This window comes from Pseudomonas sp. TH43 (assembly GCF_016650635.1).
GTDB lineage: Bacteria > Pseudomonadota > Gammaproteobacteria > Pseudomonadales > Pseudomonadaceae > Aquipseudomonas.
Genome location: NZ_JAEKFI010000001.1, coordinates 519,044 through 575,792 on the forward strand (window position 1 = coordinate 519,044; position 56,749 = coordinate 575,792).

Below are 56,749 nucleotides of genomic sequence, written 5' to 3' on the forward strand. Positions count from 1 at the left end.
ACCGCAAGTGCAACTCGAAGTGGATCGTAAGCAGGCCAATGCGTTAGGCGTGTCGTTTGCCGATATCGGTAGCGTCCTGTCCACCGCTGTGGGCTCGAGCTACATCAATGACTTCCCCAATCAGGGAAGGATGCAGCGCGTGGTCGTACAGGCCGAAGGTAATCAGCGCAGCCAGGTCGACGACCTGCTGAAGATGCACGTACGCAATAACAACGGAAAAATGGTGCCGCTGTCGGCATTTGTGCAGGCCAAATGGATTCAGGGCCCGGCACAGTTAACCCGTTACAACGGTTATCCGGCGATTGCCATTTCCGGCGAGCCGGCTCCGGGCCACAGCACTGGCGAGGCCATGGCGGAGATTGAACGTCTGGTTGCGCAAGGCCCGAAAGGCTTGGGCCAGGAATGGACCGGGCTGTCATTGCAGGAACGTCTGTCCGGCAGTCAGGCACCGATTCTGCTCGGGTTGTCGTTGCTGATCGTATTCCTGTGCCTGGCAGCGCTGTATGAGAGTTGGTCGATTCCAACTTCAGTGTTGCTGGTGGTGCCATTGGGCGTGTTGGGCGCGGTACTCGCGGTGACACTGCGCGGGATGCCCAACGATGTGTTCTTCAAGGTCGGCCTGATCACCATTATTGGCCTGTCGGCGAAGAACGCGATCCTGATCATCGAGTTCGCCAAGAGCTTGTATGAAGAAGGGCATGACCTGATCGATGCGACGTTGCAGGCAGCGCGTCTTCGCCTGCGACCGATCGTGATGACGTCGCTGGCGTTCATTCTCGGTGTAGTGCCGCTGGCCATCGCTACTGGCGCCAGTTCGGCGAGCCAACAAGCCATCGGCACCGGCGTGATCGGCGGAATGATCACCGCGACGCTGGCGGTGATCTTCGTGCCGGTCTTCTTCGTCGTCGTCATGAAGCTCGTACAACGATTGACTAAACGCCACTAGCCCCAATGCGGGAGCGAGCCTGCTCGCGAGGACGTCTTCAGATTCGACATCAATGTTGGCTGATCCGACGCATTCGCGAGCAGGCTCGCTCCCACAGGTTTATTGCAATCACCCAGCGTTGTGGTCATATCCGCCATCGCTAAGCTAAGGTGTCTGAACCACCTTCGCCCATCGAGTCCCCATGCGCTTTCTCGCCCGTACCCACCCTCGCCTGTCCGCCGCCGCGCTGTTCGGACTCGCCACCGGCCTGCTTGTCCCGGCTGACTCGATCATCAGCAAAATCCTCATCGGCTGGAACGCCGGCGTCTGGACTTACTTGATCCTGATGTTCTGGTTGACCGTGCGCGCCAGGGCGCCGGACGTTAAACGCATTGCCGTCATCGAAGACGAGAATGCCGGGCTGGTGCTGTTCGTCGTGTGCATCGCGGCATTGGCGAGTCTCGCCACCATCACCCTGGAACTGGCCGGCAGCAAAGATCTGGAAACCAGCCGCAAACTCATGCACTACGGCTTCACCGCCCTGACAGTCATCGGTTCGTGGCTGTTGATCGGGGTGATCTTCTGCGTGCACTACGCCCGCCTGTTTTACACCTGGGATGGCAAGGAACCGGCGCTGCGTTTCGCCGAAGGGCTGACCACGCCCAACTATTGGGACTTTCTGTATTTCTCGTTCACCATCGGCGTGGCGGTGCAGACGGCAGATGTTGGCGTGGCAACGCGCGATATTCGCAAAATCGTATTGGCGCAATCGTTGATCGGGTTTGTGTTCAACACGGCGATCCTCGGATTTTCGATCAACATCGCAGCCGGGCTCTTCGGGTGAGTGCACAAAAAAACGCCCCGGCAGCTTTGCACGGGGCGTTTGTTGTTTCAGCGCATCAGAAGAAGTAACTGACTCTCAAGCTGCCGCTCCAGTCCTGGCTGACGGTGTTGCCCTTGCTGCCGCCAACCTGACCGGAAACCTGCCAGTTGCGTTGCGTCGGCATCCACTTCAGACCAGCGCCATACTCCAGGGAGCTGCTCGCACGGTCATCATCGAAGCTGTTGTCGTTGATTTTGACTTCGTTGGTCTTGACGAATTCATGATTGAAAGCCGTCGACACACTGGGCTCAAGCAGGCTGCCGTTATCAAGCGTGATCACCCGGCCACCACGAACCCCCACTTTGCCCTGGAACGAGCGCAGGGTATCGGCTTTGACCTGCAAGCCATTATCAAGACGGTACTCATCGCTTTGGACAACGCCGGTTGATAGCTGAACCTGCGGCTCGACGAAATAGGCATTGCCAAGCTCAATATGCTTGCCGACCGCCATCGAACCGCTTGCGCCCAGCGCCTTGTAATCGCCCTTGGCGCGAGAGCCATCGCTCATGGTCACCTTGGCTTTGTTATCGAACTGGTTGACCTTGGCCATGACATTGACGAATACACCGCTGGCAACATCAAAAGTGCTGCCGTAGACACCTGCATTCAGACTATCGACAGTGGCCTCGGAACCATACTTCAGATCAATGTTGGTACGACTCATCCCGAGGAACCCACCCACGACCCAAGGTCGCCCGCCAAGCTCGACGAGTGTGTCGGCCCCGCCTGTGATGCCCGTCTGGTTCTGTGTGTAACCATCGCCAAAAGCATTGGCGACGTTGTACTGGTTACCATAACTGCGCACCCAGACGCTGTGACTCAACTTGACCGAACTGTCATCCATCGCCCGCAGCGAAGCTTCAGGGCGAACGCTCATACTGCGATCGCCGATCTGGTCAGTGAGCATCGCAGCCTCGGCGTTGAGTACGCTGCGGGCGCTGCCGGCCAACGCCAGTGCGGTATTGCTGGAAGTACTGACGGTTTCCTTGTCCGGGTTCAGATACAAACCCTGACCTTCCCTGGTCAATCGATAGACGAACGCGCCGGCATCCACGGTTTCACGTCCTCCCAGCGAAAAACTCGCATCGCCAGCTGCGATATTGCCGACCTTCACGGCTTCGGCGGTGACGGGCGTCGTGCCGGTCGCGGCGATTTGCAGTTGATGTTGCCCGCTCGCGTTGCCGGTGACATTGAGGAAATCGGTATTTCCATCGCCCAAATCCGTGCCCATCAAAAACGTACCTCGACCGGAGAGGTCGCCCATATTCAGTTGCTGGAACTGCTCGGCCGTGCCCATGCGAACAACGCCGCTATCGAGGGCAAGACGTTGCACAGTGTTGTCGCCGGTCATCACCCACTGCGCTGAATTGTTGATCGTCAGGCTGGCCGAATTGTTGATCTGCCCGGTCAGCACAGAGGCATTATCAAGCAGCACACTGCCGCTGGCAGCCGTGATGATATCGCCCGTAAGACTGCTGCCGTTGTTCAATGCAAGGCTCGAGACGTTTTCGACATTGCCATTGATTGCCGAACGGTTGTCCAGCGCTACACCGCCATGGGTGTCCGTCAGCACATTGCCGGTCATCTGACTGCCATTGCTCAGCGACAGATTGGCTACGTTTGCAACGTTACCATTGAGAACGGCGCTGTTGTTCAGGTTGACCGTGGCCGCCGTGCCTGCAACTGAACGGACATTGCCATTCAGGGTGCTGCGCGAGTCCAGATCAACCTGTGTCACGTTTTGCAAATCACCTGCCAGCGCGGCGCCATTCTGCATCCGTAGCGAGATTGAGCTGCCGGTATCCGCAACGACATTGCCGCTCAACTGGCTTGCATCAACAGTGAGATTGGCAGTGGAACGGTTGGTGGCTTGCAGAAGATTGCCGTTGCCACCGATCAATCGGGAGTTGCCCAGAACATTGATGGTTGCAACCGTACCGGCAGTGCCAGAAGAGCCCAGCAAAATCGCCGCCCCTGTACCACCGGTCACTCGCGAATCGCTGAGCGTTACAGTGCTGGCGTTGATACCTGTGGTGTCGGTTACCACTTGCAGGCCATCCTTTACCCCGGAAAGGGTGCTGCCCTTAGCCGACAGCGTTGCACCACCGAGCTGCACACCGTAGCTGGTTGCACCGGTGCCTTGGATGGTCGAATTTTCGATGTTCAATACCGCAAAACCTACTGTGTTCGCGCCTCCCGCAGCGCCAGAAATCACACTGCCACCTTTCACTGTCGCAGTCGATGACGCCGGCGTGTTGATATTGCGCCCCAGTAGAAGGCCGAAACTGTTGGTGCTGGTGATGGTGGAGCGGTCAATGGTGGCTGAGCTATCGATCAACTGGATGGCCCCTCTACCGGTCACGCTATTGACGTCAGCTCCAGACATGGTCAGCACCGAAGTGTCCGCGCTGATACGTTGGCTCTGGCCACCGTTGAAGACGACATTGGCAGTCTGAGAATTGATGGTCAGCGCTATCGCGTTGTTGATCGTCAGCGTTCCACCTTGAGACACCACCCATGCCTCGGGTGCGGGAGGATTAGTGACTACTTCGCTTTCACCCGGCAGGAGTGTTCGGCTGTAGGCCTCTGGCACGGTCACAAGCGCGCTCGCAAGTGTGCTCGCGATCAGTGTTTTTTTTATAGCGTTCGGGTTTTTTAGACTCGAAAACAAACGCATGGGAAACTCCTCAGACCTACAAAATTACCGATACTGTTTTCTAGCCGAGTGAAGAACCCGACCCAGAAACGACCGGCAGACTAATCAGAAAAACAAAAATCTTATGTAGGAAAAGTCCTTTAAGCGTGGCGAATTATCTCCAACTTACGTAATCACCCTCATATAAAATCTTTTCTCATCGTTAACAAGATCGCGAAGGAGATCTTCAATCTCCCCCGCGATAGTCAGGCCAATCAGTTCAATCAAGGAGCCGTGACAGGCGCGACTGCCAGATCACAGTAATTGAAACTATTACTAATAGTATCCAACGGTTTAATGACAGGTGCGGAGGTCTGCTGACCATTAATATCGGTTGTATACCAGTACTTCCCAAAGGCAATTGCACCTCGTGCCGGTTGCGCCGTTTTGAAAACCGCTGGACTGCCAACTGGCGCAACATCTGGCAAGTCGGCTGTCTTGATAACGTAATCCTGCGAGCTCTCTGTACCAGTAATTAACTGAGTGCCCGCCAAGTCGCGGTAGGCAGCAAAATGCGCTGTGATGGTTTTACCCGGCGGCAGGAGCCGGTCTTTGGGAATTTGCAACCCCAGAATATAACCACTGGTGGGGCTGATCATCCCGAAGCACTCGATGAAATCACGGTTGGCAGGGTTACGGATTCTAATTGTCGGCAAAGGCAGGGGAATGGGAACGCCACCCACCAGGACGATTTGCGGCAGGGACGACATAACGTTTTTGTTCGAGCCAGACTTTTGAATCGTCCAATGCGCGTTAGTTTGCGGGGTAGGCAGGGCGGCACTCACACTTGCCGGAAAATTGACTGTAAACTTATTCTCATTTGTAAATGGAACATACTCGGCAATCAAAATGTTGTTTATGTAGCATTTTGCTGTCTGCTCCGGCGTAATTTCCGGATCCGTTAGCCCAAACACCACCTCGAAGGTACCAGGTTGATTGCGATCCCCGGGCAATAAACTGTTCGATGTTTTAGAAGCGCCAGTGACAACAGGGAGCTGCATTTCCCGGTTTACCAAATCCGGAAGATTTGGATTCGTTGGGCCGGCATAGTCCAGTGCCAATGTGAAAGTAGCGTCTGGTGATTGAACGTCGGGGGTCAATCCCGCTCGGGTAATTGTAGATCTGATCGTGACATTTTTTGGCTCGGTGGCATCAGCGAATACTTTCGCAAGATCTGCGTACAAAAGAGGAAACGTCAGATCCGCATTAGCCCAAGGCTGTGGAGGGAGATCGACAAAGTTGGTCACGTCCCCCGAATCCTCGATAGTCACGTGGATTTGGTCGCCCACCTCCGCGTGTTCGATAAACGCATTTTGAACAATCGCGGAAATGCCTGCGGCAAAATCGTCCAGAAAAATTGCGGTGCTGTAGTTGGGATCGGTTTTTGGCACAAGAGGCGCTTTGTTGAGCAGCGGTCTCTGTGCGAGTGCCAGGGTTAAAAATGCGGTGGGTACGGACATCAGGCTTTGATTACCTGGCAAGTCTCTCCAGTCAAATTCAACATTGACGCGCCCGTTCGGTAGTTGACTGAATACTGTATTGGCGAACGAAATTGCACCGGTGGCAGGGACGGGAGCGTCCCAGACCTGAATTCTTTGGGTGCCAGACACTAGCCAGACACGCAGATGATCATCCAGACGGCGCAGGGCATAACCAACGTTCATCGTGATATTCACATTTGCGTTAGCGGGCAGTGCTCTCCAGGCTTCGTTGACCGTCACTTGCGCGTCTGCTGGTCTATTGACAAAAACAGGCGCCGGATTCGGCCTTACATCCCGTCGAGGGTTTTTTAGATTGAATGGTGCAGTCTGGTCGATTACAAACTCTACGATATTCGAAGCCTCCTCGTTACCGCCACCGCCTTTATAAAGTTTGATCTGCGCCGTATAAATCGTCGGAGCCAAGGGGGTAGGTTGTTCTGGAAACAGACTTGAGGGTACAGTGAATGCAATACGGGTCGGTGGTCTACCAGCAATTGGACCCAAGGCAAACGTTCTCCCATAGTCGACTAAAGCTTCACCTTTTACACCGGACGAGAAATCAAAATCATCACCATCAAGCTCATCAGGCGTTCGCTCAAAGAAGAACGTCAGGAACCCGCTATCCCAAACACTTTTTGCGATGAAGCCTTCAGTCAGTGTATCTATGGTGATCGCCGAAAAAGGGCCAGCGTCACTAACGCCAATACCACTAACGCCAATGCCACTAACGCCAATAGATAGATCCCTTTGTTTCTTAGGTATCGTCTGCAGTGCCATTTTCATCTCTCCTTGTGTACTCAGGCCAAAAGGGCCGCTTTCGCCAGGTGTTACTCTGTCTACTTTCACCAAATTTTCTTTCGACTCGCCAAGTAATCTGGCGCCTCTAAACAACTGCCAACGGACGAGTGCCGAATCATTATCAACAAGCAACCTTACATATGGATCAAATGGAACAACCGCTCTATAGCCACGATCGACATCCTGCTGCTGCAATATTTTTTCCGACTCAAAATATGTACCAGCAACCGGAGGACCGCTTCCGTTGAAACTGGCATAGCCTTGCCAATAAACTTTGGCAACATCGCCGGCTTTTGCCATCTCTTTTGAAGCAGGAATTGCAACGGTCGCTCCGGATGTCAGCGGGGGAATTGTTTTGTTGTTTAAATATCCCCATAACGTGGCATGCGGAAATGTTGCATCCGTCAGGACTACAGGTCGCGTGTGATCGATTGTCAGTGTTTTTTGCGGTGAGGAATCATCGTTCCCTCCCGCCGCCTTCCAGATCTGGTAGTACAGAAAGGCAATGCCATCAGTTGCCAAGTGCTCAGGTGTCAAATTGAAATACAGCACAGGACGTTGTGGCGGACTAATAAACGCCTCGTATAGACGTGTTTCTTTGCCGTTTTGAAGAAGCGATATCCAAAGTTCATCATTCATGAACGGGCTTGGCCAGTACGGAATAGCAATGCGAGTGCCATCACGCAGAATATTCAGCGGTACGCGTCCCTCAATATCAGCGTCATCAATACCTTCAACTGTTAGCGGTAACGCATATACGCCTATGCCTGAATTCGCCAACTTTTTTTCGGCCATTGGATTTACGCTCGTGATTCAGAAACCGGGGCTAGGTTTCTCGCTGTTCCTAGACGGATTAGGCGCTTAGCCACTGCTCATGCCTACTGTCAGATCTGACAGGTACGACTACCGCTCGTCGGGATACAAAAAATTCTCCTGCTCGCGCGGACAAACGCGCCTTGACGAAAGTGAGGCGTTTGGTGTCTCCTGAAACCGGTTTCAGCGAAACCCGATGCGAATTCCAACAACAAGAAAACCAATGCCATGAACGACTTCTCCGCCGCCCAACGCAGCCGCGTGACCATGCTTGACGTCGCCGAACGCGCCGGCGTGTCCAAGGCCAGCGTGTCGCGCTTTATCGGCGACGACCGTGCCCTGCTCTCCGATGCCATCGCCCTGCGCATCGAGCAGGCAATTGCCGAACTCGGCTATCGCCCCAACCAGATGGCGCGCGGCTTGAAACGCGGGCGTACGCGCCTGATCGGCATGCTGGTGGCCGATATCCGTAATCCTTATTCAATTGCCGTGATGCACGGGGTGGAAACCGCTTGCCGTGCGCACGGCTATAGCCTGGTGGTGTGCAACACCGACCGCGATGACGAGCAGGAACGTCAGCATCTGGCGCTGCTGCGCTCGTACAACATCGAAGGGCTGATCGTGAACACGCTCGGCCATCACCGTGACGAACTGCATGAGTTGCACCGCGAAATGCCGCTGGTGCTGGTCGATCGCAAGGTCGATGGCCTCGACAGCGACATGGTCGGACTGAACAACCCACAAGCCGTTGAGATGGCGTTGACGCACCTTGAACAACGCGGCTATCGCCACGTGTTGTTGGTGACTGAGCCGTATGACGGCACCAGTTCGCGGATCGAGCGGGTCAGCAGTTTTCAGGCGCAGACAGCCCAACGTTCACGATTGACCGGGACCGTGCTGGAAACCAGTGATGATCTGGGCGCGCATCTGCAAAACTTCCTCAACGCGCCGGCAGCCGGACCAAAAGCGTTGTTCTGCACCAACGGCGTGGCGGCGTTGGCCGCGACACAGGCGTTGCGCGAGATTGGTTGCCGGTTGTTCGAGGATGTCGGGCTGATTGCCCTGGATGATCTCGATTGGTATCCATTGGTGGGCAGCGGGATTACCGCGCTGGCGCAGCCGACGCAAGAGATTGGTGCACGCGCGTTTGACTGTTTGCTCAGGCGTTTGCGTGGGGATGTCGACGCGACGCGGGTGCTGGATTTTGCGCCGCTGTTGATTGAGCGTGGGTCGACCCTTGGAGGCGGTGGTGGTTGAACTGACGCTATCGCTGGCAAGCCAGCTCCCACCGTTTGCGGGTCATACACAAAAGTGTTGTACACCCCTCAACCGGTGAGAGCTGGCAAGCCAGCGATGAGGCACGAAAAAACACCGCGGAAACATCCCATATTTTTTTGAACAAAAATGAAACCGGTTTCAGAGGTCAATAACAATGAATAAACCCGACGTTTCCATCAGCCTGTCCAGCTACGGCGCCGACCTGGTTCGCCAGCGCGGTCAAGGCTCTTTCATCGAAGTGCTGGCGAGCGCCGGGGCGAATCGCATCGAATGGCGCGAGGAACTGCTGACGCGCGAAGAGCCTGCGCAACTGGCTGAGGCCAGCCAATTCCATGGCCTGCAAAGCATCTATTCGTCACCGACCGAACTGTGGCTCGCAGGTCAGGCGCGACCCAATCCCGAGTTGATCACTGCCCTGCAACAAGCCGAAGCATTCGGCTCGAAATGGCTGAAGGTGTCGCTCGGTTATTTCACCGACAACAATGATCTGCAGGCCTTGGCTGAGCGCCTGCAACACAGCCCAGTGCAATTGCTGGTGGAAAACGATCAGACCTTGCACGGCGGACGCATCGAACCGTTCCAGCGTTTTTTTGCCGCCGTCGAGCAACACAACCTGCCGATCAAAATGACCTTCGACATCGGCAACTGGCAGTGGCAGGACCAGTCCGCCGCCAGCGCCGCACGCCTGCTCGGCCGATATGTCGGCTACGTGCATTGCAAAGCCGTGGCGCGGCGCGCTGACGGCAAGCTGGTCGCCGTGCCGCCCGCCGTCAGCGATCTGCATTTGTGGGAACAACTGCTGCGGCACATGGCCCAAGGCGTTATGCGCGCGGCGGAATATCCGTTGCAGGGCGATGATCTGGTCGAGTTGACCCGCGAACACGTCGCCGCCCTCGCCCACCTCGGCCAATCGCGTCTGGAGCCTGCTCATGTCTGAGATCGATATTCTCTCGTTCGGCGAAACCATGGCGATGTTCGTCGCCGAGCAAACGGGTGACCTGGCGGCAGTCGAGCAATTTCACAAGCGCATCGCCGGCGCCGACAGCAACGTTGCCATTGGCCTGTCACGCCTGGGCTTCAACGTCACCTGGCTGAGCCGGGTCGGTCAAGACACGCTCGGGCGTTTCGTTGTCGAAACGCTGACAAAAGAAGGTCTGGATTGCGCTCATGTCGAGGTCGACAGCGCCCACCCGACCGGTTTCCAGTTCAAGTCTCGCAGTGACGATGGCAGCGACCCGCAGGTCGAGTATTTCCGTCGCGGCTCGGCGGCCAGCCATCTTTCGCCGCAGTCGATCACCGCACAATTACTCAGCGCCCGGCACCTGCACGCCACCGGTATTCCTCCGGCACTGTCAGCCTCGGCGCGGGAGATGTCCTTTGAATTGATGAGCCGCATGCGCAACGCCGGACGCAGCGTCTCGTTCGACCCCAATCTGCGCCCGAGCCTGTGGGCCAGCGAGCGCGAGATGATCACCGAGATCAACCGGCTCGCCGCCCTCGCCCACTGGGTGCTGCCGGGGCTGAGCGAAGGTCGCTTGCTCACCGGCTTCGACGACCCGGCCGACATTGCGGCGTTTTATCTCGATCAAGGCGCGGAAGCCGTGGCGATCAAGCTAGGCCCGCAAGGCGCCTATTACCGCACGCAGCTGGCGCAGGGTTTTGTTGCCGGCGTGCCGGTGGCCCACGTCGTCGATACGGTCGGTGCCGGTGATGGCTTTGCCGTTGGGATGATCAGTGCCCTGCTGGAACGACAGAGTTTTGCCGAGGCGGTGCAGCGAGCGAACTGGATTGGCAGTCGCGCGGTGCAGAGTCGCGGGGATATGGAAGGCCTGCCGACGCGCCTTGAATTATCCGTTGAATTCGAAACTGCTAATCGCGAGCAAGCTTTGCTCCTGCAAGGGTAAGCCGTGCGCTCGCCTTTGTAGGAGCAGAGCTTGCTCGCGAAGGCGTCCTTTGACTCGCAACACAGTTTGAACCGTTACCTGCTGCGACAAAAACAACAAGCTCAGGAGCAAGACCATGACAACCGCAAACCTGGCCAGCCGTCGCTGGTGGTACATCATGCCGATCGTGTTCATCACTTACAGCCTGGCGTATCTCGATCGCGCCAACTACGGCTTCGCCGCTGCATCGGGCATGGCCGCCGACCTGATGATCACGCCGGGGCTGTCCTCATTACTCGGTGCGCTGTTCTTCCTCGGCTACTTCTTCTTTCAAGTGCCGGGCGCGATCTACGCGCAAAAACACAGCGTGAAAAAGCTGATTTTCGTCAGCCTGATCCTCTGGGGCGCGCTCGCCACGTTGACCGGTGTGGTTTCTAACGCCTACTGGCTGATCGTCATCCGATTCATGCTCGGCGTGGTCGAAGCGGCGGTGATGCCGGCGATGCTGGTGTACCTGTGCCACTGGTTCACCCGTGCCGAACGCTCACGCGCGAACACCTTTCTGATCCTCGGCAACCCGGTAACGATGCTGTGGATGTCGGTGGTCTCGGGTTATCTGGTACAGCATTTCAGCTGGCGCTGGATGTTCATCATCGAAGGCTTGCCGGCGGTGCTCTGGGCGTTTATCTGGTGGAAACTGGCCGATGATCGTCCGTCCGAGGCCAAGTGGCTCAGCCAACAGGAAAAGCACGATCTGGAAAGTGCCCTGACGGCCGAGCAGGTCGGTATCAAAGCCGTGAAAAACTACGCCGAAGCGTTCCGTTCGCCGAAGGTGATCATTCTGGCGTTGCAGTTTTTCTGCTGGAGCATTGGCGTCTATGGCTTTGTGTTGTGGCTGCCATCGATTCTCAAGGCCGGCGCACAAATGGACATGATCGAGGCCGGCTGGCTGTCGGCGCTGCCGTATCTGGCGGCGGTGATCGGCATGCTCGCCGTGTCGTGGGGCTCGGACAAACTGCAAAAACGCAAACGCTTCGTCTGGCCGCCGCTGTTGATCGCTTCGATCGCTTTCTACGGTTCGTACGCGCTGGGCGCTGAACATTTCTGGTGGTCATACACGCTGCTGGTGATTGCCGGCGCCTGCATGTACGCGCCGTACGGGCCGTTCTTTGCGATCGTTCCGGAGATTCTCCCGGCCAACGTCGCCGGCGGCGCGATGGCGCTGATCAACAGCATGGGCGCGCTCGGTTCGTTCGGCGGCTCGTATCTGGTCGGTTATCTGAACAGCTCCACCGGTTCGCCCGGCGCTTCGTATCTGCTGATGAGCGGCGCGTTGTTGCTGTCGGTGGTGCTGACGATTTTCCTCAAGCCCGGCGCGAGTGATCGCGTGGTGGCCAAAGCCGTGACTGCGCGCCGCGTACCGGCCCATTCCTGAAGAGACTTTTGCCATGAAAAAACACGTCGTATTGTACAAGAAACTCTCGCCAGCGCTGATGGCGCGCCTGCAAGAACAGTGCGAGGTAACACTGATCGAAAGCCTCGACGCCGACGGCCTGATGCAACTGCGCGACGCCCTGCCCCGCGCCCACGGTCTGCTCGGTGCCAGTTTGAAACTCGATGCGGCGTTGCTGGATCTCGCGCCGCAACTGCAGGCGATTGCCAGCGTTTCGGTGGGCGTCGACAACTACGACATCGACTACCTGACTCGACGCAAAGTCGTCCTGACCAATACCCCGGACGTGCTCACCGAAACCACCGCCGACACCGGTTTCGCCCTGATCCTCGCAGCCGCGCGGCGCGTGGTGGAACTGGCCAACATGGTGCGCAACGGTCAATGGAACCGCAACATCGGGCCTGCGCATTTCGGTACCGATGTACACGGCAAGACGCTGGGGATCATCGGCATGGGCCGCATTGGCGAAGCGTTGGCCCAGCGTGGTCATTTCGGCTTTGGCATGCCGGTGCTCTATCACAGCCAGTCGCGTAAACCGGCAGTCGAGGAGCGATTCGATGCGCAGTACCGCAGCCTCGAAGATTTGCTCAAACAGGCCGATTTCATTTGCCTGACCTTGCCGCTGACGGCGCAGACCGAAGGTTTGATCGGTGCCGAGCAGTTTGCATTGATGCGCCCGGAAACCATCTTCATCAATATCTCGCGGGGCAAGGTGATTGATGAGGCGGCGCTGATCGATGCCTTGCGCAATAAGCAAATTCGCGCGGCGGGGCTGGATGTGTTCGAACGTGAACCACTGGATCAGGCGTCGCCGTTGTTGCAGCTTGATAACGTTGTGGCGACGCCGCACATGGGCTCGGCGACGCATGAGACCCGTGAGGCGATGGCGCGCTGTGCAGTGGAGAATCTGATGGCCGCGCTGAAGGGAGAGAAGCCTGCGAATCTGGTGAATCCATCTGTCTGGCGGAGCTGAGATTTGTAGCGTTTTCGCCGCCGTCTTCGCGAGCAAGCTTTGCTCCTACAGGTGCGACGCATGCCTTTTGTGTAGGAGCAAAGCTTGCTCGCGATTGGGCCGGTACAGACAATGCAGATCCATCAGGCACTGCGCGCTTGTAAAAGCTGCGCCGCGCACAAGGCAATCCGCGCACAGGCATCGGCCAGTTTCACCCGGTCGACCACCAGCCCAAGACGAATATGCCCCGCCGCGCTCGGCCCGAACGCTTCACCGGCCAGCACCGACACGCCATAGCCCTCCAGCAACCGCTCAGCAAATGCTTGGGCGCCGAGCCCGGTCTGGCGCACATCGACCATGACAAACATGCCGCCATCGGGACGAATCGGATACAACCCCGGACAACCCTGCAAACGCTCGCACACCAGATCCCGACGCAAACGATACTCTTCGCGCATCTGCGTGACCTCCGGCAGGTCAGACTTCAGCGCAGTCTCCGCAGCTTTCTGGACAAAGTCCGGCAGGCCAAACAGCATGCTCAATGACAGATTCACCAAGTGTTCGGCCAACGGCTTCGGCCCAATCATCCAGCCGATACGCCAGCCGGTCATGGCGTGGGATTTCGACAGGCTGTTAATCGTCGCCGTACGCTCGGCCATGCCCGGCAAACTCGCCGGGCTGATATGTTCGCCTTCGTAGAGCAGGTCGCTGTAGACCTCATCGCTGATCAGCCACAGGTCATGCCGAATGCACAGCGCCGCCAGTTCCTGCCAGATCAGCAGTGACAGGCTCGCGCCGGAGGGATTGTTGGGGCTGTTGAGCAGCATGGCGCGGGTCTTCGGCGTGATGCGCGCGGCAACATCGGCAGGGTCGACCCGAAAGCCGTTTTCCGGTTTTACCGGCACCGGCACCACCGTGGCCCCGCAAGCGCCAAACACACCTTCATAGGTGACATACATCGGTTCGGCGACAATCACTTCATCGCCCGGATCCAGCAGGCATTGCGCCACCGAATACACCGCGCACTGCGCGCCGGGCATGACAATCACATGGTCGGCCTCGACCGCCTGACCACTGCGTCGCCGATGCCGTTCGGCAATCAACTTGCGCAGCGCCAGTCGGCCACGGACTTCGGAGTAATGGGTATCGCCCGCCAACAGGCTGTCGATGGCGCCATGAACGATCGGCAGTGGCGTATCAAAATCCGGGTCGCCCACGCTCAGCAGCAGGATATCGACACCCTCGGCGCGCAACTCCAGCGCTCGGTCGTGAATCTGCCAGGCCGCTGCTCCTTCCCCGGCGATTCGTTGGGTCAAGGCTGAATAGCGCATTTACGTCTCCTGATTGCGCGGTCTCCAGCCTTCACCCTATCTCAAATCACAAAACGCGCCACCATGGCGTTCAAATCCACCGCAAGGCGCGACAGTTCATGCGTCGCAGCGCTGGTCTGGTTGGCCCCGGCGGCCGATTGCGTGGCCAGATCGCGAATGTTGACCAGGTTGCGGTCGACCTCGCGCGAGACTTGCGCCTGCTCTTCCGAGGCGCTGGCGATGACCAGATTGCGCTCGTTGATCTGATGGATCGACTGGGTAATCTGCTCCAGCGCGACGCCGGCCGCGCGGGCCATTTCCAGGGTCGACTGAGTGCGCTGGTTGCTCTGTTGCATCGACGAAACCGCTTCGCCGGTGCCGTTCTGGATGCCGGCGACCATTTTTTCGATTTCCTGAGTCGACTGCGCGGTGCGATGGGCCAGTGCGCGCACTTCGTCCGCGACCACGGCAAAACCGCGTCCGGCCTCACCGGCACGAGCCGCTTCGATGGCCGCGTTGAGCGCCAGCAGGTTGGTCTGTTCGGCGATGGCACGGATCACGTCGAGCACTTTGCCGATGTCGCGACCTTGCGTGGCCAGGCCTTCGATCATCTGCGCGGTGTTCTGCACGTCGTGGGTCATGGTCTGGATCGCGTCGACGGTTTTCACCACTTGATCGCGACCTTCACGAGCGGCCTGGGTCGACTGGTTCGACGCTTCAGACGTCGACACCGCATTACGCGCGACTTCTTCCACTGCCGCGGTCATCTCATTGACGGCAGTGGCGGCTTGCTCGATTTCATTGTTTTGTTGTTGCAGGCCACGCGACGCTTCTTCGGTGACGGCGCTGAGTTCTTCGGCCGCGGCGCCCAGTTGCGTGGCGGAGCCGGCAATCTGTTCGATGGTCTTGCGCAGGTTTACTTGCATGCTCGCCAGGGCTTCGAGCAGGCGCGCCGGTTCATCCTTGCCGTCGACCTCGATGGTTTTGCTCAGGTTGCCGCCAGCAATGGTTTGCGCGGCGGCGACTGCGCGGTTCAGCGGGGTGACAATGCTGCGCGTCAGCAGCAGGGCCAGCAAAACCGTGGCCAGCGCAGCCACCACCGAGACGACGATGATCCCGGTGATGGCGCTGTCGTAATGTTCACCCGCTTCCTGGGAGGCGCTCTTCGCATCGGCAGCATTGATTGCGATCAGTTTGTTGAGCTGCTCGCCCATCTGGTCAGTGCCGTCCTTGATCCGCGTATTGATCAGCGTACGCATCTCATCGACCTTGTCCTGTCGCGACAACTCCATCATCTGGTTTTGCGCTTGCAGATAACTGTCGAGCGTCGCGGCAAACGCCCGGTATTGCGCAAGCTCTTCGCCGCCAGCAGGCAGTGCGGCGTAGCTGGCTTGCGCGCTGCGCACCTTGTCGACCAACACACCGATGCGGGTCTGCGCTTCCTGCAAACCCGCCGGATCGCGGTTGACCAGAATCCGGAACGAGAGGATGCGCAAGCGCAGGACGTTTTCCGTAACGACGCCCAGGTAACCGACGCTAGGCAGTTGGTTGGTCTGCATGTCGACAGACGCCTGGCGAATGGTCGTCATGCGGTTGGCGGCAAACACGCCGAGCAAAATCACCAACAAGGCGATAAAAGCAAAACTGAGAAAGGCACGCGGGGCGATATTCAGGTTACGCAAAGACATAGGAGGACTCTCGAATGAGGTAACTGCGAGCGTCCTTGCCGTAATCACTGGCCCGTAAACGGGTTCAGCCCGGCGTCACTGTTCGAAGGAGTCTTTGTGCGCCTGTTAGCTATATCGGCCAGGCTTTAGGAAGGTTTGGGGTCAAGCGAAAATATTTTTCAATGTGTTACAGCGATGAAACGCCCCCGCCTCTCAAGTTTTGCTTTTACCTGTAGGAGCTGACGCAGGCTGCGATCTTTTGATCTTGCTTTACAAAAGCACAGCCAAAAGATCGCAGCCTGCGGCAGCTCCTACAGGGGAGGTCAGGATTTGGCGGCGAGTTGCCAGACGCGGGCGATATCGGTGGCGCGTTCACGCAACAATCGCGGCGCCTCGCTACAGGCTTGCTCCAGCGTCATCGGCCCGCTGGTGACAGCGAACGCGGCGTCGATGCCGTGTTCGTAAAGTGCCTGATAACCCTCGCCCAACGTGCCGGCAATAACAATCACGGGCACGTTTTGTTGCTTGGCAATTCGCGCCACGCCGAATGGCGTCTTGCCGCGCAAGGTTTGTGCGTCGAAGCGACCTTCGCCGGTGATCACCAGATCGGCACCTTTTACGGCTTCAGCAAGACCGACCAGCTCGGCAACCACTTCAACCCCGGCCTGGAATTGCGCGCCCAGAAACGCTTTCGCCGCGAAACCCAGACCGCCCGCCGCCCCGCTACCCGGTTCATCACGAACGTCTTTGTCCAACGCCTGCGCGCATAGCTCGGCAAAATGCCCCAGCGCCTGATCCAACTGCTCGACCTGCGCTGGCGATGCGCCTTTCTGCGGGCCGAAAATCGCCGAAGCACCGTGCGGGCCACACAGCGGATTGTTGACGTCGGCGGCAATGTCGAAGCGCACTTGCGCCAGCCGCGGGTCGAGTTCGCTCAAGTCCAGTCGTGCCAATTGCGCCAGCGCCAAACCACCCGGCGCCAGCGACTGCCCTTGCGCATCGAGCAATTGAACGCCAAGCGCCTGCATCGCGCCGGCGCCACCGTCATTGGTCGCACTGCCACCAATCGCCAGAATCACCCGATGCGCGCCAGCATCCAACGCTGCACGAATCAGTTCGCCGGTGCCAAACGTGCTGCTGATGCAGGCGTCGCGCTGCCCCGGCGGTACCAGTTGCAAGCCACTGGCTTCGGCCATTTCGATGATTGCGGTGTGGTTGTGTGGCAACCAGCCCCACGCGGCCTCAACCGACGCGCCCAACGGGCCGCGCACGCGGGTACGGCGCAGTTCGCCTTCACAGGCAGCGAGAATCGACTCGACCGTGCCTTCGCCACCATCGGCCATCGGGCATTTGACCAGCGTTGCCTGCGGCCAGACCTGCGTCAGGCCTTGGGCAATAGCCTCTGCGACGCCTTGGGCACTCAGGCTGTCCTTGAACGAATCGGGGGCGATGACAATCTTCATGATGATTCTCCAGTTCCAATGCCCCTCATGCTGCCAGTCGGCATGCGCATTGACGCCTGTCCGCTGCACAATTTGCACAGACGTTTATTGTTCATTTCAACAAAAGGCTGGCCTGACCTGTAGGAGCAATGCTGATTACGCACATCGCTTGTAGGAGCAAAGCTTGCTCGCGAAGGCGTCGGTGAGATCACCCTTACCGGCAAGCCGTGCGCCTACAGTTAGGTTTGCGGCAAAAGCTGCACGCCCAGATACAGCGCCAGCATGCCGTCCAGCCGCAGCGGGTCAACGCCACTGAGCTCGGCAATCCGCTCCATCCGATAACGCAGGCTGTTGCGGTGAATACCCAACGCATCGGCGCAGGCCTGACTTTGCCCGTCGTGCTCACACCAACTGCGTAACGTCGCCAGCAATTGACCGTTGTTGTCCTTGGCGATCACCTTGCGCAACGGTTTGAGCAACTCATCGAGCGCATCATCGTTGCGATGGCGCCACAGCATTACCGGCAATCGATAGCGATTGAGGGTCAGCAGCCGTGAGCGCGGCAGCACGTCGCGACCGTAAGCGAGCAAGTCACCGACCCGGCGATAACAGCGACGCAGCCCGAGCAGCCCTTCGGCTTGCCCGCCCACGGCAATGCGCAAAATATTCCAGCCCAAGCCGTCGAGTTTCTCCAGCAAACGATCATGTTCGACGTTGTGACTGGCCGGCCGACACCAGAGCAGTGATGATTTCGCCGAGCTCACGCACCAACTGTCGGGATAACGCGACGTCAGCCAGGCACTCAGCGCATCGACGGTTTGCCCCGGCCCATGTTCAAGACCCAACTCGAACAGATAAGGCACCCGCGCCAATTGCGGCTTGAGGCCCATTTGCTGTGCCTCATCCACCAAACGCGGCGAATCCCCCGCCTCACTCAACAGCAACGCCAGCAAATCATCGCAACGCTGACGTCGCCATTGCTGTTCGGCTTGCTGGTTGCGCTGGCCGACGAGCATCTCGGCCGTCATCCGCACCAGCTCGGCGTAGGTGCGCAACTGATCCGGCTCGCCGGTGATCCCGAGTACGCCGATCAAGCGCTGATCGAGCAGCAGCGGCAGATTGATCCCCGGCTGCACACCCTTGAGGTGCGCCGCCGTCTGCGCGTCGATCTCCACCACGCGACTGTTGGCCAGCACCAGTTGCGCGCCCTCATGGCGGGTGTTGATGCGCTCCGGCTCGCCGCTGCCGAGGATCAGCCCTTGGCTGTCCATGACGTTGACGTTGTAAGGCAAAATGGCCATGGCCCGGTCAACGATGTCCTGAGCGAGGTCGTGATCGAGTTCGAACATAGTGTGTAAATCCTTGAAAACACGCGCGGACGGTTGTTCACCCGCACAGGGTCTGGCGGCAAACCCTGTGCTCAGGCACAAAGACAATCCTGCCAAAGGTGGCCGAGACTCTCAGGGCGATCAACGTTACCCTTTGCATCGCAAAAAATCATAATAAAGAGAGAGCCGCTATGTCGCACAGCGCCGCAGCTACCCAGACCAAAGAAGACGATAAAAATGCCGTTTATAAACGCGTTACCCTGCGTTTAATCCCCTTCATCTTCATCTGCTACTTGTTCAACTACCTTGACCGGGTCAACGTTGGATTTGCCAAACTGCAGATGCTCGACGCGCTGAAATTCAGCGAAACCGTATACGGCCTTGGTGCCGGTATTTTCTTCATCGGCTACGTGCTGTGCGGCGTGCCGAGCAACCTGGCGTTGACCAAGTTCGGTCCACGGCGCTGGATTGCGGTGATGATGATCACCTGGGGCACGCTGTCGACCTGCCTGTTGTTCGTCACAACCCCCACCGAGTTCTACACTCTGCGCCTGTTTACCGGGGCCGCCGAAGCCGGGTTCTTCCCGGGTGTCGTGCTGTATCTCTCGCAGTGGTTCCCGACCTTCCGCCGTGGCCGGATCATGGCGCTGTTCATGTCGGCGATCCCGGTCTCCGGTCTGCTCGGCAGCCCGTTCTCTGGCTGGATTCTGAATCACTTCGCCGCGGGCCAGGGCGGACTCGCCGGTTGGCAGTGGATGTTCCTGTTGCAAGGTATCCCGACGGTGATCCTCGGCGCCCTCGCCTATTTCCTGCTCAGCGACAGCTTCGCCAACGCCAAATGGCTGACCCCGCATGAACGCGCAGTGCTTGAAGCGGATCAGGCCGAAGACCTCGCGAACAAACCGAAAACCACTACAGACTCTCTGCTGGCGGTGTTCAAGAACCCGGCGATCTGGGCGTTCGGCCTGATCTACTTCTGCATTCAGAGCGGCGTCTACGCGATCAACTTCTGGCTGCCGTCGATCATCAAGAACCTCGGCTTCAGCGACAACCTGGTGATCGGCTGGCTGAGTGCGATTCCGTATCTGCTGGCGGCCGTGTTCATGCTGGTGGTCGGGCGTTCGGCGGATTTGCGCAAAGAGCGTCGCTGGCACTTGGTGGTGCCGATGTTGATGGGCGCTATCGGTCTGGTGATTGCGGTGAATTTCGCGGCTAATCCGGCGATTGCCATTCTCGGCCTGACCATCGCGACCATGGGCGCGTTGACCGGTTTGCCGATGTTCTGGCCGGTGCCAACAGCCATGCTGAGCGCGGGCGCTGCTGCTGGTGGGTTGGCGCTGATCAACTCGATGGGGCAGATGGCCGGGTTCCTTAGCCCGTACCTGGTGGGCTGGGTCAAGGACAGCACCGGCTCGACGGACGCGGCGCTGTATCTGCTGGCGGGAGTGATTGTTGGCGGGAGTCTGTTGGCGTTGCGAATGACGCGGACGTTGCGGGCTTAATAGCAAGAGCAGGATCAAAGATCGCAGCCTTCGGCAGCGCCTACAGTGGAATACGTTCTGCGTAGGAGATGCCGGAGGCTGCGATCTTTTGCGTTTAAACGGCGCAACAATTCACTTTGCGCCCTGTTACGCATCTGTTATTTGTTGGGGTTTCCACCGACCAGAGGATTTCCGCATGAGCTATCGCACACTGGGGCATTCGGGGTTGCAGGTGTCTACCCTCACCCTCGGCACGATGATGTTTGGCGAGCAGACCAGCACTGAAGAATCCCTGCGCATCATCGACAAGGCCTGGGACCAGGGCATCAATTTCATCGACACCGCCGACGTCTATACCAACGGTCGGTCAGAAGAAATCGTTGGCGAAGCGATTGCCGGCAATCGCCATGAATGGGTGCTGGCAACCAAGGTCGGTTTCGGCCCGGTGGACGGTGTACCGAACCGCAGCGGTTTAAGCCGTAAACACATTTTCAACGGCCTCGACGCCAGCCTGACGCGACTGGGCACCGACTACCTCGACATCTATTACCTGCACCGCGAAGACCACAACACGCCGTTGGAGGTCAGCGTCTCGGCGATTGGTGACCTGATTCGTCAAGGCAAGATTCGTTACTGGGGCCTGTCGAACTACCGCGGCTGGCGGATTGCCGAGGTGATTCGCATCGCCGACCAACTCGGTGTTGATCGGCCGGTAATCAGTCAGCCGCTGTACAACATCGTCAACCGTCAGGCCGAAACCGAGCAGATTACTGCTGCGCAGACGTATGGTCTGGGTGTGGTGCCTTACAGTCCACTGGCCCGTGGCGTGCTCAGCGGCAAGTACGCGCCGGACGTGACACCGGATGCCAATAGCCGCGCCGGGCGCCAGGACAAACGCATTCTTGAAACCGAATGGCGGGTAGAGTCACTGCGCATTGCCCAGCAGATTCAGCAATACACCGAGGGGCGCGGCGTCGGCATGGTCGAGTTCGCGATTGCCTGGGTGCTGAACAACAGTGCGGTAACCTCGGCGATTGTCGGGCCGCGCACTGAGCAACAGTGGGATGCTTACACCAAGGCACAAGCCGTGAAGATCACCGCGGAAGATGAGGCGTTTATCGACTCGCTGGTGACACCGGGGCATGCCTCGACACCAGGGTTCAACGATGTGAGCCATTTTGTGTCGGGCCGCAAACCGCATCAGGCCTGACCCGATTCCTGTAGGAGCTGCCGCAGGCTGCGATCTTTTGATTATTTTTCGGATCAAGATCAAAGGATCGCAGCCTTCGGCAGCTCCTACAGGATGGAAGGAGTGTTGAAAATAATGGCCATCCGGCCAATATTCAGCACAAAAACCACGTATCCTTCGCGCCCCGTTTGACCACCCACCCGCGAGGACAGTTTGTCTAAAGGTATCGCTTTATCGGTTTCGGCCTCAGTGCTGTTTGCCGTCATGTATTACTACACCTCGTTGCTCACTCCGTTGAGCGGCGTGGAAATTTTCGGCTGGCGGATGTTGCTGACCGTACCGTGCATGACCGTGTTCATGCTGGTGTCGGGTGAATGGCGACGAGTGCTGGAGTTGGTTCGCCTGATGGCGGCGAAACCGAAACTGATTGCCGGGCTGATCGTCTCGGCCGCCCTGCTCGGCGTGCAACTGTGGCTGTTCATGTGGGCGCCGCTCAACGGCTACAGCCTTGATGTCTCGCTGGGATACTTCCTGCTGCCGCTGGCGATGGTGCTGACCGGGCGAATTGCCTACGGCGAAAGCTTGTCTTATCTGCAGAAAGTCGCGGTGTTCCTCGCGAGTCTGGGCGTGCTGAATGAGTTGTATCAGGTCGGCGGGTTTTCCTGGGCAACTCTGGTGGTCGTGATTGGCTATCCACTGTATTTCGTGCTGCGTAAATACCTGAAAACCGACCACCTCGGCGGCTTGTGGGTCGACATGACCCTGATGCTGCCGGTGGCGTACTGGTTTGTGCGCGGCGGCGAGCAAGGTTTTGGCGTGTTCGATCAATACCCGGGATTGATGTGGCTGATTCCACTACTGGGCCTGATCAGTGCTTCAGCGTTGGTGGTGTACATCATTGCCAGCCGTTTGTTGCCGTTCAGCCTGTTCGGTTTGTTGAGTTATGTCGAACCGGTGCTGTTGCTCGGCGTGGCGTTGTTGCTCGGTGAGAGCATCAAGTCCGGTGAGTGGCTCACGTACATTCCGATCTGGCTGGCGGTGATTGTGCTGGTGTTTGAAGGGTTCAAACATCTGATGCGCCAACGTCGGCCTTAACGGCAAAAGATCGCAGCCTTCGGCAGTTCCTACCTGTATTCCCTGTAGGAGCTGACGAAGTCTGCGATCTTTTGATTTTGAAAAAAATCCCGGCTCTGCATCACTGCAGGCCGGGATTTTTCATTTCAGTAACGGATTACTCGGTAGCAAGCACACCACGGCGGACTTGATCGCGCTCGATCGATTCGAACAACGCCTTGAAGTTACCCTCACCGAAACCATCATCGCCCTTGCGCTGGATGAATTCGAAGAACACCGGGCCCATCAGGGTTTCCGAGAAGATCTGCAGCAGCAGACGCTTGTCGCCCTGCTCCGACGCGCCATCGAGCAGAATGCCGCGCGATTGCAGTTGATCGACCGGCTCGCCGTGATTCGGCAGGCGACCTTCGAGCATTTCGTAGTAGGTGTCTGGCGGCGCGGTCATGAAGCGCATGCCGATCTTCTTCAACTGATCCCAGGTCTTGATCAGGTCATCAGTGAGGAACGCAACGTGCTGAATGCCCTCGCCGTTGAACTGCATCAGGAACTCTTCGATCTGCCCGGCACCCTTCGACGACTCTTCGTTGAGCGGGATGCGGATCATGCCGTCTGGTGCGGTCATCGCTTTCGAGGTCAGGCCGGTGTATTCGCCCTTGATATCGAAGTAGCGAATTTCACGGAAGTTGAACAGCTTCTCGTAGAAGTTCGCCCAGTAGGCCATGCGGCCGCGATAGACGTTGTGGGTCAGGTGGTCGATGATTTTCAGACCGGCACCGACCGGATTGCGGTCAACACCCTCGATGAACACGAAATCGATGTCGTAGATCGAACTGCCTTCACCGAAACGGTCGATCAGGTACAGCGGCGCGCCGCCAATGCCTTTGATCGCCGGCAGGTTCAGCTCCATCGGGCCGGTTTCGATGTGGATCGGCTGCGCGCCGAGTTCCAGTGCGCGGGTGTAGGCTTTTTGCGAATCCTTGACGCGAAACGCCATGCCGCAGACCGACGGGCCGTGCTCGGCCGCGAAGTACGAAGCGACGCTGTTGGGTTCGTTGTTGAGGATCAGATTGATCGCGCCCTGACGGTACAGGTGCACGTTCTTGGAACGGTGGGTCGCGACTTTGGTGAAGCCCATGATCTCGAAGATCGGCTCCAGGGTGCCGGGTGTCGGCGATGCGAACTCGATGAACTCAAAGCCCATCAGGCCCATTGGGTTTTCGTATAAATCTGCCATGGTGACGCCTCATCATTTCTTATCAATTAACCAGGGTTATTTGTCAGTCATGCGAGGTTGCTGGGTGGCGCACAGGAGATGCCACGCACACTGCGGGCGAGGAAGTCACCGTAGATCAGTTGAAACCCGAATATCTTCATTGTCGACCCAAGGCTTTTGCGGGCGAGGCTTCTGCTGCCAGAAGACGATTATTATTGTATGCGTAACCCGATTCTACACAGCGTAAATAGGCTTGTCTGCTCCCTCTATAAAATCCGCTTTTTTACGCCCTGTGCAAGGGGTTTGTTGCACAGGTAAATACCGCTCAGGATCAGCGCACCCCCGAGCCACATCACCGGCGTCAACTGTTCACCGAGCAACAGTGCGCCGAAGATCACTGCGGTCAACGGGTTCAAGGCGATAAACACGCCGGAGCGTGTCGCGCCGATTTTGCGCAAGCCGTCGTAGTAACCGATGTAGGCCAGCGCCGAACCCAGCACGCCGAGGTAAAGCAGGCTCAGCCACTGTGCCGTGCCGAGCGCGCTCAGCGCCGTCCAGCGCAACTCGCCGCGCACGGCGGCCAGCGCCCACAGCAGAAGCGTGCCGATCAGTATCGAATACGTCACCGTCTGCACCGGGCCGAGCGTCTGGTTCAGATTGCGGGAAAATAGCGAGTAAACACCCCAGCCCAGCACGCAACCAAGAATCAACAGATCACCGATCCACGCCTGCGCGGTCGCTGCCAAGAGTTGCGGATTGCGACTGACGATCACCAGGCACGCGCCGCCAATACAGATTGCGATGCCGGCCACTTTCAGTCGACCCAGGCGTTCCTTGAACAGTAGCCACGACGCGAGGCCGATCACCGCCGGATTCAACGCGACAATCAACGACGCTCGCGACGCGTTGATGTACTGCAAACCGTAAAAGAAACACAAGTTGTAGAAGAAAATCCCGAAGAACCCCAAAAGCATCAATTGCAGCCATTGCCTGGGCGTTGGTCGCTTCAATGGAATTCGTGCCAGCCACAAAAAGCCGAGTAATGCGGCACTGGCCAACAAAAATCGCAAACTGGCGGCGAACATCGGGCTAAGACTGCCGGCCAGAAAACGCCCGGCAACAAACGTCCCACCCCAGACCATGGTGACCGCCGCCAAGGTCACATAAACCGGCATGTCGGAAGACGCTACAGGGATTCGCTCAAGTTACGCATGATGCTCCAGCCGGTAATAACAGAAGAATGGCGTATCATTCACCTCATTCTTCATCATCGTAAAATGAGCAATTACTCATGACCCTCACGCAACTGGAAATCTTCTCGCGGGTGGCCGAACTGCGCGGTTTTACCCTCGCCGCCCACCGTTTGGGGATTTCCCAGTCGGCGGTGTCCCACGCGATGAAGTCACTGGAGCAGGAATTGGGCGTCGAATTGCTGCGTCGGCATCAGTCGCAAGTCGAACTCAGCGACATTGGTGAACAACTATTGCTACGCGCCCGGGCAATGCTCGGGCTCGCCAACACGCTGCGTCAGGAAGCGGCCGATGCTCGCGGCATGAAGAGTGGCACCTTGCGCATCGGCTCGTTCGGCCCGACTTCGTCGATCAAACTGTTGCCGAAGATTCTCCAGCGCTTTCGCCAGGCACATCCGGGTATCGAGGTACACATTGATGAAGGGCCGGATCGGCAGGTCACGCAGTGGCTGGAAGAGCGGCGGATCGATGTGGGTTTTGTGGTGCTGCCCGAGGAGCGGTTCGACACCTTTGCCTTGATCGAAGACCAGATGGTCGCCCTGCTCCCGCTTGACCATCCGTTGGCAATGCGTTCAGCCGTGAGTCTGAAAGACCTGTGTGACGCCCCGTTCGTGCTCACCGAAGCCGGCTCGGCGGAACTGGTGTCGCGGTTGTTCATGGCGGCGCGCCTGCAACCCAACGTCCGCTACCGCTGCTCGCAATTGCTCAGCACCCTCGACACGGTCAGTCGCGGCGACGCGATCACGATCGTCGCTGAAGGCTCGTTGCCTGACGATGCTACGCCGCGTTACCTGAAGAAACCGTTAGTGCCTGCCGTGCAGCGCACGGTAGGCCTTGCCGTGCTGGATAAGCGCCAGTGTTCACCCGCCGCGCTGGCGTTTATCGAATTGGCCACAAACATGAATCATCAATGAGCAGCACAAGTTTCATCGGCCATCTATCCTCCCTTCTGGCTCAACTGTTTTTTGGCCGCGCGCCATTGCCCGTCCGGCATTTCAGAGCGCTATACCTTCGCGACAGGATGCGCCCATGCCGTTAACCGTCAGATCCCGCCGCAAGCGCAGCACTCGCATCATCGTGACACTGCTTAGCGGCCTGCTCCCGGTAGTGCTGGGCTGCGCAATTCTCTATATGCAGGCCGAACGCACCCTGCAACAGAGTGCTCGGCAAACCGCCGAAGAAGCCTTGCGCCAATTCGAATTGATGCTCGACAACACGGCGCAAGCTGCTCACGAGTTGCTGCCATTGGCAGGAAAAACCTGCGAAGACGTGAAGTTGGCCCTGCGCGAACAAGTCACCCGGCGCCCCTTTGTGCGCTCGACCAATTTGGTATGGGACGACAACCTCTATTGCAGTTCGCTGTTCGGTGACTTCAAGGAAGCCGTGAACTCGGGCGATTACCACAAAGGCAAACTGTGGCTGATGAACGGCAATCCGGTAACGCCCAATACCGCGCTGTTGGTGTATCGCCTCAGCGACGGCCGTGGCGGTGCGCTGACCACGCTGGATGGCTATCACCTGAGCAACATTTTGCGTTTGATCGGCCGACAGACGCTGCTGTTGCTGCAGGTCGGTGATAACTGGCTGTCTGCCGACGGTACCGTACATCAAGGCACCCCGCCCGCTTTGCCAGTTGCGCAAAGCATGCTGGTATCGCCGCGCTACGCCTTCAGTGTTTCGGCAGGTTTCCCCGAGGGCGAAACCTGGCGCTACATGGCAAACCAATATCCGCCGCTGTTCAGCCTGTTGATCTTTTTTGGCGTGGTGTCCGGCGCGATCGGCCACATCGTGCAGAAGCGCTCAACGTCGCCAAGCCATGAAATGCTCCGTGCTCTGGAAGCCGGCGAGTTCATTCCCTACTTTCAGCCGGTCGTGCACGGAGACAGCAAAAAATGGTCGGGCACCGAGGTGCTGATGCGCTGGAATCACCCCAAAGAAGGCTTGGTGCGACCGGATCTGTTCATCCCGTTCGCCGAACACTCCGGGCTGATTGTGCCAATGACCCGCGCCTTGATGCAGCAGACCGCTGCGCTGCTCGGGCCACAGTCTTCGAGTTTCGCCGCGCCGTTCCACATCGGCATCAACATCACCGCAAGCCATTGCCATGATCTGGAACTGGTTGAAGACTGCCGACAGTTCCTCGCAACGTTCATCCCGGGCAGCGTCAGCCTGGTACTCGAACTGACCGAGCGTGAGCTGATCGAACCCACCGATATCACCCATCAACTGTTCGAGCAGCTGCACAGTCTGGGGGTGAAGATCGCGATCGACGACTTCGGCACCGGTCATTCGAGCCTCGGTTACTTGCGCCAATTCAATGTCGACTTCCTCAAGATCGATCAGAGCTTTGTCGCCATGATCGGCATCGACGCTTTGTCGCGGCATATTCTCGACACGATTATCGAACTCTCGGCCAAGCTTGATCTGGGTATTGTTGCCGAAGGTGTCGAAACTCAGGCGCAAGCCGAATACCTGACCGCTCATCACGTTAACTTCATGCAGGGCTATCTGTTTGGCAAACCCATGCCTGCCGCTGATTTCATCAGCGCATTAAGTCACCATTAACTAAGTGCGATTAAGCCGGGTGCGCAGAGGCGGCGCACCAAATTGATACAAAAGACCGCAGTTGTTACATGAGGACAAGATCAGGATTTACTCTTGGCGCATTAACTACTACAATTTTTTCAACCTGAGCAAGATTGGCAGGTGAGCCATTTATCACCGAGTCGCTTCAAGGCTCTTGGCTTATAGCTTTGTTTGCGGTTGGTATCAGCCAAACACACTATTGGAGTAAAGATATTGTCCAGACTCGCTGAATTTCGTGCAGCCGAAAAGGCCCTTCAGGAACAGCTCAAGCAGCTGGAGTCGCTGAAGAACGATGCCGGGCTCAAGAAAGAAATCGAATTCGAAGAAAAGCTCCAGGGGCTGATGAAACATTACGGCAAAGGCCTGAAAGACATCATCGCCATTCTCGATCCGAATCCGGCCAAATCCGGTCTGCAAACCTCTGCAGCACCTAAAACCCGCCGCGCACGCGTGGTCAAGGTTTATCACAACCCGCACACCGGCGAACTGATCGAAACCAAGGGCGGCAACCACCGTGGCCTGAAAGCCTGGAAGGAACAATACGGTGCAGCCACCGTTGATTCCTGGTTGCGCGGTTAATCCCACGCCGTCAACAAAGCCCTGCCTGATGCAGGGCTTTTTTATTGACAATATCTAACAAATGAAATGATTTTCACCGAACAAGTTGCGCATTGCCTGTAACGTTGCTGAACCGCGCCCCTAAACATTTTGCTGCGCGATGTTTCGCAAGCAGCCAATATTTAACTTTGTGCTTAATCCATTCGGGTATCTAACCGAGCCAAAATAGAACAGACCGTTAAAGTTTCAGGCTGTTTCTCACCGCCACTATTTCGTCAGCGCTCGCCTTATAAACCTCTGCCTGTCCGGCGTACGAAAGAACATAAGCCTTATCCGCTTCAACCGCCGCCACCAACGTTTGCGACAACACATGCCGGCCGTTCTCGGTGATCGTACAAGTGGTTTCCAGTCCAGACAAAGAGCCTAGCGTCGCAGGGTGCACTTTGTTGCAGACGCTCTGATAACCGCCCTGGAAAAAGTCTTTCTGTATCGATTTGCGCATCTCCAGCAGCACACCCTGCAAATTGACCTGATGGCCCGCCTCAACCTGAGTCATGGTCAATTCCATCACCATGACCTGATTGCCATCCGCATCGTTTTTCACCGCCCGTTGCCGGGACACCTGCGGCGATGCACCCGGCAGCACCTCGACTTCCCAGCCCGCCGGCCAAGTGATGGTTGGCTCGTCCGCCGACACATAAACGGCAGCGACAGACAACGCAAAAAAAACAAACAGGGATTTGAACAGTCGGATCATTGCCACACACTCGCAGATTGAACGCAAAGTCTGAGCCCCGCCCGCACGCAGGGCAAGCCCGGCCCGCCCTTTCATTTGGCGATGCTGGCAGGCATGCGTATCATTGCGGGCATTCACTCGCCCATAGTTATTGGAGGGCCCATGAGCCTGCACGAATTGAACACTTTCCCCGGCGTAACCGCCGCACCAGACAGCGCAACCCGCAACTTCGTCTTCAACCACACCATGTTGCGTGTAAAAGACATCACCAAATCGCTGGATTTCTACACCCGCGTGCTGGGTTTCTCGCTGGTCGAGAAGCGTGACTTCGCTGAAGCCGAGTTCAGCCTGTATTTCCTCGCACTGGTCGACAAGGCACAGATTCCGGCCGATGCCGCTGCTCGTACCGAGTGGATGAAGTCGATCCCGGGCATTCTGGAGCTGACTCACAACCACGGCACCGAAAACGACGCGGACTTCGCCTACCACAACGGCAACACTGATCCGCGTGGTTTTGGCCACATCTGCATTTCGGTGCCGGATATCGTGGCTGCCTGCGCGCGTTTTGAAGAGCTGGGCTGCGACTTCCAGAAACGTCTGAGCGATGGCCGCATGAAAAGCCTGGCGTTCATCAAGGACCCGGATGGTTACTGGGTCGAAATCATCCAGCCAACGCCGCTGTAACTGACAGCACAAGGCATAAAAAAACCCATGATCGCTCATGGGTTTTTTCATTTCTGGCCTCGCGCTTACGCCGGAGCCGACGTGCGGATCAAGTGATCGAATGCGCTCAGCGAAGCCTTGGCGCCCTCACCTACCGCGATCACGATCTGCTTGTACGGCACAGTGGTCACGTCGCCGGCAGCGAAGATCCCGGGGATCGACGTCTCGCCACGGTTGTCGACGATGATCTCGCCACGCGGTGATAGCTCGATGGTGCCTTTGAGCCAATCAGTGTTCGGCAACAGTCCGATCTGGACAAAGATCCCTTCCAGTTCGACCGTGCGCAGTTCGTCAGTGTTGCGATCCTTGTAGCGCAGACCGTTGACCTTCTCACCGTTACCGGTCACCTCAGTGGTTTGCGCACTGGTGATGACGGTGACGTTCGGCAGGCTGTGCAGCTTGCGTTGCAACACGGCGTCAGCACGCAGTTGCACGTCAAATTCCAGCAAGGTCACGTGAGCGACGATACCGGCCAGGTCGATGGCCGCTTCAACGCCAGAGTTACCGCCTCCGATTACTGCAACACGCTTGCCTTTGAACAATGGACCGTCGCAGTGCGGGCAGTACGCCACGCCTTTGTTGCGATATTGCTGTTCGCCAGGCACGTTCATTTCACGCCAGCGCGCGCCGGTCGCCAGAATCACGCTCTTGGCTTTGAGGCTCGCGCCACTGGCGAAGCGGACTTCATGCAACTCGCCGTTTTTGCCAGGGATCAACTTATCGGCACGTTGCAGGTTCATGATATCGACGTCGTACTGCTTGACGTGTTCTTCCAGCGCCGTCGCCAGTTTCGGGCCCTCGGTTTCCTGTACGGAAATGAAGTTCTCGATGGCCATGGTGTCGAGTACCTGGCCGCCGAAGCGTTCAGCCGCAACACCGGTACGAATGCCTTTGCGAGCGGCATAGATAGCCGCCGAAGCACCGGCTGGACCACCACCGACTACCAACACATCGAACGCTTGCTTGGCACTGATTTTCTCGGCTTGGCGCTCGATAGCACCCGTATCCAGTTTGGCGAGGATCTCTTCCAGACCCATGCGGCCTTGACCGAAGTTCTCGCCGTTGAGGTAGATACTCGGCACGGCCATGATCTTGCGATCGTTGACTTCGTCCTGGAACAGCGCGCCGTCGATGGCGACGTGGCGGATGTTCGGATTGAGCACGGCCATCAGGTTCAGCGCTTGAACGACGTCCGGGCAGTTCTGGCAGGACAGCGAGAAATAAGTCTCGAAGCTGAACTCGCCTTTGAGCGAACGGATTTGCTCGATCACCTCAACGCTGGCTTTCGATGGATGGCCACCGACTTGCAACAAGGCCAATACCAGCGACGTGAATTCGTGGCCCATCGGGATACCGGCAAAACGCAGACTGATGTCGGCGCCCGGACGGTTGATCGAAAACGATGGCTTGCGTGCATCGTCACCGCTGTCGATCAGGGTAATTTGGCTCGAAAGACTGGCAACGTCTTTCAGCAGTTCCAGCATTTCACGGGATTTCGCACCGTCGTCGAGGGATGCAACGATCTCGATCGGCTGGGTGACCCGTTCCAGGTACGATTTCAACTGGGCTTTAAGATTGGCGTCCAACATACGGGCGATTTCCTTTATTTGAGGCGAAAAAAAGCCCGAGCGAATCTCGCCCGGGCTTTTCTATTGGGCGGTGCAGCTTACTTAAGTAGGTGCGGCGTACCGCCCTGAGTTGCGTGTCACAGACTTAGATCTTGCCGACCAGGTCCAGGGACGGTGCCAGAGTGGCCTCGCCTTCTTTCCACTTGGCTGGGCAAACTTCGCCTGGGTGAGCAGCAACGTACTGAGCAGCCTTGATTTTGCGCAGCAGCTCGGAAGCGTCACGGCCAACGCCGCCATCGTTCAGTTCAACGATTTTGATCTGGCCTTCAGGGTTGATCACGAAGGTGCCACGGTCAGCCAGGCCAACTTCTTCGATCAGCACGTCGAAGTTGCGGGAGATAGCGTGGGTTGGGTCGCCGATCATGGTGTATTCGATTTTGCCGATGGCTGGCGAAGTGTTGTGCCAGGCAGCGTGGGCAAAGTGGGTGTCGGTGGAAACGCTGTAGATCTCTACGCCCAGTTTCTGGAAGGCAGCGTAGTTGTCAGCCAGGTCTTCCAGCTCGGTTGGGCAAACGAAGGTGAAGTCGGCTGGGTAGAAGAACACGACCGACCACTTGCCTTTCAGGTCAGCGTCCGAGACTTGAACGAAGTCGCCGTTTTTGAACGCGGTAGCTTTGAACGGTTTTACTTGGCTGTTGATGATAGGCATTGATGACTCTCCGTCAGGGTTGTGAATTCGATGGGTGAATCCTACCCACTCGCTCGACGGATGGCTCATTGGCAAACCTGATGCTGCTGATTTGTTTTCGCTATTAGCTGACTGTATTAATAGAAGAAAACGATCTCTAGGGTGTAACCGGTTTATCCGTAATCCGAGCCATCCCCTGGAATGGGCTGGCCTCAACATAGCGCATCGCGGACTTCATGTCCTTCCAGCCGACATAACTCATCAGCGATTTCAGATCCCAGCCACTTTGATGTGCCCAGGTTGCAAAGCCTCGGCGCAGCGAATGGCTGGTGTAGTTTTCAGCGGCAATCCCGGCGCGCTGCAATGCCTGGCGCAACAAAGGGATGATGCTGTTGGCATGCAGCCCCTCCTCGTTGAGGTTGCCCCAACGGTCGATACTGCGGAAAACCGGCCCCCGTACCAACGCAGCTTCGGTGATCCAGTCGATGTAGGCCTGCACCGGGCAGAGCTTGAGCAGCGCCGGGGCTTGATAGGTCTGCCCAAGATTCTCCCGGTCACCCTTGCTGCGCGGAAGGTACAACGTGATGCCGCTGCCGGCGCTCGCTTGCACGTGTTCTATTTGCAAACGGCATAACTCATCGCTGCGAAAACCACGCCAGAACCCCAGCAGAATCAACGCACGGTCACGGTAAGCCTTGAGCAGTAACGGACGATCCTGCTGCTCGCGCGCGGTGTGCGCTTCTTGCTCAAGCCAGTCGACGACTCGCTGCAGATCCTGCAACTGCAACGGCTCGGCTTGCTTCTCCTGCGCCGGATGCAGCGCCCGAATGCCTTTGAACACCTTGCGCACCACCGGCGCCTTGGTCGGATCGGCAAAACCCTGACTGTTGTGCCACTGCGCCAGCGCGGACAGACGCAACTTCAACGTATTGATCGACAGCTCGCCAGCGTGCGCCACCAGATACCGCGCCACGCTATCGGCCGTGGCCGGCAGGAACCCGCCCCACTTCACTTCGAAATGTTCGATGGCCGCGCGATAGCTACGGCGCGTGTTGTCACGGGTGGCGGCTTGCAGATAGCGATCCATATCGCTCATGGGCTGTTTTCTCGCAGGTGTACTGATTCAGGGATCAAAAAAGCAATTTAATCATCTGACATTGGGTAATACCAGTATATCCCGCTTGTTAATAATCAAGCATTTAACTTTATTTTCAGCGTGGTACACTGCGTACTTAAGTGGCATGTACCACAGTACGAAACCGTAGGAGTTCACATGGCCCGTGGCGGCATTACCAAAGCACTGGTGCAAATCGCGCGCACAGCGATTCTGGCTCGCGGCGAACACCCGAGCATCGATGCAGTACGCATTGAAATGGGCAACACCGGCTCGAAAACCACGATCCATCGCTATCTGAAGGAGCTGGATGACGGCGCCGCGCCGCTGGAAGCTTCCGCAGAGCCGATCGATGACGAACTGACCGCCCTGGTTTCACGGCTCGCCCAGCGCCTGAAAGAACAGGCGCAAGAGCCAATAGAACAGGCTCGCGAACAGTTTGAAGAGCAGCGTGACGCGCTCGAAACGCAGCTGCAGCAGACTCGCCAGGCACTGGAAAAGCTGGAACAGGAGCATGAGATTCAAGGCGCGGCGCTGGAGCGCGAATCCGAAGCACTGGGCAATACCCGCTCGATGCTGCAGACCGAACAGACTCGCAACGCCGGGCTGAATCAGGCTTTGGCCGACTTTGAGTTGCGCTTGCAGGACAAGGACGAGCAAATCCGCTCACTGGAAGAAAAACACCTGCACGCCCGCGATGCACTGGAACACTACCGCAACGCCACCAAAGAACAGCGCGAACAGGAACAGAGCCGTCACGAAAGCCAAGTGCAGCAAATTCAGGCCGAATTGCGTCAGGCTCAGCAAAGCGCACTGGTGCGCCAGGATGAGATTACTCAACTGCATCGCGACAACGAGCGCCTGCTCACGGAAAACCGTGGCACTCAACGCGAGCTGAGCCTGATCCAGGATCAACTCAAGCAGAGCAATCAGCGTCAGGATCAGTTGCTCGAACAAGTCACTCGCGCAGACAGCGAGCGCACCCTCCTCCAGGAACGCCTGCGCGTGGCCACGCTGGAAAGCCAGACACTCAAGCAAAACGTCGAGGAGCAGGCGCTACTCAATCAGTCACTGGAAAAGGAATTGAACAAAGCACAGGCAAGCCTGGAAGAAAGCCAGCGCCTGGCAGCCACCGTTGCGGCAGCGCCAGACTCAGGCAAACCGAAAGACGCTTAAGCGCCGACCGGTGTACGCATGGTGACAAACTCTTCGGCGGCCGTCGGGTGTACCCCGATCGTGTCGTCGAAGTCACGCTTGGTCGCGCCAGCCTTCAGTGCGATCGCCAGACCTTGCACGATCTCGCCGGCATCCGGACCGACCATGTGGCAACCGAGGACTTTATCGGTCTTGCTGTCGACCACGAGCTTCATCAGCGTTTTCTCCTGACACTCGGTCAGGGTCAGCTTCATCGGCCGGAAGCGGCTTTCGAAGATCACCACGTCGTGGCCGGCTTCGCGCGCTTCTTCTTCGGTCAAACCGACCGTACCGATGTTCGGCAGACTGAACACTGCCGTAGGGATCATCTTGTAATCCACCGGACGGTATTGCTCCGGTTTGAACAAGCGTCGCGCCACCGCCATGCCTTCGGCGAGAGCCACTGGCGTCAATTGCACGCGACCGATCACATCACCCAGCGCCAGGATCGACGGCTCAGTGGTTTGATACTGCTCGTCGACCTTGATAAAGCCTTTATCGTCGAGCTGCACATCGGTGTTTTCCAGCCCCAGATTGTCCAGCATCGGACGGCGACCGGTCGCATAGAAGATGCAATCCGCTTCCAGCACGCGACCATCCTTGAGCGTGGCTTTCAGACTGCCATCGGCCTGCTTGTCGATACGCGCAATGTCGGCGTTGAACTGCAGATCAAGGCCACGTTTGGTCAACTCTTCCTGCAAGTGCTTGCGCACCGAGCCATCGAAGCCACGCAGGAACAGATCACCGCGATACAGCAGCGTGGTGTTCGCACCCAGACCATGGAAGATCCCGGCGAATTCGACTGCGATGTAACCGCCGCCCACGACCAATACGCGCTTGGGCAGTTCTTTCAGGAAAAACGCTTCGTTCGAACCGATCGCATGCTCGTGCCCCGGAATCTGCGGAATCTGCGGCCAGCCACCGGTGGCAATCAGTATGTTTTTCGCGGTGAAGCGCTCGCCATTCACCTCAACCTCGTGCGGGCCAGTGATCTTCGCGTGTGCCTCATGCAAGGTCACGCCACTGTTGACCAGCAGGTTGCGATAGATGCCATTGAGGCGATTGATCTCGCGATCCTTGTTGGCAATCAGCGTCGCCCAATCGAAATGCGCTTCGCCCAGGCTCCAGCCGAAACCGGATGCCTGCTCAAAGTCTTCGGCAAAATGCGCGCCATACACCAACAGCTTTTTCGGCACGCAGCCGACATTGACGCAGGTACCGCCCAGATAACGGCTCTCCGCTACCGCTACTTTTGCACCGAAACCGGCAGCAAACCGCGCAGCGCGCACACCGCCGGAACCGGCACCAATCACATAAAGGTCAAAATCGTAGGCCATTTCTATCTCCTCGGCAGGCGATCAGCATACCTGCAGATGCTCATTGAGCAAGCCTCTACGGTTATGCAGCTGCTAACACCGAGGGCTCGAGCAACAAACGTTTGATCAGTGACATTCTGCCGGTTCAGTTAACGGTAACCGCAGCTTTCGCCAGGCGATCAGAATCGCCATCAACGCCAGACCGAACGCGACCCACGAAACCAATTCAATTCCGCCTTCAAATGCACGTCCCGCCTGCAGCATCAACTGTAGCGCCTGATCACCCACCAAGCCGGACGCGACATGATGAGCGCCTGACAGCGTTTCACTTGCCAGCGTCGCCTGAATATCACTCAAAAACGCTGGAAGCTGCAGGCCAGTGCGATAGTAGGCCGTGACCAAGCCGCCGAGCAGAGTCGTCCCCAGCACCACGCCCACTTCATAAGCTGTTTCGCTGATTGCGGAGGCTGCTCCCGCCTTTGCCGGAGGCGCGGCCGACAAAATCACGTCATTGGACACCGTCGCGATAGCGCCCACTCCGATATTCAACAATGCGAACGCCACCAACACCGCGAGACTGCTGCCGATGCTGGCCACCAGTAAAAACGCCGCACCAGCGAAAGCCATCAGGACCGGTATCAGTACATGCACAGGCATACGCTGCGCGACCGGAACCACCGCCATTCCAACCACAATCGCCATAATTTGCCCCGGCACCAAAGCCAGACTCGCACTCAAAGGCGACATCTGCAGGACAATCTGCAAGAACTGAGTCGTGAAGAAAACGAAGCCGACGAGGAAGGCAAGGCTCATCAGATTGATCAGAATAGAACCACTGAAGGTGCCGTTGCGAAACAGGGTCATGTCCATCAGGGGTACAGGCAGACGCAGCTGCCGCCGCACGAACATCCAGCCCGCCAATACACCGACCAGAAAGGTGCCCAGCATGATCCCGTCGACCCCCTCACTGGCACCATGCTTGATGCTGTAAACGATACCTCCCAGTGCGACCATCGACTGGAGGATGCTGATAGGGTCCAGCGAACCCGACCCATCACGCTCCGATTCAGGGAGCAACAACGGCCCCAACACCAACAATGGAATCAGGACGGGTACCGCCAACAGAAAAATCGCGCCCCAATCAAAGAACTGCAGCAACACCCCACCCACCAAAGGCCCCAGTGCCGAGCCGACGGTCAATGTCGTTGCCCAGATCGCTACTGCCAGTCTGCGCTCTTCTCGATCCTCAAATACCGAACGTATCAATGCCAGCGTGGAAGGCATCAGCATCGCGCCGAAAATCCCCATACAAGCCCGCCCGATAATCAGCTGCATGGCCGTTTCGGAATACGCTGTCAGCACCGAGACCACAGCAAAACCCAGAGATCCGACGAGCAACAACTTACGGTGCCCGACCCGATCACCCAGGCTGCCCATCGATACCAGCAGCCCCGCCAACACCAACGAATAAGCGTCGATCATCCACAGTTGCTGACTGGCAGTCGGACGCAAGGCTTCGGCAATTTTTGGTAGCGCGAAGCCAAGCACGGTGTTGTCTACGGTTACCAGCAGCACTGGCAGCATCAAAACGCCGAGGCCGAACCAGCGTCTTGAGTTTGGTTTGTGACCGGGAATCCTGGCTGTAAATGCCACGGGCAACACTCCTTATTGCAAACAATGTCTTTACGGCGCGGCTGGAATGGACCGTAAAAAATTTTCCTTCGCGCATCCCTGGCGATGGCTCGTCAGTTCAGCAGCGAAAATACCTGCCGACAATTGATCATTTGTTTCATTTTGCATCCCGAATATTCCTTCACCCGAGAGTACCTGGCGCCTGCAATGCCCACTTTTTCCCGCCACAAAAAAAACGCCCCGAACCAGTCGGGGCGTTTTTTGACCTTCACAAGATTTACATCGTGCGAAGGCGCTACAGACAGATCAAGCGCTCTTAGTAAGCCTTGCCAGTCTTGTAGAAGTTTTCGAAGCAGAAGTTGGTCGCTTCAATGTAGCCTTCAGCGCCACCGCAGTCGAAACGCTTGCCTTTGAACTTGTAGGCCATCACGCAGCCGTTCTGGGCTTGCTTCATCAGGGCGTCGGTAATCTGGATTTCGCCGCCCTTGCCTGGCTCGGTTTGCTCGATCAGGTCGAAGATGTCCGGAGTCAGGATGTAACGACCGATGATCGCCAGGTTCGATGGCGCATCTTCCGGCTTTGGCTTCTCGACCATGCTGTGAACACGGTAGATGTCGTCGCGGATCATCTCGCCGGCGATGACGCCGTACTTGCTGGTTTCCTCAGGGTCGACTTCCTGAATAGCGATGATCGAGCAGCGGAACTGTTTGTACAGTTTGACCATCTGGGTCAGTACGCCGTCGCCGTCGAGGTTTACGCACAGGTCGTCTGCCAATACCACGGCGAATGGTTCGTCACCGATCAGCGGGCGGCCGGTCAGAATCGCGTGGCCCAGACCTTTCATTTCGGTCTGACGGGTGTAGGAGAACGAGCACTCGTCCAGCAGCTTGCGGATGCCGACCAGGTATTTCTCTTTGTCGGTACCCTTGATCTGGTTTTCCAGCTCGTAGCTGATGTCGAAGTGGTCTTCCAGAGCGCGCTTGCCACGACCGGTAACGATGGAGATTTCGGTCAGGCCAGCGTCCAGAGCTTCTTCGACGCCGTACTGGATCAGTGGCTTGTTTACCACCGGCAGCATTTCTTTAGGCATGGCTTTAGTCGCTGGCAGGAAGCGAGTACCGTAACCGGCTGCTGGGAACAAGCATTTCTTGATCATATAAGTCCTTGAAAGGGCTGTGTGTACGAGTTTCGGCGCAGTCTAATCAGGCGGCGTGCACCTTACAATGCCCCGCACTGGCTAACCGATGCCAACATAGAGAAATATTCTCGCCGATAGTTCCGTTGGTGCGTTCAGGCAGCGAAATCAGCTTAGCTCAAAGTCGCCGAGAAACTACTTCACCATACGCTGATCATCCCCCAATGCGAGCATTTGCCGGTATCATGGCGCCTTTGAACCAGCGAATGAGACAGACTAGATGGCCGCGGTAAAAATCATCAACGGGTATGTGATCGACAAGAAAGACGGCAAGTGGACGCTGACCACTACCAATGGCGAACACATCGCCGGGCCTTTCGACAGCGAACAAATGGCGACTGATGTAGCGTCGGTGTTCACCGACACCCCGGCATCGGCGAAGCGCCGTGGCAAAGATCAGGACTGATCAGCTGCGAAACGCCCGGAGCCCTGCCCTTGTGCAGGGCTTTTTTGTACCCGCGTGCAAACAAGTGGCCTATCGCTATAACCTTTTCAACGCGGCGCTGTCAGAGCGTCTAGTCCCCCCTCGCTGAAGACCTACATCATGAACCTGAACAAATTGCTGCCACTGATCGCGATCCTGGCGCTGGCCGGTTGCGCTACCTCCGAAACAACCTACCTGAACAACGGCGAACAGGGCCTGACCATCGATTGCTCGGGCGAAGCCAATTCCTGGGCTACCTGCTATGAAAAGGCTGACGCCTCCTGCGCAGGCACCGGTTATCGCATCGTTGGCACGGATGGCACCCCCCAGCCAAAGGAAAGCGACAAAACACTGGGTGTCGACGTCGGCAACTACAAGACCCGTAACGTAGTGGTTGTCTGCAAATAGCGCTTACATGTGGATTTCGGCGAACTTGATCCCGAGACCCCGCACGACTTCGATGAGATCGTCGAGCCGATTGAAAGACTCGACCTCGTCGTTATCGTCCACCAGAAAATAGCTGCGCCCGGCGCTTTTCTTGAAAAACACGATCCATTCCCCGGGATTCGCCGGATTCTGAATCACATGGGTAGCAGAGATCAGGCCCTCTATGTGGCGCTCCCGTACTTGCTCTCGCTTCATCGCGACTCCAGATATGAAAATGCCGCCACAGCACCACTGTGACGGCATTGATGCTGATGACCAACAGTCTATCAGCCGGAAATACACGCGTTGGCCGCGTTACGCACATCCCGCGGGCGTACGGGTACGTTGGACATGCGCTCATGCAGCTTGATGCTGCTGCCGCCTGAGCGATCTTCGATATCAAAAACGGCGGCGGGCCCCGAGGACAGTTTCCCCGGAACGATTACCCGAACCCCATCCTTGTGCGGCTGCATCTGCAAGGCGCCGCGGCTGTCCGCGAGCTTTTCAGTCAGGCACTGCGCATATTCTTGGGGCTTCTTGCCGGAGATCACGCTCATGGTCGGCAGCGTCTCATTGATTTCGGAAACACTCGCGCAACCACCCAAAGCCAGAACCAACGACACACACACCACACCCCACTTCATACAAAACCTCCGTTAAAGACCGTCCGACAGCACAAATGCCGTTTTTCTCCGGGGCCTTCTGCATTTAACCCGCATCCGATTGCGAATATCTGTTCAAAATTGTCAAACCAACGCCCGACGGCCAGATAATAACCCGTGCGGGCTGATAAACTGCGCCCAATCGACAAGCTATCGTTTTGATTTTGTAGAAAAAGCCCTTCTGGAGGCGCCCATGAAATTTATTCACCAGCGCGAGCACCTCAACGAAGACGACATCGTCGTCATCCAATGCTCGCAAATGTGCAACATCCGTCTGATGAACGACGCCAACTTCCGCAGCTTTAAAAATGGCGGTCGCCATACCTATCACGGCGGCGCTTTCGACACGTTCCCGGCCCGTATCACCGCGCCGAGCACTGGTTTTTGGAACATCACCATCGACACCGTCAACCGTCGCCCGATCAGCGTTACACGCAAACCGACATTGACCCATTCGATCAAGATCATCCGCCGCTCCAGCACCAAACTCAGCTGAGCCGCTCCGCCCATTCAGACAGGTAAGCATGACCGTGGCCCAAACGACCAAATACGTCATCAAGTACAAGCTAAACGGTGAGCGCCGCTTCGAGTTCGCGCAACTGGTAGACGGCACCGAGGCAGAAGCCGAGGCCGAGCTCGCCAAACTTCATGATGCACAAGATGTGATCAGCGATATTGCTGTCAGCAAAGCCCTGTAACACCCGCCAGGAATTCGACCGCAAGCGGCGGAGTGTTCTGCCGCTACGCACTGCCCAGAATGACCACCTCGACCTTGAGTCAAGGAGTCAGCATGTCGATGTCCCCTGCCCGGCTGGAAACGCTCGATTGGGCAAACCTGGAACAACAGTTGGATGAGCACGGCTGCGTCATCATTCGCTCGCTGCTGCTGGGCGAAAGCTGTGATCGCTTGAGCGCGTTGTATCCGCAGACCGAACCGTTTCGCTCGCAGGTCATCATGAGCCGTCACGGGTTCGGTCGTGGCGAATACAAATATTTCCGCTATCCATTGCCCGCTGCAGTTGAACGTCTGCGCACAGCCCTGTATCCACGCCTGGTGCCGTTGGCGAATCGCTGGTACGAACGGATGAGTTTGCCCACCCGCTTCCCCGCAACCCACGCCGAGTTTATGCAGCGCTGTCATGCAGCTGGACAGTTGCGCCCAACGCCGCTGTTATTGCAGTACGGCCCGCAGGACTACAACTGTCTGCATCAGGACTTGTACGGCGAATCAGTCTTTCCGCTACAAGTGGCGATTCTGCTGTCGGAACCCGGGCAGGACTTTACCGGCGGCGAGTTGGTGCTGACCGAGCAGCGCCCGCGCATGCAGTCCCGCCCACACGTGCTGGACCTGAAGAAAGGCGATGCGGTGATTTTCGCGGTGAACCAGCGCCCGGTCAAAGGCACGCGCGGCGACTATCGGGTGACCATGCGTCACGGCGTGAGTCGCCTGCACAGTGGAAATCGGCATACCCTAGGCATCATCTTTCACGACGCTTCATGACGACCATGCAACCGAGCCATTTCGATTTGTTCGCCGACCACGAACCCGAGCAACAACCGCGTGCCGAGCAAATTGGCGAGCAGTCGTGGCTGCTGCGCGGCTTTGCCCTGCCGGTGATCGAGCAACTGTTACCCGCGCTGGAGGCGATTTTGCTCGCAGCCCCCTTGCGTCACATGATGACGCCGGGCGGCTTCAGCATGTCGGTCGGTACCAGCAGTTGTGGGGCGCTGGGCTGGATTACAGATCGCAACGGCTATCGCTATTCAAGTGTCGATCCACTGAGCGGATTACCCTGGCCGGCGTTGCCGCCGGTGTTTGCCGAGCTGGCACATTCGGCGGCGGCACGAGCAGGCTTTGCCGGATTCAACGCCGACTCCTGCCTGATAAACCGATACGTCCCCGGCGCCAAGATGTCATTGCATCAAGACAAAGACGAAAAAGCCTACACAGCACCGATCGTTTCGCTGTCGCTTGGGTTACCGGCGATATTTCTGTTTGGCGGTTTCAATCGTAGCGACAAAAGCCAGCGTATTGCGCTGCTGCATGGCGATATGGTGATCTGGGGCGGAGTTGACCGCTTGCGCTTCCATGGCGTGTTGCCGATCAAGCAAGGTCGGCACCCGCGCCTCGGCGAACAGCGGATCAACCTGACATTCCGCGTCGCAGGATAGATCGCAAAAGGATCACTGGCAGAGTTTGACCGCAAGGCCCGGAGTGTTGCGACCCGCGCTGCTGGTTAACCTGAATCAAACAGGCCAACGGACCACCCCTCATGAAAACGCTTTCGACCACCCTCAACATCGAAGACGATCCACGCTGGGCCGCCGTGATTGCGCGGGATCCTCGGGCGGACGGACAGTTTGTCTACGCCGTAAAAACCACCGGCATCTATTGCCGTCCGAGCAGCCTGGCACGCTTGCCGAAACCGCAGAACGTCGAGTTTTTCAACACCGCCGAACAAGCGGAGGCAGCGGGTTACCGGCCGAGCAAGCGCGCCGGCAAGGACCAAAGTGAGGTGGCGGCGCAGCACGCCGCAATCGTGGCAACGGCGTGCCGCCAGATCGAATCTGCCGAGACGTTGCCAGCGCTCAATCAACTGGCGGAAACCGCCCGACTGAGCCCGTTTCACTTCCACCGTATATTCAAAGCCGCCACCGGCCTGACACCCAAAGGCTATGCCGCAGCCCAGCGCTCGCGCAAAGTGCGCGAACGCCTGGCTGACGGTGGCTCCGTGACAGACGCGTTGTATGACGCTGGGTTCAACTCCAACAGCCGCTTCTACGAAGCTGCCGATCAATTGCTGGGCATGAAACCGGGTGACTATCGCGCTGCCGGGCAAAACAACGACATTCGTTTCGCCGTCGGGCAATGCTCGCTCGGGGCTATTCTGGTGGCGCAAAGCGAACGCGGGGTGTGTGCAATTCTGCTGGGTGATGATCCGCATCAACTGGTCTGTGATCTTCAGGATCAGTTCCGTAAAGCCAACCTGATCGGCGCCGATGATGGCTTCGAACAATTGATTGCCAAAGTCGTGGGGTTTGTCGAAGCACCGGCCATTGGCCTGGATTTGCCATTGGATGTCCGCGGCACGGCATTTCAGGAACGCGTGTGGCAGGCGCTGCGGGAAATCCCCGCCGGCAGCACCGCCAGTTACGCCGACATTGCCCAACGCATCGGCGCCCCAACGTCCATGCGTGCCGTAGCCCAGGCTTGCGGAGCCAATCGACTGGCAGTCGCGATCCCCTGCCATCGCGTGGTGCGCAGCGACGGTAATCTTAGTGGCTATCGCTGGGGGGTTGAGCGCAAACGTCAGTTGCTTGAGCGCGAGCTGACTTAGCGGATGCCGATATGGATCGCGACTGACTCGGGACCTGTGTAGGTTTCGAAATCAGTCGCGTAGCGGCGCTGAATCTGCGGGTTTTCCTCGAAGAACGTCCAGACTTTCCCCCAGGTGGCGATTACTGCGTCAGGCAGCGGCCCCTGCGCTTCGAACACCAGATAGTCGCCCGCTTCAATGGTGACTGACTGAAAATCCGCAGAGGCCTCGTCCACCGCGACACCCGCGATGACATCGAAATGCCCGGAGGCATCGGACTCGTAAGCCGAATACACGCCGTAAACCGGAGAATCGGCGCGCTTGCCTTGAATACTCTCGGTAAATCCCTTGCCGAAAAACTCCCCCCACATCGAGCCGATCTTCGCCGTCTCAGGATTGTGTTCCGCCGCATTGGTCGTGCGCACGCTCAGACCGGACACCGTGAACGCATTGATCTGCTGCCGTTTCAAGTCCATCGAAAGTTTCGCTCCCTGCCGATTGAGGGCGCCTGCGTAGCGCCGCAATGGCGCTCACTTTGTCAGCGATTGACGTCGACCACAACCCGTCCGCGCAGCTGTCCGGCAAGCAATTTTGACGCTGCGCCGACGGCTTCGCTCAAGGCGATTTCGTGACTGATCAGTGACAACAGGGCGAAGTCCAGATCCTTGGCCAAACGATCCCAGGCTTGCAAACGACGCGCTTTAGGCTGAGTCACGCTATTAATGCCAGCCAACGTGACGCCGCGCAAAATGAAGGGCGCCACGGAAGCAGGAAAATCCATGCCTTGTGCCAGACCACAGGCGGCGACGGTGCCTTCTGCACGGGTACTCGCGCAGGCATTCGCCAATGTGTGACTGCCGACAGAGTCAATCACCGCCGCCCAACGCTCCTTGGCTAAGGGCTTGCCCGGCTCGGACAACGTGGCGCGGTCAATGATTTCGGCGGCACCCAACTGCGTCAGATACTCATGCTCTGCCACTCGCCCCGTCGACGCCACCACGCGATAGCCGAGTTTACTAAGCAACGCGATCGCAAAGCTGCCGACACCGCCATTGGCGCCCGTAACCAGCACCTCGCCCTGTTCTGGCGTCACGCCATTGCGCTCCAGCGCCAGAATACACAGCATTGCCGTGTAACCCGCGGTGCCGATGGCCATGGCTTGGGCCGCGGTGAAGGCTTTGGGCAACGGGATAAGCCAGTCGCCATTGAGTCGAGCTTTTTGTGCGAGGCCGCCCCAATGCGACTCACCGACGCCCCAACCATTAAGCAGCACTTGATCGCCGACTTTATAGTCGGGATGCGAACTGACTTCGACAGTCCCCGCCAGATCGATCCCCGGTACCATCGGAAACTTGCGCACGACAGGACTGCTGCCGGTAATCGCCAGACCGTCCTTGAAATTCAGCGTGCTGTAAGCAACTCGCACCGTTACATCGCCCTCCGGCAACTGATCTTCGTTGATCCGCTGCAGTTCGGTGCGATAACCGCTGTCGTCTTTGTTGATCACAATGGCGTTGAACATGATGGCCTCGCATGACGGTTTTTCAGAATATCGTGCCTTGAAATACCACATCGCAACACATTGCCACACTCGACTTTGCGCCAATCCGCGAATCGGCCGGGTATTTCCATGGCGGGCGACTATGCTTTTTCGACTGCCGTAAGTTCGCGATTATTCCTCATGAAAACGGCCTGTCGATGGAGCTGACGATGTCTTACCCCCGTGCGTTGTTTGTGATGTTGATGCTGTGTTTTTTGACAGTTGGCAACGCGTGGGCGGCGACCGCCCCGAAGACGGCTGATGCTGCGCCGAGCGAACCGACATGGCCGCAAGTCATCACCAGCGGCAAGTCGAAATTGACGGTGTATCAACCGCAACTCGACAGTTGGGATGGCTACACCTTGAACGCCCGCGCTGCCGTCGAAGCGACCGGCGCCGATGGCAAGTCCACCTTCGGGATTGTTCAATTCAGTGCCCACACCCTGGTCGACAAGGCCACTCGCTGGGTCGCGCTTGACCAGTACCAAATCGTCAAAGCCGATTTCCCGGCAGACGCCAGTCAGTCCGAGACCTGGCTCGCAGCCCTGCAAAAGGATGCTCAAAGCCGCAAGAAAACCATATCGCTGGATCAGCTGGAAGCGGCAGTCGGCGTTCTCTCGGCCGAACAAAAGGCCGACGGCGCGCCCCTGGAAAACACACCGCCGACCATCATTCACTCCGATGTTCCGGCATTGCTGGTATATGTCGACGGCGAAGCAACCTATCGCCCCGTCGAAGGCACCGATTTGCAGCGGGTCATCAACACGCGTCCGCTGCTACTCAAAGATGCACAGGGCAAACACTACCTGCACGTCTTCGATGGCTGGATGGTTGCCGATCAGTTGAACGGTGACTACGCCCGCCTGCCCTCGCCCCCCGCCGATCTGGAGCAAGCCAAACAGATCGCGATCAAGAGCCGGCAAGTCGACCTGCTGACCGGTCAAAGCGATCCGAAAGACAAGGTTCCCAGCCTGGCCAAACCGCCTCAGCCAAAAATTTTCGTCGCCACTACGCCGACCGAGTTGATTGTTACTGACGGTGCAGTGCAATGGTTGCCGATTCAGGGCACCAGCCTGTTGTACGTGAGCAACACCACCGGGCACATTTTCAAGGAAATAGGCGATCAGAACAGTTACGTGCTGATCTCCGGGCGCTGGTTTCGCGCCAGCGACATGAATGGCCCGTGGACGTTTACCCCGGCGGACAAGCTGCCCGCAGACTTTGCCAATATCCCGGACGACAGTCCGAAAGAGAACGTCAAAGCCTCGGTGGCCGGCACCCCGCAGGCCAGGGAAGCCGCCATCGCCGCGACGATTCCACAGACTTCGGCGATCAAGAAAAGCGCGGTGAAGATGACTGCGCCAGAGTTCGATGGCGAACCGCAACTCAAAGCCATCAACAGCACGCCATTGCAATACGTGGTCAACAGCGCCACACCGATTATCCGCGTCGACAACGACAACTGGTACGCGGTTGAAAACGGTATCTGGTTCACCGCCACCACCGTGAACGGCCCATGGAGTGTGGCCAGTTCCGTGCCCGCGGTGATCTACTCGATTCCGCCCAGCTCGCCCATGCATTACCTCACTTACGTCAAAGTCTACGAGTCCAGCGGCGACACCGTGGTGGTCGGTTACACGCCCGGTTACCAGGGTTCGAATCTCGATCCGGCCACCGGCGTCGTGGTTTATGGCACCGGTTATCCGTACTCGCCGTGGGTGGGCAGTGTCTGGTACGGGCCGCCCGTGACTTACGGTTTTGGCGTCGCCATGCGCTACACGCCGTGGACCGGTTGGACATTCGGTTTCGGCTTCGGCTGGAGTTGGGGCGGCAGCACTGCTGCGATGGGGTGGGGCTGGGGCGCGTATCCGTGGTGGGGTAACTACGGCTGGGGTTATGCCTGGGGCCCGCACTTGTATCCTGCGCCACTGGCGTGGGGCGGCGCGGCTTACGGTTATCACGGTGGCGCTGTAGCCTGGGGCCCCGGGGGTTGGGCGGGTACCACCGGCAACATTTACCATCAATGGGGAGACCGCGCCACCGTCAGCCGCTATGGCGCCGGTTACAACGCCTGGACGGGGAATCGTTGGGCCGGTCAGGTCGGCTCTTCCTACAACTCGCGTACCGGGGTTGCCGCTGCCGGGCAACGCGGCGCGGTACACAACGTCTACACCGGTAACTACGCCGCCGGGCGCAGCGGCACGGTGGTCGGCCCGAACGGTGGCGCAATTGCCGGCAGTCAAGTCACCGCAGGCAATGTGCGCAACGGCACGCAAGTGACCGCCAATCGCGGCGCGGTCTACAACCCCAACACTGGCAACACCACGCAATACGGCGGTGTTCGCGGGCGCAACAGCGCTGCTGCGCACGTCGGTGACAACGTTTATGCAGGCCACGACGGCAATGTCTACAAGAAGACCGACAGTGGCTGGCAATCGATGGTCGGGGGCGGCGCGACACGAACTGCCCCCATCAACAACAACGCGCAATTGCAGAACCTCAACCGTGAATCCGCTGCGCGCAATATGGGTAACCAGCGCACCAACAACTTTCACAACTCCTCGCAATTCATGAACCATTCGTTTGGAGGAGGTGGTGGTGGCGGATTTCACCGACGCTGAAAACCTGAACAAGCGGTTCTGAATTTCGAACTGGCTCTGGGTCCGGTTTTGCTGTTAAAAAACCGGCTCTGCCGTCCCTGCCCGTTTTGTTGTTCGGAGAACCGCTGTCATGAGCCAATGGCCAGATACCCGCATTCTTGACCTTCTCGGCATTGAGTTGCCGATCATCCAGGCCCCGATGGCCGGTGCGACAAACTCATCCATGGTAATCGCCGTGTGCAACGCCGGAGGCCTGGGCTCGATGCCTGCGGCGATGTTGAGTATCGAGCAATTGCGCGAAGCACTGCAGACCATTCGCCAACACACCGCCACCCCCTTCAACGTGAATTTCTTCTGTCATCAGCCTCCAGCGGCGGATGAACAACGGGCGCGTGACTGGAAAAATTTGCTCGAACCTTATTACCAGGAACTTGGCGTTGATTTTGATGCGCCGACACCGGTGTCCAACCGCGCCCCGTTCGACGCAGCGGCGTGCGAAGTGTTGGAAGAGTTTCGCCCAGAGGTGGTGAGCTTCCACTTCGGCCTGCCGGAGCAATCTTTGCTGGATCGGGTCAAGGCCACAGGGGCGAAAATTCTCTCTTCCGCCACCACCGTTGAGGAAGCCGTGTGGCTGGAACAGCGCGGCTGTGATGCGATCATCGCCATGGGTTACGAAGCTGGTGGCCATCGCGGGATGTTTCTCAGCGATGATCTGTGTAGCCAGGTCGGCACTTTTGCCTTGGTCCCGCAAGTGGTCGATGCGGTGAGCGTGCCGGTGATTGCTGCCGGCGCAATTGCCGATGCTCGCGGCGTTGCAGCAGCCTTTATGCTGGGAGCATCGGCGGTGCAAGTCGGTACTGCCTATTTGTTTACCCCGGAAGCGAAAGTCAGCGCCGCGCATCATCAGGCTCTGCGGTCTGCCAAAGAAAGCGAGACCGCCGTCACCAATCTTTTTACCGGACGCCCGGCTCGCGGTATTCTCAACCGCGTCATGCGCGAGCTGGGTCCGATGTCGGCCAATGCTCCAGCTTTTCCACTGGCCGGCGGTGCGTTGATGCCATTGCGTGCCTTGCGTGAGGCTGAATTCGCCAATCTTTGGGCGGGTCAGGCACTCACTCTCGGTAGAGACGTCGGCAGTGCCGAGTTGACGCGGCAATTGGCCGAGGGGGCCCTCGCGAAACTGAATCGAGGTTAAGTTCCAGTAGGGTGGGAATTCAAACACCCCGCGCTGTTTTTGCAGAGCTCTTCCTGTTTAGCGGCATTTCGCTATATATTCCACTATATAGCGATTCACCCCTCGCATCGGCGCAGTCCATCCCCAATAACAACTGCCCACTGCACCCGCCAACAACGGAGCTGTTACATGACCATTCGTGCCTCACGTTTTGCCCCAACCTGCCTGGCTTCCCTGCTCGCGGTATTCGCCATTGGCGCCGCTCAGGCTGATGAAGTGCAGGTGGCAGTTGCCGCTAACTTCACCGCGCCGATCCAGGCGATCGCTGCCGATTTCGAAAAAGACACCGGGCACAAACTGGTCGCTGCTTACGGCGCCACAGGCCAGTTCTATACCCAGATAAAAAACGGCGCGCCGTTCGAAGTATTCCTCTCGGCTGACGACACCACTCCGGAAAAACTCGAAAAGGAAGGCGACACCGTCAAGGGTTCGCGCTTCACCTACGCCATCGGCACCCTGGCACTGTGGTCGGCGAAAGAAGGTTATGTCGATTCGAAAGGCGAAGTGCTGAAAAAGAACGAGTACCAGCACTTGTCTATCGCCAACCCGAAAGCCGCGCCTTACGGCCTGGCCGCGACACAAGTACTGGCAAAACTGAACCTGACCGAAGCCACCAAAGCCAAGATCGTTGAAGGCCAGAACATTACCCAGGCGTACCAGTTTGTTTCCACCGGCAATGCCGAGCTGGGCTTCGTGGCCTTGTCGCAGATCTTCAAGGACGGCAAAGTCACCAGCGGTTCGGCGTGGATCGTGCCAGCCAGCATGCATGACCCGATCAAACAGGACGCAGTCATCCTCAACAAAGGCAAAGACAACGCCGCCGCCAAGGCACTGGTTGAATACCTCAAAGGCCCGAAAGCTGCTGCGGTGATCAAGTCTTACGGCTACCAGCTCTAAATGTCGCTGACGAGTGCCGATTTCGCCGCAATCTGGCTGACCCTTAAACTGGCGTCCCTGACCACCGCGATCCTGCTGGTTGTCGGCACTCCGATTGCCCTGTGGTTGTCGCGTACCCGCTCATGGTTGCGCGGCCCGATCGGGGCGATCGTCGCCCTGCCCCTTGTGCTGCCCCCCACCGTCATCGGTTTTTATCTGCTGTTGATGATGGGGCCGCACGGTTTTCTCGGCCAATTCACGCAATGGCTGGGGCTGGGCACCCTCACGTTCAGCTTCACCGGCCTGGTGATTGGTTCGGTGATCTATTCCATGCCCTTCGTGGTGCAACCGTTGCAAAACGCGTTCTCGGCGATTGGCACCCGCCCACTGGAGGTGGCCGCAACGTTGCGCGCCAACCCATGGGACACTTTTTTCAGTGTGATTCTGCCGCTGGCGCGCCCCGGATTCGTCACAGCGGCGATCCTTGGCTTCGCACATACCGTCGGCGAATTCGGTGTCGTGCTGATGATCGGTGGCAACATTCCCGACAAGACTCGCGTGGTATCGGTGCAGATTTACGATCATGTCGAAGCGATGGAGTACTCCCAGGCGCATTGGCTGGCCGGCGCGATGCTGGTGTTTTCGTTCCTGGTGCTGCTGGCTCTGTACTCCAGCCGCAAGACCCGCGCAGGCTGGAGCTGATCGATGATTGATGCACGTCTGAAACTCGCTTACTCCGGCTTCGATCTCGATGTCGATCTACATGTGCCCGGCCGTGGCGTCACCGCGCTGTTCGGCCACTCCGGTTCCGGCAAAACCACATGCCTGCGCTGTATCGCCGGGCTCGAACGCGCCGAGCAAGGCTTCGTGCAGATCAACGACGAAGTCTGGCAGGACAGCGACAACGGCATTTTTGTCCCTCCGCATAAGCGTGCATTGGGTTACGTGTTTCAAGAAGCCAGTTTGTTTCCTCATCTGTCGGTATTGGCCAACCTGCAATTCGGCCTCAAGCGCATCGCCAAGTCCCAGCGCCGGGTCGATATGGCGCAAGCCACCGAGTTGCTCGGCATCGGCCATTTGCTCGAGCGCCATCCGCAACATCTGTCCGGCGGCGAGCGCCAGCGTGTCGGCATCGCCCGCGCCCTGCTGACCAGCCCGAAGCTGTTGTTGATGGACGAACCGCTGGCAGCCCTGGACAGTCAGCGTAAAAACGAAATCCTGCCTTACTTGCAACGCCTGCATGACGAACTGGATATTCCGTTGCTGTACGTCAGCCACGCGCAGGACGAAGTGGCACGTCTGGCCGATCATCTGGTGTTGCTCAGCGAAGGCAAAGCCTTGGCCAGCGGCCCGATCGGCGAAACTCTGGCGCGTCTGGACTTGCCGATGGCGATGGGCGACGACGCGGGCGTGATCATCGAAGGTCAGGTCAGCGCCTACGACCCAGACTATCAACTGCTGAGCCTGCAACTGCCGGCCACCGAGATGAACATCCGCGTGACGCACGCACCGATGACAGTGGGCCAGGCGCTGCGCTGCAAGGTGCAAGCGCGGGACATCAGTCTGACGCTGCAACACAACGAATTCAGCAGCATCCTCAATCGTCTGCCGGTCACGGTGGTCAGCGAACAGGCGGCGGACAACAGCGCCCACGTGCTGATCCGCCTCGATGCTGGCGGTACGCCGTTGCTGGCGCGGATCACGCGCTTCTCCCGAGATCAGTTGGGCGTGTATCCCGGCCAGCAACTGTGGGCACAGATCAAAGCCGTCGCGGTGCTCGCGTAAATCATTCGGCACGACGGCAACGGCGTGCGGTCAATCGTTTAACAGACCGCCGCGCCACCGAAGGAAGCCGCCATGCCCGACACTGCGCTGACCGACGCACTGCCCTCCGACCTGCACTATGTCGATGACACGCAGCCCGGTATCACGCGCAAAAAACTGCGCGGCAAATTCAGTTATTTCGAGCCGTCCGGCCAGCGCATCACCGAACCGGACGAAATCAAACGCATCAACGCCCTCGCCGTGCCCCCGGCCTACACAGACGTATGGATCTGCACCGACCCGCGCGGCCACCTTCAAGCCACCGGCCGTGATGCCCGTGGCCGCAAGCAGTATCGCTATCACTCACGCTGGCGCGAAGTGCGCGATGCCGACAAGTATTCCCGTCTGCGCGAGTTCGGGCTGGCGTTACCGAAACTGCGCAAGCAGCTGGAAGCGTTGCTGGCCGCACCCGGTTTCAGTCGCGACAAGGTCATGGCCACGGTAATCACCCTGCTCGACGCCACCCTGATTCGCGTCGGCAATACTCAGTACGCGCGAGATAATCGCTCTTACGGCCTGACCACTTTGCGCAGCCGCCATGTTGAAGTGAACGGTAGCGCGATCCTGTTCCAGTTTCGCGGCAAGAGCGGCATCGAACACCAGATCACCGTCAAGGATCGACGTCTGGCGCGCATCATCAAACGTTGCCTGGAGATTCCCGGGCAAAACCTGTTTCAGTATCTGGATGAAAACGGCGAGCGACACACTGTCAGCTCATCGGACGTCAACGCTTACCTGCAAACCCTGACCGGCGCCGACTTCACCGCCAAGGACTACCGCACCTGGGCCGGTAGCGCCCTGGCATTGTCGGTATTGCGCGAACTGCAATGGGCGTCGGAAACCGAAGCCAAGCGGCACGTGGTGGAAATGGTGAAAGGCGTTGCCAAACAACTGGGCAACACGCCTGCGGTGTGCCGCAAGTGCTACATCCACCCAGCGGTCGTCGAAAAATTCATGCTCGGCGCCCTCGCCGAATTGCCACGACCGCGTGTGCGCAAAGGCTTGCGCGCCGAAGAGGTGGCGCTGGCAATGTTTCTCGAACGAATGAGCGAGATGACAGACTCGCCTTGATCGACTGCGCATCGTCGTCTAGGCTAGCCACCTCTCCCTCCTCAGGACGACCGCAGAAGTGAACAACCCGGCCTTCTAAAAATGTAATCGCGACACGCCTTGAACGGCGCTTGTCAGTTTTCACGACATTTTTCTGGAGGTGCCGATGACTCACGTCTCGCGTACGCCCGCACTCGTTTCCCTGAATCAATTGGTTTTTCAATTCGATAATGGCGAGACGATTTTCGACGCACTGAATCTCAAATTCGATCATCTGCCGACCGCCATCGTCGGGCGCAACGGTGTCGGCAAAAGCGTGCTCGCACGCCTGATTGCCGGACAACTGCTGCCCACCGCCGGCACTGTGGTAAATGCGGTGCCTGTGCTTTATGTCCCGCAAGTGTTCGTCGCCACATCCGGGCAGACGGTGGCCGAGGCAACCGGCACAGCGCCGGTACTCGCGGCACTCGAACGGCTGCATCGCGGTCAGGTCACTGGCGACGATTTCGACATCATTGGCGACCAATGGGATCTTGCGGAGCGCCTGCGTCAGCGCCTCGACGAAGCCGGGCTCAACGACATTATTGCGGCGGATTTGACGGAAAACCTCAGCGGCGGTCAGCAAGCCCGGATCGCCCTGATTGGCGCACTGTTGAGACAGGCTCAATTGCTGATACTCGATGAACCGACCAATCATCTGGACAGCGCAGGCAGGCAATGGCTATTGAGCAGCCTCAAGCAATGGCGCGGTGGCCTGATTGTGGTCAGCCATGATCGGCAGTTGCTGGAACACATGCAAAAGATCGTGGAACTGACGCCGCTGGGCGCGACAGTGTTTAGCGGCAGCTATGCGGATTTCGTCGAGCAGCGCCGACGCCAGCAAGCGGCGGCTCAGGCGCAGCTCGATCAAGCCCGCGCTGAGCGCCAGCGTGAACGCACACGACTGCAACGTGAGCACGATACGATCCAGCGCCACGCCGCCGGTAGTCGGCGCAACGCGCAAACGGCTAACGTAGCCAGCTTCGAGCGCACGGCCATGAAAGCCGCCGCTAGGGAAATCATGGGTCACGTAAAGGCCGGTCATCAGGCGCGCAAGTCCGATCTGGACGAGCGCGTTCGTGAGGCGTACGCGAAGGTCCTGCCTGATGATGGTGTGCTTATCAATCTCTCGGGAAGTGTCGTTCCGAATGGCCGCCAAGTGTGCACATTGATGGATGCCGTTTTGCCGTGGCTGCCATTCGATGCACCGCCGACCCACGTGAACCTGAACCTCCATGGGCCGATGCGCGTTGCCATCAGCGGCCCGAACGGCTGCGGCAAATCGACCTTGCTTAAAATGCTCGCCACAAAACGGTTACCGGTGAGCGGTGTGTGCAATACCTATGTGCCATTCGCCTTTCTCGATCAGCAATTGAAGATACTTGATGATCAAACCAGCATTGTCGAACAGTTGCAGGCGCAGCAGACGCAGCTGGACGAGGGTACTTTGCGCAGTTACCTGGCACACCTGCAATTGAACGCACAGCGGGCTACCCAGCCCTGCGCCTCACTCAGCGGCGGTGAACGCTTGAAAGCTGCGCTGGCCTTGGCCCTATGGCGCCAGATACCGGCGCAACTGCTGTTGCTTGACGAACCCACCAATCATCTTGATCTGCCGTCCATTCAAGCATTTGAACGAGCGTTACAGACCTTTCCCGGCGCGATTGTCGCGGTTTCTCACGACCATGCGTTTCTCCGGGCTTTAAATCCCACCCACTGCCTGACGTGGCACCCCGAGGGCTGGCAGTGGCAACCGACGAGCTGAACTGTGTATTTTTTGCACGATCGTCAGGGACTTCTATAGTTGATCTGACACGAATCAACTGCGGTGACGCCATGGAAGACATATTCGTCGTGAAGCGTTGCAACAAGATCATCATTCACGGTCGACGCGCCGGAGATAGCCAGCATGATCCTGCCGAAGCGAAAAGCTGGTTCCGCATCCGCGACACGCGCACCGACGGTTTCATCGGCGATGGCTATGACGCGCAAGACGACGCCGAGCGCGAATGCAAGCGCCTCAACGCAGCCAGTTCACCCTTACCAGCCCGCCAGTTCTCCGGCTGATGCCGATCATAAGCGGGTCTATACTGAAACCAGCTGAGGGAGCAGCGCCCCAACGGCAAAAGGCTCGCACTCGCGGGCTTTTTGCTGCCGCTCAGCGGTTTCATCGAACGGAGGTGTTCCATGTCCGAAAAAGAGTCCATCACCACCCTCCTCACCCTTCTCGACGTCCGGCAGGCGCGCCTTGCGGCCGCTTGCAAAGAGATCGCCGACTGGGTTGATCATCAAGGCGGGCACCCGACCGCCCTGCGCATTCGCGATCGCCTGAACGACATCGAGAAAGATACACCGCTGATTCGCAACACACTGTCAGCGCTCAAACCTGTCGATAGGCCGCTACCGCGCTTCAGGTAATTTAACGGCCTCTGGATCAAGATCAAAAGATCGCAGCCTGCGGCAGTTCCTACAGGGGATCAAGAGACCCGGCTGAATGTGCAACCATTGTGGTGAGGGGATTTATCCCCGTTCGGCTGTGCAGCAGTCGTAAACCCGATGCACAGAGTGTGTTTGATGTACCGGGTTCTAAGGTTTTGGGGCTGCTTCGCAACCCAGCGGGGATAAATTCCCTCGCCACAGGGTGAGGCTTGGGGTTTGGCGGAAGCTGGCGGCCAGGCGATTCCAGCTTAGGGAGCCATCATCTCGCAGCATTTGTCACGGGGCGAAGAGCGGCGACTGTAGCGTCACCGAGAGACGTCTTGAGCGGCTTTTGTATTCCTCGCGCGGCAACCTGGTTCTTTTCACATAACCATCACATCTGCGCGCCTACAGTGAACCCACTCCTTTTGATATCCCCTTAACACCCGCCCGCATGCGGGTGTTTTTTTGTTGGTCGTTTACGTTGCCGAACACTGTGGCCTGTCAGTTGTCATAACTGTTACACGTCACGAAGGAGACTGTTCATGGTTATCCATTTCAACGTCGACGGGCATTTGGCCTGTGGCCATAAAGGCCAAAACCTCAGCGCCAGTCGCGAACTCAATCGCGTGAAATGCCGCAGTTGCCGTAACACTGATGCCTACAAAGAGGCGAGAAAAGAACAACGTAACGCCGCTCGCCGCGTCACTCGACAGGCGAAAGCCACGCACCACGCCGTTAACTGGCGTGCTGAGTGGACTGACCGGTTGACCGCAATGGCAGGCCTGCAACGCTTGCCACGGGGCTTTGCCCATCAATCTTTCGTTTAGAACTGCGTAAAAAATGGGCCGATCAACATCGGCCCATTACGCATCAGTTATTGCCCTGAACGTCTTTAACTGTTTTCAGAGCCCTGTTCGTCAAATCAATACACTTCTGCGTATCCCCTGCCTTTTGCGCGGCCTCGGCATCCTTGCGCGCTTGTTGAATTTCACCCAATGCAGGCTGCCCCATGACTGCCGTCTGTTTGAGATCGTGTAGTTTCTGTAGATTGATCGCGCACAAATCGTTTGCGGCGAAAAGTGGCGTGGCGACAACGAAAGATGCGATTAAGAGAACTAAGCGCTTCATAGTGAAACCCACCTGCTGGACTTGGGAATTTCACTATAGATGCAGATCGGAAAGTGCGACGGCCAGTCTGGATGCCCGCCATGTTGATGAGGTGAAGGTGGGCCGGATAACGCGTGATAAAGAGGAGCATGCATGACGCAGTGGCGAAACCAAAGCTTCTGGACCAAGGTAGCGGGCTATGCCTGGCTGGCGCTTTTAATCTTAATGATTCCCGACGGTTCAAATCTAAGCTTACCGGGCGGAGGCTCATCCAATCGCAAGCGGGTCTTTAGCCCTGGCTTCGTTGTTCTCTGCGTTTTCGTGGCTATGTTTGAACTGATAGCGCTACACCACTTCTATGGGAAGAGCGGCTAGATGACAGATCTTATACAAGGACTCGACGGCCCCAGGACAGCACAGCAGGAACTGTTTTACGACCTTGAGGATGCGACCGCCGTTGTCGGCTGGGCAGTGGCCCAATTGACCAACATGGCCGGCCGCGGCAAGTCCCCAGATGAGGCCATTGAGCTTATGAAGATCTCCGCTCTACTGAAGGACCAGCAAGACAAGATTCGCCGCTACGCTGACGAGGTAAAGGCGGGAACGATTGTGCGAACGTAATTTAATAAAATCACTTCGTGGCACGTGCTGGCCCCGACAAGGCTGAATCAAGCGGCGACATCATGCGGGGCAAGGATCAACTTGGGCATACCACCGTGGTGATGACCAAGTACATTCGCGATCGCAAGGGTAAAAACTCATGCCCACAAAGTGAATGGCGGGACAAGGTCAAAATAGCGGACC

Annotated in this window: 54 protein-coding genes and 1 pseudogene (1 of these 55 only partly in view); 35 read left to right on the forward strand and 20 right to left on the reverse strand. The window is 57.9% G+C overall.

Translation table 11 applies throughout. The features are described 5' to 3' along the window. Both JFT81_RS02120 and JFT81_RS02125 read left to right on the forward strand, forming a co-directional pair. Positions 1 to 946, forward strand: partial view of an efflux RND transporter permease subunit gene (locus JFT81_RS02120; RefSeq protein WP_201225920.1) — the final stretch only. 2,153 nt of this gene lie to the left of the window's left edge; the window shows 946 of its 3,099 coding nt (coding positions 2,154–3,099); its start codon lies off the left edge, out of view; it ends in the stop codon at positions 944 to 946. Between the two features lie 181 nt (positions 947 to 1,127). Beyond that, complete coding sequence (locus JFT81_RS02125) at positions 1,128 to 1,769, forward strand: DUF1345 domain-containing protein (protein ID WP_201225921.1); 642 nt, start codon at positions 1,128 to 1,130, stop codon at positions 1,767 to 1,769. A gap of 55 nt (positions 1,770 to 1,824) precedes the next feature. On the opposite strand, the gene JFT81_RS02130 is transcribed toward JFT81_RS02125, so the two are convergent. Together JFT81_RS02130 and JFT81_RS02135 are read right to left on the reverse strand one after the other, a co-directional pair. Next, positions 1,825 to 4,407 (reverse strand): autotransporter outer membrane beta-barrel domain-containing protein, encoded by a 2,583-nt coding sequence (locus JFT81_RS02130; RefSeq protein ID WP_347340473.1) that lies wholly within the window; start codon positions 4,405 to 4,407, stop codon positions 1,825 to 1,827. Positions 4,408 to 4,727: 320 nt separating this feature from the next. Beyond that, the gene (locus JFT81_RS02135; RefSeq protein ID WP_201225923.1) at positions 4,728 to 7,577 is read right to left on the reverse strand and encodes a hypothetical protein; all 2,850 of its coding nucleotides are present in this window, start codon (positions 7,575 to 7,577) and stop codon (positions 4,728 to 4,730) included. 246 nt (positions 7,578 to 7,823) lie between these two features. On the opposite strand from JFT81_RS02135, the gene JFT81_RS02140 reads away from it, so the two are divergent. The 5 genes from JFT81_RS02140 (at position 7,824) to JFT81_RS02160 (ending at position 13,182) form a co-directional block, all read left to right on the forward strand. Beyond that, positions 7,824 to 8,852 carry a LacI family DNA-binding transcriptional regulator gene (locus JFT81_RS02140; protein ID WP_201225924.1) on the forward strand — a complete coding sequence of 343 codons (1,029 nt, stop codon included), beginning with the start codon at positions 7,824 to 7,826 and terminating at the stop codon, positions 8,850 to 8,852. A 175-nt stretch (positions 8,853 to 9,027) separates the two neighbouring features. Continuing rightward, the gene (locus JFT81_RS02145) at positions 9,028 to 9,810 is read left to right on the forward strand and encodes a TIM barrel protein (RefSeq protein WP_201225925.1); all 783 of its coding nucleotides are present in this window, start codon (positions 9,028 to 9,030) and stop codon (positions 9,808 to 9,810) included. Beyond that, a complete protein-coding gene (locus JFT81_RS02150) occupies positions 9,803 to 10,777 on the forward strand; it encodes a sugar kinase (RefSeq protein ID WP_201225926.1) in 975 nt (324 codons plus the stop codon). Before JFT81_RS02145 ends, JFT81_RS02150 begins: the two co-directional genes overlap by 8 nt. A 115-nt stretch (positions 10,778 to 10,892) precedes the next feature. Beyond that, positions 10,893 to 12,191 (forward strand): MFS transporter, encoded by a 1,299-nt coding sequence (locus JFT81_RS02155; RefSeq protein WP_201225927.1) that lies wholly within the window; start codon positions 10,893 to 10,895, stop codon positions 12,189 to 12,191. A 13-nt stretch (positions 12,192 to 12,204) separates the two neighbouring features. Then, positions 12,205 to 13,182, forward strand: a complete 978-nt coding sequence (locus tag JFT81_RS02160) for a D-glycerate dehydrogenase (protein WP_201225928.1) — start codon at positions 12,205 to 12,207, stop codon at positions 13,180 to 13,182. 122 nt (positions 13,183 to 13,304) lie between these two features. Here JFT81_RS02160 and JFT81_RS02165 read toward each other — a convergent pair whose 3' ends face one another. The 4 genes from JFT81_RS02165 to JFT81_RS02180 all read right to left on the reverse strand — a co-directional run bounded on the left by JFT81_RS02165 (position 13,305) and on the right by JFT81_RS02180 (position 18,929). Further along, positions 13,305 to 14,492 carry an aminotransferase class I/II-fold pyridoxal phosphate-dependent enzyme gene (locus tag JFT81_RS02165; protein WP_201225929.1) on the reverse strand — a complete coding sequence of 396 codons (1,188 nt, stop codon included), beginning with the start codon at positions 14,490 to 14,492 and terminating at the stop codon, positions 13,305 to 13,307. Between the two features lie 41 nt (positions 14,493 to 14,533). Beyond that, the gene (locus JFT81_RS02170; protein ID WP_201225930.1) at positions 14,534 to 16,159 is read right to left on the reverse strand and encodes a methyl-accepting chemotaxis protein; all 1,626 of its coding nucleotides are present in this window, start codon (positions 16,157 to 16,159) and stop codon (positions 14,534 to 14,536) included. 302 nt (positions 16,160 to 16,461) lie between these two features. After that, positions 16,462 to 17,601 carry a glycerate kinase gene (locus tag JFT81_RS02175; RefSeq protein WP_201225931.1) on the reverse strand — a complete coding sequence of 380 codons (1,140 nt, stop codon included), beginning with the start codon at positions 17,599 to 17,601 and terminating at the stop codon, positions 16,462 to 16,464. A gap of 218 nt (positions 17,602 to 17,819) precedes the next feature. Further along, complete coding sequence (locus tag JFT81_RS02180) at positions 17,820 to 18,929, reverse strand: sugar diacid recognition domain-containing protein (protein ID WP_201225932.1); 1,110 nt, start codon at positions 18,927 to 18,929, stop codon at positions 17,820 to 17,822. Positions 18,930 to 19,099: 170 nt separating this feature from the next. On the opposite strand from JFT81_RS02180, the gene JFT81_RS02185 reads away from it, so the two are divergent. The 3 genes from JFT81_RS02185 (at position 19,100) to rarD (ending at position 22,673) form a co-directional block, all read left to right on the forward strand. Then, on the forward strand, positions 19,100 to 20,410 hold the full coding sequence (locus JFT81_RS02185; protein ID WP_201225933.1) for an MFS transporter: 1,311 nt from the start codon (positions 19,100 to 19,102) through the stop codon (positions 20,408 to 20,410). 175 nt (positions 20,411 to 20,585) lie between these two features. Beyond that, positions 20,586 to 21,599, forward strand: a complete 1,014-nt coding sequence (locus JFT81_RS02190; protein WP_201225934.1) for an aldo/keto reductase — start codon at positions 20,586 to 20,588, stop codon at positions 21,597 to 21,599. A 192-nt stretch (positions 21,600 to 21,791) separates the two neighbouring features. Beyond that, positions 21,792 to 22,673, forward strand: a complete 882-nt coding sequence (gene rarD / locus JFT81_RS02195; protein WP_201225935.1) for an EamA family transporter RarD — start codon at positions 21,792 to 21,794, stop codon at positions 22,671 to 22,673. Between the two features lie 136 nt (positions 22,674 to 22,809). Here rarD and hppD read toward each other — a convergent pair whose 3' ends face one another. Both hppD and JFT81_RS02205 read right to left on the reverse strand, forming a co-directional pair. Beyond that, positions 22,810 to 23,886, reverse strand: coding sequence for a 4-hydroxyphenylpyruvate dioxygenase (gene hppD, locus JFT81_RS02200; RefSeq protein ID WP_201225936.1), 1,077 nt, complete (start codon positions 23,884 to 23,886; stop codon positions 22,810 to 22,812). A 245-nt stretch (positions 23,887 to 24,131) separates the two neighbouring features. After that, positions 24,132 to 25,040: a DMT family transporter gene (locus JFT81_RS02205; protein WP_201225937.1), complete on the reverse strand. Its 909-nt coding sequence runs from the start codon at positions 25,038 to 25,040 to the stop codon at positions 24,132 to 24,134. A gap of 116 nt (positions 25,041 to 25,156) precedes the next feature. Between JFT81_RS02205 and JFT81_RS02210 the strand changes: the two genes are divergently transcribed. The 3 genes from JFT81_RS02210 to JFT81_RS02220 all read left to right on the forward strand — a co-directional run bounded on the left by JFT81_RS02210 (position 25,157) and on the right by JFT81_RS02220 (position 28,280). Then, complete coding sequence (locus JFT81_RS02210; protein WP_201225938.1) at positions 25,157 to 26,029, forward strand: LysR family transcriptional regulator; 873 nt, start codon at positions 25,157 to 25,159, stop codon at positions 26,027 to 26,029. Positions 26,030 to 26,144: 115 nt separating this feature from the next. After that, complete coding sequence (locus tag JFT81_RS02215) at positions 26,145 to 27,680, forward strand: EAL domain-containing protein (RefSeq protein WP_201225939.1); 1,536 nt, start codon at positions 26,145 to 26,147, stop codon at positions 27,678 to 27,680. 234 nt (positions 27,681 to 27,914) lie between these two features. Further along, positions 27,915 to 28,280 (forward strand): histone-like nucleoid-structuring protein, MvaT/MvaU family, encoded by a 366-nt coding sequence (locus JFT81_RS02220; protein WP_077573093.1) that lies wholly within the window; start codon positions 27,915 to 27,917, stop codon positions 28,278 to 28,280. 217 nt (positions 28,281 to 28,497) lie between these two features. Here the strand turns inward: JFT81_RS02220 and JFT81_RS02225 are convergent, their stop codons facing one another. Continuing rightward, positions 28,498 to 29,016 (reverse strand): DUF4946 domain-containing protein, encoded by a 519-nt coding sequence (locus tag JFT81_RS02225; RefSeq protein WP_207196962.1) that lies wholly within the window; start codon positions 29,014 to 29,016, stop codon positions 28,498 to 28,500. 141 nt (positions 29,017 to 29,157) lie between these two features. Here JFT81_RS02225 and gloA point away from each other — a divergent pair, with 141 nt between their 5' ends. After that, a complete protein-coding gene (gene gloA / locus JFT81_RS02230; protein ID WP_201225940.1) occupies positions 29,158 to 29,679 on the forward strand; it encodes a lactoylglutathione lyase in 522 nt (173 codons plus the stop codon). Between the two features lie 65 nt (positions 29,680 to 29,744). On the opposite strand, the gene ahpF is transcribed toward gloA, so the two are convergent. The 3 genes from ahpF to JFT81_RS02245 form a co-directional block, all read right to left on the reverse strand. Next, positions 29,745 to 31,307, reverse strand: coding sequence for an alkyl hydroperoxide reductase subunit F (gene ahpF / locus JFT81_RS02235; RefSeq protein ID WP_201225941.1), 1,563 nt, complete (start codon positions 31,305 to 31,307; stop codon positions 29,745 to 29,747). Between the two features lie 124 nt (positions 31,308 to 31,431). Further along, positions 31,432 to 31,995: an alkyl hydroperoxide reductase subunit C gene (gene ahpC, locus JFT81_RS02240; RefSeq protein ID WP_007912224.1), complete on the reverse strand. Its 564-nt coding sequence runs from the start codon at positions 31,993 to 31,995 to the stop codon at positions 31,432 to 31,434. A 136-nt stretch (positions 31,996 to 32,131) separates the two neighbouring features. After that, on the reverse strand, positions 32,132 to 33,070 hold the full coding sequence (locus JFT81_RS02245; protein WP_201225942.1) for a site-specific integrase: 939 nt from the start codon (positions 33,068 to 33,070) through the stop codon (positions 32,132 to 32,134). Positions 33,071 to 33,247: 177 nt separating this feature from the next. Between JFT81_RS02245 and JFT81_RS02250 the strand changes: the two genes are divergently transcribed. Further along, positions 33,248 to 34,264: a DNA-binding protein gene (locus JFT81_RS02250; protein ID WP_201225943.1), complete on the forward strand. Its 1,017-nt coding sequence runs from the start codon at positions 33,248 to 33,250 to the stop codon at positions 34,262 to 34,264. Here JFT81_RS02250 and gorA read toward each other — a convergent pair. From gorA to galU, 3 genes are all read right to left on the reverse strand, one after another. After that, positions 34,261 to 35,619 carry a glutathione-disulfide reductase gene (gene gorA, locus JFT81_RS02255; RefSeq protein ID WP_201225944.1) on the reverse strand — a complete coding sequence of 453 codons (1,359 nt, stop codon included), beginning with the start codon at positions 35,617 to 35,619 and terminating at the stop codon, positions 34,261 to 34,263. The genes JFT81_RS02250 and gorA overlap by 4 nt on opposite strands. A gap of 105 nt (positions 35,620 to 35,724) precedes the next feature. Further along, positions 35,725 to 37,251 (reverse strand): MFS transporter, encoded by a 1,527-nt coding sequence (locus JFT81_RS02260; protein WP_347340474.1) that lies wholly within the window; start codon positions 37,249 to 37,251, stop codon positions 35,725 to 35,727. A 295-nt stretch (positions 37,252 to 37,546) separates the two neighbouring features. Next, positions 37,547 to 38,386, reverse strand: coding sequence for a UTP--glucose-1-phosphate uridylyltransferase GalU (gene galU / locus JFT81_RS02265; protein ID WP_008082670.1), 840 nt, complete (start codon positions 38,384 to 38,386; stop codon positions 37,547 to 37,549). A gap of 259 nt (positions 38,387 to 38,645) precedes the next feature. On the opposite strand from galU, the gene JFT81_RS02270 reads away from it, so the two are divergent. Both JFT81_RS02270 and JFT81_RS02275 read left to right on the forward strand, forming a co-directional pair. Further along, the gene (locus JFT81_RS02270; protein ID WP_007912238.1) at positions 38,646 to 38,831 is read left to right on the forward strand and encodes a hypothetical protein; all 186 of its coding nucleotides are present in this window, start codon (positions 38,646 to 38,648) and stop codon (positions 38,829 to 38,831) included. Between the two features lie 138 nt (positions 38,832 to 38,969). Beyond that, a complete protein-coding gene (locus JFT81_RS02275; RefSeq protein WP_201225945.1) occupies positions 38,970 to 39,257 on the forward strand; it encodes a hypothetical protein in 288 nt (95 codons plus the stop codon). Positions 39,258 to 39,260: 3 nt separating this feature from the next. On the opposite strand, the gene JFT81_RS02280 is transcribed toward JFT81_RS02275, so the two are convergent. Together JFT81_RS02280 and JFT81_RS02285 are read right to left on the reverse strand one after the other, a co-directional pair. Then, entirely contained in the window at positions 39,261 to 39,491 is a 231-nt protein-coding gene (locus JFT81_RS02280; protein ID WP_201225946.1) for a hypothetical protein, read from the reverse strand. 71 nt (positions 39,492 to 39,562) lie between these two features. After that, positions 39,563 to 39,919, reverse strand: a complete 357-nt coding sequence (locus tag JFT81_RS02285; protein WP_201225947.1) for a hypothetical protein — start codon at positions 39,917 to 39,919, stop codon at positions 39,563 to 39,565. Positions 39,920 to 40,130: 211 nt separating this feature from the next. Here JFT81_RS02285 and JFT81_RS02290 point away from each other — a divergent pair, with 211 nt between their 5' ends. From JFT81_RS02290 to ada, 5 genes are all read left to right on the forward strand, one after another. After that, the gene (locus JFT81_RS02290) at positions 40,131 to 40,433 is read left to right on the forward strand and encodes a DUF1883 domain-containing protein (protein ID WP_016984992.1); all 303 of its coding nucleotides are present in this window, start codon (positions 40,131 to 40,133) and stop codon (positions 40,431 to 40,433) included. Positions 40,434 to 40,461: 28 nt separating this feature from the next. Then, the gene (locus JFT81_RS02295; RefSeq protein WP_201225948.1) at positions 40,462 to 40,635 is read left to right on the forward strand and encodes a hypothetical protein; all 174 of its coding nucleotides are present in this window, start codon (positions 40,462 to 40,464) and stop codon (positions 40,633 to 40,635) included. 92 nt (positions 40,636 to 40,727) lie between these two features. After that, positions 40,728 to 41,438, forward strand: coding sequence for a 2OG-Fe(II) oxygenase (locus JFT81_RS02300; RefSeq protein ID WP_201225949.1), 711 nt, complete (start codon positions 40,728 to 40,730; stop codon positions 41,436 to 41,438). Positions 41,439 to 41,443: 5 nt separating this feature from the next. Then, complete coding sequence (gene alkB / locus JFT81_RS02305; protein ID WP_201226653.1) at positions 41,444 to 42,109, forward strand: DNA oxidative demethylase AlkB; 666 nt, start codon at positions 41,444 to 41,446, stop codon at positions 42,107 to 42,109. A gap of 101 nt (positions 42,110 to 42,210) precedes the next feature. Next, positions 42,211 to 43,275 carry a bifunctional DNA-binding transcriptional regulator/O6-methylguanine-DNA methyltransferase Ada gene (gene ada / locus JFT81_RS02310; RefSeq protein WP_201225950.1) on the forward strand — a complete coding sequence of 355 codons (1,065 nt, stop codon included), beginning with the start codon at positions 42,211 to 42,213 and terminating at the stop codon, positions 43,273 to 43,275. Here ada and JFT81_RS02315 read toward each other — a convergent pair. Both JFT81_RS02315 and JFT81_RS02320 read right to left on the reverse strand, forming a co-directional pair. Continuing rightward, positions 43,272 to 43,730 carry a GyrI-like domain-containing protein gene (locus JFT81_RS02315; RefSeq protein WP_201225951.1) on the reverse strand — a complete coding sequence of 153 codons (459 nt, stop codon included), beginning with the start codon at positions 43,728 to 43,730 and terminating at the stop codon, positions 43,272 to 43,274. The two genes, ada and JFT81_RS02315, sit on opposite strands and share 4 nt — an antisense overlap. Positions 43,731 to 43,792: 62 nt before the next feature. Next, positions 43,793 to 44,776 (reverse strand): MDR family oxidoreductase, encoded by a 984-nt coding sequence (locus tag JFT81_RS02320; protein ID WP_201225952.1) that lies wholly within the window; start codon positions 44,774 to 44,776, stop codon positions 43,793 to 43,795. A 188-nt stretch (positions 44,777 to 44,964) separates the two neighbouring features. Between JFT81_RS02320 and JFT81_RS02325 the strand changes: the two genes are divergently transcribed. The 10 genes from JFT81_RS02325 (at position 44,965) to JFT81_RS02370 (ending at position 55,665) form a co-directional block, all read left to right on the forward strand. Continuing rightward, positions 44,965 to 47,415: an autotransporter gene (locus tag JFT81_RS02325; RefSeq protein WP_201225953.1), complete on the forward strand. Its 2,451-nt coding sequence runs from the start codon at positions 44,965 to 44,967 to the stop codon at positions 47,413 to 47,415. Between the two features lie 109 nt (positions 47,416 to 47,524). Further along, positions 47,525 to 48,589: a nitronate monooxygenase family protein gene (locus JFT81_RS02330; protein WP_201225954.1), complete on the forward strand. Its 1,065-nt coding sequence runs from the start codon at positions 47,525 to 47,527 to the stop codon at positions 48,587 to 48,589. Between the two features lie 168 nt (positions 48,590 to 48,757). Continuing rightward, on the forward strand, positions 48,758 to 49,525 hold the full coding sequence (gene modA / locus JFT81_RS02335) for a molybdate ABC transporter substrate-binding protein (RefSeq protein ID WP_242485542.1): 768 nt from the start codon (positions 48,758 to 48,760) through the stop codon (positions 49,523 to 49,525). After that, a complete protein-coding gene (gene modB, locus JFT81_RS02340; RefSeq protein ID WP_201225955.1) occupies positions 49,526 to 50,206 on the forward strand; it encodes a molybdate ABC transporter permease subunit in 681 nt (226 codons plus the stop codon). It begins immediately after the preceding gene. A gap of 3 nt (positions 50,207 to 50,209) precedes the next feature. Further along, a complete protein-coding gene (gene modC, locus JFT81_RS02345) occupies positions 50,210 to 51,289 on the forward strand; it encodes a molybdenum ABC transporter ATP-binding protein (RefSeq protein ID WP_201225956.1) in 1,080 nt (359 codons plus the stop codon). A gap of 72 nt (positions 51,290 to 51,361) precedes the next feature. Further along, positions 51,362 to 52,399: a DNA topoisomerase IB gene (locus JFT81_RS02350; protein ID WP_201225957.1), complete on the forward strand. Its 1,038-nt coding sequence runs from the start codon at positions 51,362 to 51,364 to the stop codon at positions 52,397 to 52,399. A gap of 145 nt (positions 52,400 to 52,544) precedes the next feature. Then, positions 52,545 to 54,182 (forward strand): ATP-binding cassette domain-containing protein, encoded by a 1,638-nt coding sequence (locus JFT81_RS02355; RefSeq protein ID WP_201225958.1) that lies wholly within the window; start codon positions 52,545 to 52,547, stop codon positions 54,180 to 54,182. Between the two features lie 71 nt (positions 54,183 to 54,253). Further along, complete coding sequence (locus JFT81_RS02360; RefSeq protein WP_201203845.1) at positions 54,254 to 54,484, forward strand: hypothetical protein; 231 nt, start codon at positions 54,254 to 54,256, stop codon at positions 54,482 to 54,484. A gap of 120 nt (positions 54,485 to 54,604) precedes the next feature. Next, positions 54,605 to 54,835 (forward strand): hypothetical protein, encoded by a 231-nt coding sequence (locus tag JFT81_RS02365; RefSeq protein ID WP_201225959.1) that lies wholly within the window; start codon positions 54,605 to 54,607, stop codon positions 54,833 to 54,835. 545 nt (positions 54,836 to 55,380) lie between these two features. After that, a complete protein-coding gene (locus JFT81_RS02370; protein WP_201203847.1) occupies positions 55,381 to 55,665 on the forward strand; it encodes a hypothetical protein in 285 nt (94 codons plus the stop codon). A gap of 43 nt (positions 55,666 to 55,708) precedes the next feature. Here JFT81_RS02370 and JFT81_RS02375 read toward each other — a convergent pair whose 3' ends face one another. Further along, positions 55,709 to 55,966 (reverse strand): hypothetical protein, encoded by a 258-nt coding sequence (locus JFT81_RS02375; protein WP_201225960.1) that lies wholly within the window; start codon positions 55,964 to 55,966, stop codon positions 55,709 to 55,711. 132 nt (positions 55,967 to 56,098) lie between these two features. On the opposite strand from JFT81_RS02375, the gene JFT81_RS29350 reads away from it, so the two are divergent. The 3 genes and pseudogenes from JFT81_RS29350 to JFT81_RS29565 all read left to right on the forward strand — a co-directional run. Further along, positions 56,099 to 56,320, forward strand: a complete 222-nt coding sequence (locus tag JFT81_RS29350; protein WP_242485543.1) for a hypothetical protein — start codon at positions 56,099 to 56,101, stop codon at positions 56,318 to 56,320. Beyond that, positions 56,321 to 56,566, forward strand: a complete 246-nt coding sequence (locus tag JFT81_RS02380; protein WP_201225961.1) for a hypothetical protein — start codon at positions 56,321 to 56,323, stop codon at positions 56,564 to 56,566. Positions 56,567 to 56,586: 20 nt separating this feature from the next. Then, positions 56,587 to 56,700, forward strand: a pseudogene (locus JFT81_RS29565) (integrase); the annotation flags it as partial. Positions 56,701 to 56,749: the final 49 nt, after the last annotated feature.

Bases quoted from the DNA above. Each gene is read 5' to 3' on its own strand.
- JFT81_RS02125 (WP_201225921.1), top strand. From the start codon at position 1,128: ATGCGCTTTCTCGCCCGTACCCACCCTCGCCTGTCCGCCGCCGCGCTG.
- JFT81_RS02135 (WP_201225923.1), bottom strand. From the start codon at position 7,577: ATGGCCGAAAAAAAGTTGGCGAATTCAGGCATAGGCGTATATGCGTTA.
- JFT81_RS02140 (WP_201225924.1), top strand. From the start codon at position 7,824: ATGAACGACTTCTCCGCCGCCCAACGCAGCCGCGTGACCATGCTTGAC.
- JFT81_RS02145 (WP_201225925.1), top strand. From the start codon at position 9,028: ATGAATAAACCCGACGTTTCCATCAGCCTGTCCAGCTACGGCGCCGAC.
- JFT81_RS02150 (WP_201225926.1), top strand. From the start codon at position 9,803: ATGTCTGAGATCGATATTCTCTCGTTCGGCGAAACCATGGCGATGTTC.
- JFT81_RS02155 (WP_201225927.1), top strand. From the start codon at position 10,893: ATGACAACCGCAAACCTGGCCAGCCGTCGCTGGTGGTACATCATGCCG.
- JFT81_RS02160 (WP_201225928.1), top strand. From the start codon at position 12,205: ATGAAAAAACACGTCGTATTGTACAAGAAACTCTCGCCAGCGCTGATG.
- JFT81_RS02165 (WP_201225929.1), bottom strand. From the start codon at position 14,492: ATGCGCTATTCAGCCTTGACCCAACGAATCGCCGGGGAAGGAGCAGCG.
- JFT81_RS02170 (WP_201225930.1), bottom strand. From the start codon at position 16,159: ATGTCTTTGCGTAACCTGAATATCGCCCCGCGTGCCTTTCTCAGTTTT.
- JFT81_RS02175 (WP_201225931.1), bottom strand. From the start codon at position 17,601: ATGAAGATTGTCATCGCCCCCGATTCGTTCAAGGACAGCCTGAGTGCC.
- JFT81_RS02180 (WP_201225932.1), bottom strand. From the start codon at position 18,929: ATGTTCGAACTCGATCACGACCTCGCTCAGGACATCGTTGACCGGGCC.
- JFT81_RS02185 (WP_201225933.1), top strand. From the start codon at position 19,100: ATGTCGCACAGCGCCGCAGCTACCCAGACCAAAGAAGACGATAAAAAT.
- JFT81_RS02190 (WP_201225934.1), top strand. From the start codon at position 20,586: ATGAGCTATCGCACACTGGGGCATTCGGGGTTGCAGGTGTCTACCCTC.
- hppD (WP_201225936.1), bottom strand. From the start codon at position 23,886: ATGGCAGATTTATACGAAAACCCAATGGGCCTGATGGGCTTTGAGTTC.
- JFT81_RS02205 (WP_201225937.1), bottom strand. From the start codon at position 25,040: ATGCCGGTTTATGTGACCTTGGCGGCGGTCACCATGGTCTGGGGTGGG.
- JFT81_RS02210 (WP_201225938.1), top strand. From the start codon at position 25,157: ATGACCCTCACGCAACTGGAAATCTTCTCGCGGGTGGCCGAACTGCGC.
- JFT81_RS02215 (WP_201225939.1), top strand. From the start codon at position 26,145: ATGCCGTTAACCGTCAGATCCCGCCGCAAGCGCAGCACTCGCATCATC.
- JFT81_RS02225 (WP_207196962.1), bottom strand. From the start codon at position 29,016: ATGATCCGACTGTTCAAATCCCTGTTTGTTTTTTTTGCGTTGTCTGTC.
- gloA (WP_201225940.1), top strand. From the start codon at position 29,158: ATGAGCCTGCACGAATTGAACACTTTCCCCGGCGTAACCGCCGCACCA.
- ahpF (WP_201225941.1), bottom strand. From the start codon at position 31,307: ATGTTGGACGCCAATCTTAAAGCCCAGTTGAAATCGTACCTGGAACGG.
- ahpC (WP_007912224.1), bottom strand. From the start codon at position 31,995: ATGCCTATCATCAACAGCCAAGTAAAACCGTTCAAAGCTACCGCGTTC.
- JFT81_RS02245 (WP_201225942.1), bottom strand. From the start codon at position 33,070: ATGAGCGATATGGATCGCTATCTGCAAGCCGCCACCCGTGACAACACG.
- JFT81_RS02250 (WP_201225943.1), top strand. From the start codon at position 33,248: ATGGCCCGTGGCGGCATTACCAAAGCACTGGTGCAAATCGCGCGCACA.
- gorA (WP_201225944.1), bottom strand. From the start codon at position 35,619: ATGGCCTACGATTTTGACCTTTATGTGATTGGTGCCGGTTCCGGCGGT.
- galU (WP_008082670.1), bottom strand. From the start codon at position 38,386: ATGATCAAGAAATGCTTGTTCCCAGCAGCCGGTTACGGTACTCGCTTC.
- JFT81_RS02270 (WP_007912238.1), top strand. From the start codon at position 38,646: ATGGCCGCGGTAAAAATCATCAACGGGTATGTGATCGACAAGAAAGAC.
- JFT81_RS02275 (WP_201225945.1), top strand. From the start codon at position 38,970: ATGAACCTGAACAAATTGCTGCCACTGATCGCGATCCTGGCGCTGGCC.
- JFT81_RS02280 (WP_201225946.1), bottom strand. From the start codon at position 39,491: ATGAAGCGAGAGCAAGTACGGGAGCGCCACATAGAGGGCCTGATCTCT.
- JFT81_RS02285 (WP_201225947.1), bottom strand. From the start codon at position 39,919: ATGAAGTGGGGTGTGGTGTGTGTGTCGTTGGTTCTGGCTTTGGGTGGT.
- JFT81_RS02290 (WP_016984992.1), top strand. From the start codon at position 40,131: ATGAAATTTATTCACCAGCGCGAGCACCTCAACGAAGACGACATCGTC.
- JFT81_RS02295 (WP_201225948.1), top strand. From the start codon at position 40,462: ATGACCGTGGCCCAAACGACCAAATACGTCATCAAGTACAAGCTAAAC.
- JFT81_RS02300 (WP_201225949.1), top strand. From the start codon at position 40,728: ATGTCGATGTCCCCTGCCCGGCTGGAAACGCTCGATTGGGCAAACCTG.
- alkB (WP_201226653.1), top strand. From the start codon at position 41,444: ATGCAACCGAGCCATTTCGATTTGTTCGCCGACCACGAACCCGAGCAA.
- ada (WP_201225950.1), top strand. From the start codon at position 42,211: ATGAAAACGCTTTCGACCACCCTCAACATCGAAGACGATCCACGCTGG.
- JFT81_RS02315 (WP_201225951.1), bottom strand. From the start codon at position 43,730: ATGGACTTGAAACGGCAGCAGATCAATGCGTTCACGGTGTCCGGTCTG.
- JFT81_RS02320 (WP_201225952.1), bottom strand. From the start codon at position 44,776: ATGTTCAACGCCATTGTGATCAACAAAGACGACAGCGGTTATCGCACC.
- JFT81_RS02325 (WP_201225953.1), top strand. From the start codon at position 44,965: ATGTCTTACCCCCGTGCGTTGTTTGTGATGTTGATGCTGTGTTTTTTG.
- JFT81_RS02330 (WP_201225954.1), top strand. From the start codon at position 47,525: ATGAGCCAATGGCCAGATACCCGCATTCTTGACCTTCTCGGCATTGAG.
- modA (WP_242485542.1), top strand. From the start codon at position 48,758: ATGACCATTCGTGCCTCACGTTTTGCCCCAACCTGCCTGGCTTCCCTG.
- modB (WP_201225955.1), top strand. From the start codon at position 49,526: ATGTCGCTGACGAGTGCCGATTTCGCCGCAATCTGGCTGACCCTTAAA.
- modC (WP_201225956.1), top strand. From the start codon at position 50,210: ATGATTGATGCACGTCTGAAACTCGCTTACTCCGGCTTCGATCTCGAT.
- JFT81_RS02350 (WP_201225957.1), top strand. From the start codon at position 51,362: ATGCCCGACACTGCGCTGACCGACGCACTGCCCTCCGACCTGCACTAT.
- JFT81_RS02355 (WP_201225958.1), top strand. From the start codon at position 52,545: ATGACTCACGTCTCGCGTACGCCCGCACTCGTTTCCCTGAATCAATTG.
- JFT81_RS02360 (WP_201203845.1), top strand. From the start codon at position 54,254: ATGGAAGACATATTCGTCGTGAAGCGTTGCAACAAGATCATCATTCAC.
- JFT81_RS02365 (WP_201225959.1), top strand. From the start codon at position 54,605: ATGTCCGAAAAAGAGTCCATCACCACCCTCCTCACCCTTCTCGACGTC.
- JFT81_RS02370 (WP_201203847.1), top strand. From the start codon at position 55,381: ATGGTTATCCATTTCAACGTCGACGGGCATTTGGCCTGTGGCCATAAA.
- JFT81_RS02375 (WP_201225960.1), bottom strand. From the start codon at position 55,966: ATGAAGCGCTTAGTTCTCTTAATCGCATCTTTCGTTGTCGCCACGCCA.
- JFT81_RS29350 (WP_242485543.1), top strand. From the start codon at position 56,099: ATGACGCAGTGGCGAAACCAAAGCTTCTGGACCAAGGTAGCGGGCTAT.
- JFT81_RS02380 (WP_201225961.1), top strand. From the start codon at position 56,321: ATGACAGATCTTATACAAGGACTCGACGGCCCCAGGACAGCACAGCAG.